This window comes from Rubripirellula reticaptiva, assembly GCF_007860175.1.
In the GTDB taxonomy this organism is placed as follows: Bacteria; Planctomycetota; Planctomycetia; order Pirellulales; family Pirellulaceae; genus Rubripirellula; species Rubripirellula reticaptiva.
Genome location: NZ_SJPX01000002.1, coordinates 1613227 through 1670897, shown reverse-complemented (window position 1 = coordinate 1670897; position 57671 = coordinate 1613227). Strand labels below are relative to the sequence as shown.

Here is a 57671-nt window from a genome sequence, read left to right as displayed (position 1 = left end):
GGCGTAGTTACCGTCGTCCGTTTCGATGGGTTGGTGACCGCAATCGAGTCCGATGATCGACAGTCGCGTATGACCCAGCGCAACGCCTTGTTCGCAAAAGAACCGGCTGCCGCGTTCATCGGGTCCGCGGTGATCCAACACGTCCAGCATCGGATTTAGGGCAAACCGAAGGTCGCGCTGGTTAGTACGTCGAGGATTCCAAAAACCGGTGATGCCACACATGAATACAAAATCGGGAACTGAGAAGTGGAAGGAAGTATGAGACTCAAAGTGCGTCGGGCGACTAGCCGATTAGCAGTTTGCAGTAGGCAAGCTCGACCAATGCAACGTATGCCGTCAGCTGACTGTTGAACGAATATTGCAAGAGCAGAAAATAAGCAACCGGACGGATCTACTCTGGATCAATTTCGAGGGATGCCACTGATTCGATCCAGTCGATCGAGTACGCAAGTCAGCAAGGCTTGTCGCACAAAAACGGCTCCGGCGGCTTGCGCGAAGTAAAGGTTGTGATCGGTATGATCCAACGTTTCGCCCAGTTCGTCGTTTCGCGCTAGCGGATGCAAAATGACCGCATCTGGTTTCAGATTGCTGCCTTTTTCCAATTTGTACCGTGAATCTAAGTTGCGATAACTGTCACCCAAGAAAGCGATCGAGTTGACGTACACCACATCCAATTCGGGTAAGACTTCACGGACATCGTTGATGATTTCGATTGGTATAGGCGATTCTTCGATCGGTTCGGTCAGATCCAAACCGACTGGGTCAGCCAGTTCTGAAATCAGAGTGATTTTCTTGACCGCGCCGGGAAACATCAGAGCCAAACGCACGAAGCTCTTCACCGCCCGCATTGACCCCGGCGTTCCTATGACGCCCAGATGAACTTGACGATCTTCCGGGCAATTGGGGCGACACAGTTCAGGTCTCCACTTCAATAACGCATACCAATCGATCAATGCTTGGGTGGGATGATGGCCAGAACCATTGCCAGCGTTGATCAACGGCCGCTGCAGGTTCCTTTGGATTTGATCAATGCAGTCGGTGTCCGGATGGCGCATGATGACAACGTCACCGTACGTGTTGAACATCTCACCGATGTCGGCTAGCGATTCACCTTTAGCGATTCCCGTCACTTGGCCATCGGGCACGGAAAGGACTTTTCCGTCGAGTCGCAGCACCGCGCTTTCGAACGACAATCGCGTCCGCGTACTGGCTTCGAAGAAGGCGGTGATGGCGATCTTTCCGTCCAACGGTTTGTCCATCTCGACGTTCTGAGATTCCAGCAGTGCCGAAAGCTGTGCGATTGCGACAACCGACCGGCGGTCAAACTGGCGTGGGTTCAGAATTGATTTGCCGGCGAGAGCTTGCAGTGCTTCGCGATCAATTTGATGTTCGCAAGCATCCAGCAGCGGATGGGGGCGAAGGCGTTGCCCTTTTGAGTTGGTGCCGACCGGAGTTACACCACCGAATGTTTTTTGTTTATCAGGCATCTCGTTTGGCTCGCTCACCAAAGTTGTCGATCGCGAGAATCGAAGACAAGGAACGCGATCAGAGCCGCCACGCCGATGCCAACAAGCATCAGCGCACCAATCACTAAAAATTGAAGAAACCACAGTGGAAACATCGCTCACATTGCCTCGTCAGCGAGATTTTTGAAATCAAAATTGTCTGGTAAGACAAGTGTGGCCAAGCCGAACACCACGCCGGATATGCTGGCACCGACCAGCGATGCGACAAACCAGCCGATCGCGAAGTAGGCCCACAAACCGGTGGTAGTCCCGAACAGCATCGACAGGCAAGCGGCAGTCGGGCCGGGGCGGCGAAAGTACAGGCCGCCAATGATTGGCCAAATGCAACTGCCGACCATCGGCCCAGCAAAGAACAAGACCGTTGCCAGAGAACCGACGTTGGGATAGGCCACCGCCCAGGACGCGGCGCCTAAGAAAATAATGGTCAGCGTCGAAGCACGCCGCTTGGCCGCATCGGTCATCCTCATGGGTGTTGTTTCCGGATTCTCGCAACTCGCCTCATCTGCCTGACTGATTCGCAATTTATTCATCGGTGCGATGATGTCATTGACGATCAAGTCCGCCGTAGCGGCAAGGAGGCTGTCGATGCTGGACGCCAACGAGCAAAACACGACCACGAACACTAGCAGCGCACCGCCCGTCCCTAATAACGTCGCCGCCACTAGCGGACCAACAGTATCGGGCTGGCTAATTCCGATTCCCAATGCCGGTGCCGCCAGCCCCAAAAATCCGGCGACAATCGGAATCGGCAACCAAAGGGCGCCACCAATCGCGTAAGCCTTTGGGCCGACGCCTTCTCGCATCGCAAACGCCCGGCTCCACCACACGTTGCTGTGGAAAATCTCGCCAAACCCAAACAGCATGTTGTTGAACAACGCCATCAGTGCGGCAGGAAAGAAAACCGACAGCAGCATCGGACGGTTGTTTTCCAGCTTGGAGTGCACATCGGCAATGTCGATTTGCACCAGTACAGCGACGGCTACAACGACCAAACCGATCATGATGATCAAGCTCTGGATAAAGTCGGTCCCGATGACGGCGTACATGCCGCCGAAAAGTGTGTAGACAACACAGACAGTGACGACCACCGACATGCCCACGGGATAGGGGATGCCCGACAACACTTCCAACAGTTTGCCACCCGCCATCGACATGGAAATCAACCAGGTGAACGCATAGAAGATCGAGATCAGCAGAAACGGTATCGAACCAAGCAAGCCATAACGGCGACGAACGAATTCAACGGCCGTGTAACCATGCGGCATCAGTCTCCTGATTCGACCACTCATTGGCGCGAAAGCAAACAAACCAAAGCTGGCGGTGGAATACGCGACCGCGCCCCAAATGCCCAACTGCAACGCGAACTGAGGTGCCAGCATGGTCGTGTTGGAAGTAATCCATGTCGCGACTGCAGTTGCGGTCCCTAGTGCTAAACCAACATTCCGTCCCGCCACGGCAAAGCCATCATAAGACTTTGCTTGGCGCCCCCACCATATGCCCAGGCCGATCCAAAGAACGCTAAAGCATGCCAGCATCACGTAGCCCGCGGTGGGCGACAGAATAGCGGTCGACGCCAGGCTGAAATGGATGCAACTGCAGATCATGAATCGTCTGCCCGCTTCGCGTAAGTCTCTGCCCGCTTCGCGTAAGTCTCTGCCCGCTTCGCGTAAGTCTCTGCCCGCTTCGCGTAAGTCAAGGAACAGGAAGATGTCTGCCGATCGTGCATCCAGCCCCAGCCGATGGCACCGATAATGGCCAGAACAACGACCAACCCGACACCAAAGCAAACCCACGCTTGCGTCATCGACCAATGGTCGACCGTGATCACCGCCGCTGTTTGGCTGGCGCCGACCAGTCCGCCATCGTCCGAATACGCTTTGACCGAAAAGGAGTGCTGCCCATCCGGCAAGCCGGAAATGAAGGCTTCAGGTAGAATGCCGTCGTAAAACGACACGCCCTTGGAATCGCGGACTTGGTACCGAGTTGCTCCGATCACTTCGTTCCACGTCAACGCCTGATAACCCTCTCGGACGTTGTTAAAACGAAATTGCCCAAATGTAATTTTCGTGATTTTGGAGCTCGACGTCCTGGTTGCAACAGATACATCTTGAGCCCATCCAGATGAGACGTGACTGAAAACAGCCACCAGCTGGAAACAAAAAACTGCCGCTAACCAAGCATAGCGAAAACGCATTCGAACGTGGTCGATCATTCACTCGCCAAAAACAGATCGCCTTTTCGGGCGACGACGATGATCGTAGTTTCCAGAACAAAAAGAGTAATGAAATGGGCGTGGTAGACATCATGCGTATCGAACAGAATACCAGTTGATCGCTCTGGTCGAAACCACATTAAAATCTTGCATAGTCGATTCGATGAAAGAACAACTGGTCCAATACAAAAAATCTTTCTCCTTTGTCGGATTAATGCTGGCGGCACTGTTCTTTGCTGCTTCGGTGACGCCGTCTTTGTTGCCGCGAACGTACTTGGTGCAGGGGATTCTATCTGGTTTTGCGTTGGCGATCGGATACACGGTTGGTGTGTTGGCGGTGTGGGTCTATCAGTTTTTCGAATTCCGTGAACCTGCCGGTCGCACTCAGTTGATCGCCAAGCGGATCACCGTTGGCGTCGTGGCGTTGTTATTCGTTGGTTTCCTTTGGCGCATGACGTTTTGGCAAAATTCGATTCGTGGCCTAATGGGAATGGAGGACTTGGAGACTGCCTATCCGTATCGCACCGCCGCGATTGCGGTTGTTCTGGGGGCTATCTTGGTATCTCTTGCGCGAGCGTTTGTCGCTGCGAGCGGATTCGTCGCGGGCAAGCTCAATCACATCTTGCCGCGTAAGGTGGCGACCGCCACTGCGTTCGTCAGCGTTGGGTTGGTGGTGTTGTTCCTTTCGAATGACTTGGTCGCAAAGAACTTGTTGTCAGTCGCCGATTCGTTCTTCGCCAAATTAGATGAACGAAGCGATGACGAAGTCAAACCGCCAACCAACGAAACCATGACCGGAAGCGAAGCCTCGCTCGTGAATTGGGATTCGATCGGTCGCCAAGGCAAGAACTTCCTGGCTCTCGGTCCGACACAGGCCGAGATCTCGGACTTCATTGGCGAAGAAGCCGAACGTCCGGTTCGTGTATACGCCGGAGTGCGATCGCGCCCCACGATGCGTGGGCGCGCCAAACTAGCGTTGGAAGAACTCAAACGCGTTGGTGGCTTTGATCGCTCGGTCCTGATCGTAGCCACGCCGACGGGGACAGGTTGGCTTGATCCATCGGCGGTCGACACGGTCGAGTACCTACACGGTGGCGACACGGCGATCGTCAGCATTCAATATTCCTACTTGCCAAGTTGGATCACGATTTTGGTCGACCCGCAGCGTTCGATCGATTCGGCCCAGGCTTTGTTTGATGAGGTCTACGGTTACTGGAAAACGCTTCCCAAGGACGGCCGGCCACGACTTTATCTACATGGTTTGAGCCTTGGGTCACTGGGTTCGGAAGAGTCCGCCGATCTGCTGACGGTCTTTGAAGACCCGATCGACGGTGCCCTATGGAGCGGGCCGCCGTTTCCGAGCAAGCAATGGAAGTCCGTCGTGCGCAATCGCAATCCCGAAAGTCCCGCTTGGTTGCCAACATTCCGCGACGGAAGACTGCTCCGATTCACCGCGCAAGAAAACTCGCTGGAACCAGGCAAAGAGTGGGGGCCGATGAGAGACGCGTACATTCAGTACTCAAGCGATCCAATGGTTTGGTTTTCGCCCAGCCTGGCGTGGAGTCGTCCCGCTTGGTTGACTGATCCTCCGGGGCCGGATGTGTCGCCGTACTTGCGTTGGTATCCGATCATCACATTCTTGCAAATTGGATTTGACCTTCCCATGGCGACAACGGTTCCGATCGGCCACGGTCACAACTACGCACCATCGAGTTACATCGACGGCTGGGTGGCGGTGACGCAATCCGAATACGCGTCACCCTCGCAAATCAAATCTTTGAAAGATGTGTTCCGCAACAAAGGCGTTCCAAAGCCATGACTCGTGAACGAGCGGTTGACCCACGTAATTGACCACGCAAAAGGTTTCTGCGACTGAGGGTTTTTGGAACGGTCAACGGCATTCATTTTGCGTGCAGTGTAGGCAACGGTCGCGTCATCAAGGTTAGTCGATCGAGATGTCTTTCCTGGCATTCGACTCGGTCGGATTCGTAGATGAGCGGACAATTTTGCGGAAGAGTCGATGGAGAGCACTCACAGTTGAACGAAGTTGCTCTGCCCGAATCGGCCAAAAGCAAATAGCTCGCCATCGGTGGTTGTCGGCTCTCTTGCATCCAGAGGGCACTGCTGCGTTGTCGCCGAGCGAGATGGCCTTCGGTGGTCCAATCATGGAGATTCTCAAGTCGACGGAGTCCAGCTTGGGAATTTAGTCGTTTTTTGGTCGAGGCGGCTCGACTTGCCCGAGAACGCAGCGGAATACTGTACGCAGTAGCCGTTTTCTCGGCGGGCTCGGTTGTTTCGTGAATCAAAAAAATCTGTGTTATGAGTCCAGTTTTTCGGGATTGAGCAAACTAGAATTTGCTCAAATGATAAGATCAATCCCGGTAAGCGACTGATCGAATTTGAATCGAAATCGGTTGGCGAAATTTGCGATATGAAAGTCTCGCTTCGAATCGATCGTGAGGCGCAAATGTGTGGTGCGATGGCAATAGGCTGTTTCCGTAACGCGACCCTCGGCATCGCACAGCATCAAGTTTTTCCTTTCAGGTTGGACTACTTCGACAAATCCCCGTTCGCACCAGATCGGATGATGGAAAAATCCTTGATTGAGTATTTGATAAAGAATTAGTTGGACAGCGACGCTTGGTGGCTCTCGCCGCTCGGTCGACCACTCTCTTCGAGAAAATTTATGAAAAAACTATTCGCCATCTACATCGCATCGCTGATTGTTTTCGTTCCCGCTGCGGCGGCCGAACCCGCAAGCGGCGACATGAAAGCCATTTCCAATGCCGTCGAAGGCTACGTAAAGGACTTCAACGACGGTAACGTTGCCGGCATCGCTTCCCGTTGGATGGAAAACGGGCAAGTGACCGATTCTGAAGGGAATGTTACGAAGGGCCGCGACAAATTGTCGGAGCAATTGAGTGCGTACTTTGCAGAAGTAAAGGATCCAAAGCTCTCTGTTGATGTGAAGTCGATTGAGATGATCTCGCCGAACGTTGCTCGCGAGACGGGTGTATCAACGATTTTTGCGTCAGAGCAAGTACTCGAACGTACGGACTATGTTGCCGTGCATGTCAAAATAGAGAGTGGATGGAAAATTGATTCGATCATTGAGAGCACGCACGTCGATGCGGCGCCGTCGAATTACGAACATCTGAAAAACCTAGAATGGATGATTGGAACGTGGAGTGCCGGCGACGAGCAGTCATCGATCACGACGACATGCCGCTGGTCAAAGAATCAGAACTTCATCATCCGCTCTTTTGAAGTGCAAGATGGAGCAGAAGACAGTTTCGAAGGGACGCAGGTCGTCGGATGGGATCCTGTTAATGAGGCGATCCGCTCATGGACGTTTGACTCCGATGGAGGATACGCTGCAGGTCGATGGAAGATCGAAGACGGTCGCTATCTCGAGAGTTCCAAAAGCATTCTCGCGGATGGCCGGGTGGGGTCTTCCACTCATATTTACCAACTGGGGAGCGATGGTTCGGTTAGCTACCAAGCTATCGCCAGGCAGGTGGATGACGAACTGTTGCCAAGCGTAGGCCCAGTTACGCTGAATCGCGGTGAGTGACCAGGACCACTTTGCGAATCGCAACAAAACCGTCTTTATTTCGAAACACAAGATTGATCCAGCTACCCATTCTCAATTGGCAAGCATCATGAAAACCAAAATTTGGATTCTCTGCATCTCAGTTTTTCTGTGCTCCTTTCCCGTAGCCGACGCATTGGCCGGGCGAGGAGGTGGGCGTGTCGGCAGCGGAGGCGCAGCCAGAATGGGTGGAGGCGCTCGGATGGGCGGCAGCAGTTTTGGTGGCGGTGCCCGTCCGAACTTTTCATCGCATGCGCCGTCAATGAGTCGAGCGACACCATCGATTAACCGTTCAAATTTTACCCGCCCCAGTCCTAGCCGGCCAAGTCTTCCGGGTGCAACTCGCCCTACCCCAAGTCGACCCCAAGTTTCTCGCCCAAACATCTCGCAGCCGGCGACAAGTCGTCCCGACATCAGTCGTCCCAACATCAGTCGTCCCAACATCAGTCGTCCAGGTGCCGATCGACCTAGTATCAGTCGGCCCAGCCTTGGCGGCGGAGACCGTCCCGGTTTGGGAAGTGGTGATCGCCCCAGCATTGGCGGGGCGAACGGACCGACGTTTGGCGGCAAACGTCCCAACATTGGACAACTGGATGACTTCCTTGGCATGCCGGGCGGTTCCAACCGCCCGACAACGCTACCTGGCAAGGTAACTGGGAAGCGTCCAGGCGATATAGGTTCAAAGCTGCCTGGCGAATTGCCAAGTGCGTTGCCAGGTGGAATCGGCAAAGACAGGCCGAACCGTCCCGATGGAGGCAGCATCAAAGACAATGTGAAAATTGGCGACACCAACGTTCGCGACAGAGTCGGAAACATTGGCGACCGAGATATCAATATCAACGCGGGCAACCGCGTCAACATTGGCAATCGCATCGGCAGTAACAATGTCAGTTCGATTCGCAACAAGTATTCAAACAACGTCAATCGTCCCTTCGGCAACAGTAACTTTTGGGATCCGGGATATAGCCGTCACCCCAATCATTGGCGCTGGCAGCATGGTTGGAATCGTTATCCGCCGTATTGGGGTTGGCGAGTCGGCAGTTGGGCTACGGTGGGAACCTTTTTCGCTTGGAACTGGGTGACACCAACACCGGTCGTATATGACTACGGTTCGACCGTCGTGTATCGCGACAACTATGTCTATGTGGATGACCAGCAAGTTGCGGCGGCCGATGTGTACTACGACCAGGCGTCCACGATCGCCGAAAATGTTCCAGAAACAGTCAATCCAGATAAGGTCGAGTGGATGCCATTGGGCGTGTTTTCTATTTCGGCGGAAGAGGCCACGGATACCGGATTGCTAATTCAATTAGCCGTCAGTAAAGAAGGTATCATCGCCGGGACGTTCTACAACGAGACCACTGATTCCAGCCGCCCGATCGAAGGAACGGTTGATCGAAAAACGCAAAGAGCCGCTTGGAAATTTGCCGACGAAAAGAACAAGGAAGTCGTGATGGAAACGGTCGTTCACAATTTGACCGAAGACGAATCCACAGCACTAGTTCACTTCGGCGCCGACAAGCAAGAGTACTGGAACATGGTTCGGATGGAGGAACCTGCGGAATGAATACGAAACTTTCGAAGATGCCACTGGTCCGCCTAGTCGTCACAGGTCTTTTGTTTGTCTGGCCGTTTCTCTCTCAGGCGGCTGATCCGCTCTCGTCCTGGAACGACGGCCCAGCAAAAGAGTCGATCATCAACTTCGTCAGTTCGGTGACGGACGCGCAATCAAAGGACTACGTCGATCCGACGGACCGTGTCGCAGTGTTTGATAATGATGGAACCCTGTGGTCTGAAACACCGATTCCGTTTCAAGCGGCTTACGCGTTCGATGAAATAAAGCGGCGTTCGCCTGATGAGCCGCAACTTGCGGCGGATCCGATGGTCCAGGCGGTCCTTGATGGCGATGTCGGAAAGTTGCTTGAAGGAAAGCATCACGACGGCTTGATGCAGGTTTTGGCGCTGACGCATGCGGGCATGACAACGGAAGAGTTTGACACGAGCGTCACTGCATGGTTGAAAACGGCCAAGCATCCTCGTTTCCAAAGAGCCTATGACACATGCACGTACGTACCGATGCAGCAGCTGCTTGGGTACTTGCGAGCCAACGACTTCAAATGTTTCATCGTCTCCGGTGGTGGCGCGGATTTCATGCGAGTCTGGTCCGAGCGCGTGTACGGAATTCCGCCCGAGAATGTGGTTGGCTCGACAGGGCAAACCAAGTACGTAGTACGCGACGGAGAGCCGCTGCTGATCAAGACGTTGGATCATCTGTTCGTCGATGACAGAGAGGGCAAACCGGTTGGGATTCATCATTTCATTGGCCGTCGCCCGATCGCTTGTTTTGGCAATAGCGACGGTGACCAAGCAATGATGGAGTACACGACGATCGGCAATCCGCTAAAAAGCTTTGGAATGATTATTCATCACACGGATGCGGACCGTGAATATGCCTACGACGCGGATCCACCGAGCTCGGGAAAGCTGACGACGGCGATGGACGTGGCATCCGAAAGAGGTTGGACGGTCGTAGACATGAAAACTGATTGGCGTCAGATTTTTGGTGACGAGAGCATGGATAGTGACGAGTCGTCCGGTCAGAAGTTGTTTGGCAATTGGCTGGCTGAAGATATCGAAGGCCGTGGAGTCGTGGACCGGGCGCAAAGCACGCTCACGATCGCTGCGGACGGTTCCGTCAGCGGTTCGACCAGCGTTAATCGCTATCACGGAATGGCGACAATTAATCAGAAAAGCATCAAGTTCGGTCCGCTTGCTACGACGCGCCGGGCTGGGCCGCCAGCATTGATGGACCAAGAAAAACGATTCGCAGCTGCGTTAGAGAAAACCGTACGTTTCCGAATTGCTGAAACGGGCTTGTTGTATTTCTCGGACGTCGAAGGCAACGACGTTTTACGTTTATCCAAAATGAACGACTAACGTGCAGAGGTAACTTTGATGGAATTTCAATTCGAGTCGCTCGGCCCTGCGATCCGCTGGGTTGTGCTGATTTTCATGATCGTCTTTGCAATACTATTATTAGCTTTCGTCGTCGTACTGGCTGCGTTGCCGGGCCAGATCGCTAAGGCACGCAAACATCCACAATCGCAGGCTGTCAACATTTGCGGTTGGGTGGGGTTGCCGACGGGGATTTTGTGGGCGATCGCAATGGTGTGGGCATATTGGGTTGAAAAACAACCGGGCACCGCGTCGGAGGCTTGGAGCGTGGATCTCACGCGTCAGCTCGATCACTTAGAAAACTCCATTGCTGCTCTCGAAGCAAAACAATAAGGCAAGTTGCTCATGATCCCAGCCATTCTAAGCTGCGTTTACGTCATCTATCTCTATCATACGCTCCACCACATGGAATCATCTGGCGTCGATAGTGCAGCTGAGGTCTCCGTGACGCCGGAAGCCATCTCGGATCGTATCCAAAAGATTCAGCATCGACTAGACAAGCTTGCTGAGGGGACTTGATCATGAGTTGGTTGTTGGCGGGAATGTACTGCGGCGTCCTGTGGTTGGTCTTTGCAAAGTTAAAGTTAATACGACTGTCGTTGCCCATCGCAATCGTTGCGGCATCGGTTGGTCCTGCATTGATCGTTGCGCTTTTGTTTTGCGCACAGTACTATCATCCGTTTACCAGTAACGTTATTGCCTTTGAACAAGTTGTGCCCATTGCGGCGGGCGTCAATCAGAGAGGGCGAGTGATCGAGGTGGCCGTGACGCCAAATGTTCCTGTCAAATCAGGGGACGTGCTGTTTCGCGTCGATCCGGTCCCGTATAAGAACACAATTCGTCAACTGACAGCCTCACTCGAGCAAGCCAACCAGAGTAAAGAAATCGCCGAAGCTTCGGTGGTATTGGCCGAAACGAGCGTGACTCGAGCGACGTCGAGTCTTGAGTTGGCGACGAAGACGCGCGACCGCGAACAAAAACTGATGGACCAACAAGCCGGCAGTCAACAGAGTCTGGATAACGCGATCAATGCCTACAACCAAGCCGATGCAGCGTTGGTTCAGGCAAACACGAACTTGTCTCAAGCAAACTTGGCGGTCAGTTCCGCCGCTGCTCAGATCGTCCAAATGCAAACTCAATTGGACACGGCGAACTACCAACTTGATCAGACCACGGTTGTCGCACCAAGCGATGGCTACGTCGTCAACCTGCAGCTTCGCGAAGGCATGATGGTGGGTGCCGTTAGTGGACCGGTGCTCAGTTTCGTCTTGGAGAATTCGCAAGACAATCGGGGCGTGGTCGTCGCATCGTTTAACCAGAAAAACTATCTGCGAATCAAACCGGGGCAGTACACCGAGGTCGCACTGAACAACTACCCAGGTGAGATTTTGACTGGTCGTGTGATCAACACGATCGATGTCTCTGGCGCTGGTCAACTGACCGCTTCAGGCCTTGTTCCGACGATGCTCAATTCAGGAAAGCCATCGGCATTCGCCGTGCGAATCAAACTGGACGACGCCGACGCGATTCGGCTGCCAGGCGGGACTCAAGCGATTGCGGCAGTCTATACCGAAGATTTGCAAATCGCGGGATTACCCGTGATGTTTTTGATCCGCGCCCAAAGCTGGTTGCGATACTTGTTGTAAAGACATTCTGAACCCAATGAAGCGAAAGTGGCAGGCTTCATTGTCGCGGTTCACTTTTCCCGAAAACTGCCCTACTCAACAGGATTTGCAAAATGAACTTGGCAGTCTTCAAAGGCTCCTTCACGATGGCAGCGGCTCTACTAGCCGTCTTCGTGACTAGCAGCTTCGCTTACGCCAAAGGTCCGAATATCGTTATCATTTGGGGTGATGATGTCGGACGTTCGAACATCAGTGCCTATACCCACGGGGTGATGGGCTATCAAACGCCCAACATTGATCGTGTTGCTCGCGAAGGCATGATGTTTACGGACTATTACGCGGAACAGAGTTGTACCGCGGGTCGTGCTTCGTTCATCACTGGCCAACACGGCTTGCGAACCGGTCTGACCAAGGTTGGTATGCCGGGTGCGACGGCCGGCATGCAGATCGAAGATCCCACGATCGCCGGACTGCTTAAGAATCACGGGTACGCCACCGGTCAGTTCGGTAAGAACCACTTGGGTGACCGCGACGAAATGTTGCCGACCAATCACGGGTTCGATGAGTTCTATGGCAATCTGTATCACCTCAACGCTGAGGAAGAGCCGGAGCACCGGGACTACCCAAAAGACCCCGAGTTCCGCAAAAAATACGGCCCTCGCGGCGTGCTTCATTCCTTTGCCGATGGCAAGATCGAAGACACCGGACCGCTTACCCGCAAGCGAATGGAAACGATTGACGACGATGTTGCCGATCGAGCTGCCGATTTCATGGAGCGACAAACGAAGGCTGAAAAGCCATTCTTTGTTTGGGTGAACTTCACTCACATGCACTTTCGCACTCACGTCAAGCCAGAAAGCGTCGGTCAGTCGGGACGTTGGATGAGCGAGTACGCGGACGCAATGATCGATCATGACAAAAACGTCGGTACCGTTTTGGACAAGATTGATGAACTGGGGATTGGTGACGACACGTTCGTGATGTATAGCACCGACAATGGCCCACACATGAACACGTGGCCAGATGCGGCCATGACACCCTTCCGAAACGAAAAGAATAGCAACTGGGAAGGTGCTTACCGCGTTCCTGCCATGGTTCGCTATCCCGGCAAAATCAAGCCCGGAAGCATTTCCAACGAGATCGTTTCGCACCTGGATTGGTTGCCCACCGTCCTGGCATTGGCCGGCGAGCCGGATGTGAAAGAGAAGTTGCTCAAGGGACACAAGGCGATTGGACGTGACTACAACGTTCACTTGGACGGATACAATTTGCTTCCGTACCTGACCGGCGAAGAGGAAAAGGGGCCTCGTGAATCGTTCATCTATTGCAACGATGACCAGCAGCTGACCGCTCTACGGTTTGATAACTGGAAGATGGTGTTTCTAGAGCAGCGTGTCGCGGGAACCTTGCAGATCTGGGCCGAACCGTTCACGACGCTTCGAGTTCCAAAGATTTTCAATCTGCGAACCGACCCGTACGAGCGAGCTGACATCACGTCGAACACCTATTACGACTGGTTGATCGACCGTGTTTACCTGTTAGGCCCCGCTCAAGATTACGTCGGTGAATTCCTCAAGACGTTCCAGGAATATCCGTCACGACAGAAGGCGGCTAGCTTCAATCTGGATGAGGTCATGCAGAAGCTTTCCGAAGGCGGCGGAGCAAGGTAGCCCTTGCTTTTTTGAACGGGAACAACACGAGGAAACGGAGTGAAGCCATGGCTTGATCTCCGTTTCCGTTGTTCCCCGCTGTTGATAGAGATTCCGAATTCGTTTCATTGAAATATTGTTTGTCATGCGTGCAACTCATCTAGTTTTCAGCTTATTGATTTTGTTGGTGATGTCGCCTAGCAGCTACGCCAGGAAGTGGTCTAGTTCGTCGGGTGCCTTTACGCTGGAAGCCGAAGCGATCGCGTTCAATGAAACGACCGTGATTTTGAAGAAGGAGAAGGGCGACTTGGTGGCGGTTGAGGTTGCTGAGTTGACGGATGTTGATCGCGATTACTTGAAATCCAAGGAGCTTGTCGACAAATTGGCAAAGTCCGTCGAAGGGATGCAGACTTGGACATCGGTCGATGGGTTGATGGTCCGCGGTCGAGTTTTGGCCTTCGGCCGAAAGAATCTTGAGATTTCTCGTCAAAGAGGCAAGGTTCACGTCGGTGATTTGGCGTTTTCGGATCTCGATCCTCTGCATCAAAAGCTTATCTTGAAGATCATGTCCAAGCTGGAAAGCAAGACGTTTGAATCCGAACGGGAACTCGCGTCATGGAGCGTCGGACTGCAGGGCCAGCCAAAGGTTTATCCGCTCGAAGGCGTGCTGATGGAACTGGAATCGGGCGATAAGATTGCAGTACCTTTCTTTCTGTTCAGCGAACAGGACTTGAAGGTGCTTCAACCAGGCTGGCAGGCGTGGCTTGAGTCCGACAAAGACAAGACGACGCAAGATCGCGAAAGTCTCATGATGCAAGCTGAGGCGATGGAATATCAACGAAATGAGATGCAACATCGCAAAATTGAATTATTGAAACTGAACATGATGGCGGTCGCCACAGGCGTCACATCGGTCTGGGAGATCGGTTTGCAGCCCGGTCAGGGCGTTTATGGACGGCCGACCACCGTCGTCGTCAGCGCACGTGACAGTCGGGTGGCGTCGCAAATGGCAACGTCCAGATATCCCGGGTACACCGTTACTTTTGTCCGCCGAGCGAGTCGGTGAACGGGCCGCGAGGAACTAAGAAGTTGAACAGGAGACAACGGAGCGGTTCAGGAAGTGGGGCCGTGTCACTCGCTGACGTCACGACTCTTTCCTTCGTTGCCTCGTGTTCAATCGCATCGACTCACTGACCTTTACGACTCGGACCAGTTCATGACGTCACGCGAACAGATTCTTGAACTACACGCCCGCATGTCTGAGTCTATCATTGGGCAAGAACATGTGGTCGAGCAATTGTTGTTGACACTTTTGTGTGGCGGCAACGCTTTGTTGGAAGGGTTACCGGGATTGGCGAAGACGCGGGCGATCAAAACGCTTTCGCAGAATCTAGAGTCTGAGTTTAGCCGGATCCAGTTCACGCCCGACTTGCTGCCTTCGGATATCACCGGAGCGGAAATCTATCTGGGCGAAGATGCCGCCGAACGGTTCGTGTTTCAGAAAGGGCCAATCTTCGCCAACTTGGTTTTGGCCGATGAGATCAATCGAGCACCCGCCAAGGTTCAGGCGGCGCTGCTCGAAGCGATGGAGGAACGGCAAGTCACCGTGTCGGGCAAGACTCACCTATTGCCCGAGTTGTTCATGGTGCTGGCAACGCAGAATCCGGTTGAGCAAGAAGGGACCTATCCACTGCCCGAGGCTCAGATGGATCGCTTTTTGATGCACATCACCATGGCGCATCCAGACGACGCATCAGAGTTGGCGATCATGCGGCTGGTTCGAGGTGAATCTGCTGGCCATGCTGATTCCAGCGAGCCTCCCGCGATCATCCCTCAGCAGACCGTTTTCGAAGCGCGAGCCGAGATTGATCAGGTTCAGATTGCTGAGCCGATGGAGAAGTACATCGTTGCTCTCATTGCCGGCACGCGACGTCCCCAATCGTACGGAGAAGAACTCGGACGTTGGATCCAAGTCGGCGTCAGTCCTCGCGGTACGCTTGCGATCGATAAGGTATCGCGGGCGCACGCTTGGTACCACGGACGCGATCACGTGACGCCCGAAGACGTGCGAGCCATCACGCACGATTGTTTGCGACACCGGTTGATGTTGACGTACGAAGCCAGTGCCGATGGAGTGACGGCGGATCAAGTCATTGACGAGTTGTTGAAGCAGGTGGCTGTCGCATGAAAAACACGCTGCAATCCAATCGTGATGCGGCAAGAGCGGCAGAATTGTCAAACCGCGGCGATCTGGTTGACCCTCGCGTGCAAACTAACTTGCACGAGTTGGTTCGCTTACGTGCAAAAGCGAAAGGTTTTTCGTTCCTTCCCAAGCAACCGGTCAATAGCTTGTTGGCGGGAAGACATGCTTCGCGAGTCCGTGGGCGAGGTCTCAACTTCGAAGAGATCCGAGCCTATCACGCCGGCGATGACATCCGCACGATCGATTGGAAAGTCACGGCAAGGCTGCGGAGTCCGCACACCCGAGTGTTCACCGAAGAACGCGATCGTCCGACGTTATTAGTTGTCGATCAGCGGATCGGAATGTTCTTTGGCACTCAGCACAATATGAAGTCCGTATCCGCAGCCGAAACCGCAGCGCTGGCTGCTTGGCGGGTGATCGACGTGGGCGATCGCGTCGGCATGATCGCCTTTGACGATGCCGCTTGCGAGACCGTGCGAATAGGTCGCAGTCGCGATGGCGTCATGCGAATGCTGCGATGTTTGGTCGACTTCGGAAATCGTCTGCATGCCGATTCGCCAGCCAAGCCCAACGCCAGCATGTTGTGCAGGGCACTTGATGCGGCCGAGCGAATCGCGACGCACGATCATCTTGTTGTTGTCATCAGCGATTTCTTCGGGTTGGACGACATGGTCCGTCGGCGACTTCGCAAGATCCGCTCGCACAACGATGTCATTGCAACACTTGTCCATGATCCCATCGCATCACAATTACCGACCAGCGGCCAATTCGTGATCAGTGATGGAGAGTTGCAGGTCGAAGTCCCAGACAAAGGCCGTGCGATGAAAAGGTTGAAAGAAGCAACCGCGGGCCGGATCGCAGAAGTGCTGTCGCTGCAACAAGAGTTGCGGATTCCGGTCCTGCCCATCAGCGCCGGCGAGGACACGAGCCATCAAGTCCAGCGATTGATGGGGCGGCACTAGCGATGGAAACGGATCCGTACAGCCTGAGTGCTCTCGAAGGCATAGTTATCCCAGATTCCGTGGGTGTGTTTCCGTTGGCTCCTGGATGGTGGTTCGTGATCGCGATCGCTTCGATTTGGCTCGCCTACGGATTGATCGCTTGTTGGATTCGGTATCGTCAGAATGCTTACCGTCGCGAAGGGGTAAGGCTGATCCGCAAACTGGAAACGGCATCGTCGTTTGAAGTCGGATTGCGAGGCGTCGACGAGGTACTCAAGCGAGTCGCGATGGTTTCTTATTCTCGCGAAAAGGTTGCCTCGCTATGGGGAACCGATTGGGCGGATTTTCTGCGTGCGTCGGTTCGAGAATTTCGGTTCAGTGATTCTGTTGTGGCAAATTTGGCGAGCTCGAACTACCAAAAGATTCCTGACGACTTTGGCCACGAGGAATACGTAGCCACCTTACAAGCGGCTTCGGCTTGGATACGTGAGCATGATCGGGATGACGACGCATGTTGACGTTTGCCTATCCCTGGCTGCTGGGCTTGATCGTCTTTCCGTTCTTCCTGCATTGGCTGTTGCCAAGTTTCGAACAATCGCGATCCGCAATTCGGGTGCCGATGTTTGATGTCGCCGTCGAAGCTCTCGGCGCGTCGCCAGGTAAGAACGCCGTCGTGCGACGGCGCAGTTGGATGCAGACGCTGACGTTTGCATTCTGCTGGGCGTGTTTAGTGGCGGCACTTGCCCGACCGCAATGGTTGGGCGATCCGATCGTTCGTGAAGTTGCCACGCGCGATTTGTTGTTGGCGGTGGACTTGTCCGGGTCGATGGAAACGGAGGACTTCACTGACCAGGATGGGAAGCGAGTCGACCGGCTAACGGCGACCAAGCAGGTTTTGGGCGACTTTCTGAGCCAGCGAAAGGGCGACCGCGTCGGGATGGTCGTGTTCGGTTCAGGCGCGTTTGTCCAGATTCCTTTCACTCAAGATTTGGACGTCTGCCAAGAATTGCTGGACGAACTTTATCCAAGGATGGCTGGCCCCAAAACATCTTTGGGCGACGCAATCGGATTGGGGATCACGCTCTTTGATCGCAGTGAAATGGACAGCAAAGTGCTAGTCGCGATGACCGACGGCAACGACACGGGCAGTCGTGTTCCGCCGGCAGAGGCGGCGAAAATTGCGGCCGACAAAGGAATCGTGATTCACACGATCGGCGTTGGCGATCCGGAGGCCGCGGGCGAAGAGTTGCTGGATGAAGATGCTCTGCGACAAGTCGCAAAAGAAACCGGCGGCGACTATTTTCGCGCCGAGGACCGCGACGGCTTGAAGCAGGTGTACGGAAAACTGGACTCGATGGATACACGCGAAGTCGAAACGGTTTCGCATCGGCCTCGCAGTGACCTGTTCGCTTGGTTGATTGCTGCGGGGATGGTCGTTTCGATCCTGTACCACGCCGCCGTTGGCGTGGGTTCAGCGGTCGGACGTCTGCGGATTGTGTCGCGTGCCAATCGAAACATTGCGACATCTGACGAGTCACCAATCAAGCAGAGCACTGCCGCATGAATGGCTTGCAGACATGGTTGTTCAATTTTCATTGGCTACGTCCGATGGGGTTCTTGCTGCTGATTCCGATTGGAATTGTTTGGTGGTTTTGCGTGCGAAACAGCGGTTCGCAGCAACCGCTTTCTCAGCAGGTTTCGCCCCATTTGTTGAAACACTTGGTCGTGAATCCAGCCAAGCAATCACGTGTGCAGCCGTCTGCGGTTTTGCTCGGACTTTGGCTGCTGGGAACCGTCGCGTTGGCCGGGCCAAGTTGGCGACGGGAACCCTCACCGTTTGCCAGTGACACGTCCAATCTGTGGGTTGTCTTGAAGTTGACTCCCTCGATGGAAAGCAACGACGTGCTGCCATCACGACTCGAGCGAGTGCGGAACAAGTTGCATGACCTAATGCAGAATCGCAAGGGCTCGGCAACCGGGCTGGTGGTTTATTCTCGATCCGCACACCTTGTGATGCCGCCAACAAGCGACAGTGGTGTGATTGATGAAATGCTGCAATCGCTAGACCCCGGCGTCATGCCGGGCGAAGGTGACGCATTGGTAAATGCATTGACTTTGGTAGTCGAAGACATCGAACGAGATTCGGTTGCCGCGTCGATTCTGGTGATCGCGGATACCTGCGAGCATGCGCAGCATCCGTTACTTCAAAATTGGCGAACCAGTCATCGAGCCACGGTGCAATGGTTGGCTCCGGTTGCTCTCGATTCGAGTTTAGCCGGGTTGGGTGTGGACAAGGCATCGGACATCCTGAATGCTCGACTAGTTCGACTGACTGCGGACGACGCGGACATTGACCAAGTGGCCAATCACGCCAAGAGTTCGCTGGTGGCGTCGACAACCGACCCGTCGGCTCGGTGGCGAGATGACGGTTACTGGTTGCTGTGGCCGATTGCGATCGGAGTGGCACTTTGGAGCCGCCGCGGCTGGAGCATTGCGTCAGGAAGTTTGACATGAGTCACTCGCGTCGTCTCTTCAAACGCATTGCCACGGTGCTGACATGCATTCTGATTTTGTTTGCGTTGATCGCAGGTTTTCGAAACCGCGGTGCGTTTCTGGTGACCGCTGATCAGCATGGACAACGATTGTTAGACCGTGGCGAATTTGATGCGGCAGCGGAAGTGTTTGAGGATCCTTTTCGTCGAGCGGTTGCGCTGTCAAGAACGGGCGATTTCAAGCGAGCCGCTTCGATGTTTTCAACCATCCCTGGCCCGGAGGCGGCATTCAATCACGCCAACATGCTGGTCATGCTGGGCGAGTACGAACCGGCCGTCAAGCGATACGATCGAGCGCTCGAGTTGCGGCCGGACTGGCAGCCCGCCGTCAAGAATCGAGCCATCGCTGCGGGACGCGCCGCAAGGTTGAAAACAGAAGGCGGCGAAATGACGGGCGGTAAGCTAGGCGCCGATGAGATCGTGTTTGATCAAACCAGTTCTTCTTCGAATTCATCCGATGACAATGAGGAAACGGTCAAAGGCGAATCGCTCTCGGATTCCGAATTGCAAGCGATCTGGCTACGGCAAGTACAGACGACTCCGCGAGATTTCCTAAAGAGCAAATTCTCTTTTCAAGAAGCAATGCGTGACCAGGAGCCAGCCGACGATGAATAGATATCTGCTACTGCTGATCGTCGCATCAGCAGTGCTGTTGCCTCAATACAACGTGGACGCGGCGAAGCCGGTCGTTCGCATCAAGACGGACCCTGCGTCCGACGAACCCGTTGTTGTCGGTCAGCGTGTCCGATTGATCCTGGACGTGCTTGGTCAAGACGGCTGGGCAAATGTCCCGAAACTTCCAACGTTCGATGTCCCCGGTGCGATCGTCTACGTGCCGGAGGGGCAAGCGACGCGATTGAATGAAACGATCCAAGGTGACGCATACACGGGGCAGCGCAACGAATGGTGGATTTACCCCCAGCGCAGCGGGCCGATCATGATTCCACGGATCGACGTTGAAGTGAAAGTAAAATTTTTTGGCGCGAAAACTCAAACGGGCAGCGAGACGATCGGGACGAAGCCGATCAAAATGAAGGCGGCATTTCCAGAGGGTGTAAGCAGCTCGACCGGTTTGGTTGTCACCGATCAGTTTCAGGTCAAACAAACTTGGGAGCCTAGCCGAACCGAAGTATCCGTGGGTGACGGTGTGGTCCGATCGATCGAGCGAAAGATCGGCGGTGCGCCGGCTCTCGTTTTACCCGATATTTTGTTCGCCGATGTCGACGGTGTGACGGTTTATCGCAAGGCCCCCGAATTTCAAGAGTCCAATAACCGAAGCGAATTGACGTCTGCTCGACAGGATCGAGTGACCTACGTGTTCACTGAACCAGGAACCGTCGACTTGCCATCGATACAATTGACATGGTGGAATTTGCAGAAAGGCGAGCTGGAAACAGAAATGCTGTCGGGGCAAATGTTTTTGGTGACAGAATCAGCGGCAACCGAGGCGTCACCGCTCAATGCTCCGTTTCGACCAATCAATTCGTCACAATTCTCAAATCTCCAGTGGTGGGCTTTCGCGGTGCTCCTTGCGGCCACCATCTTGATCGCGGGGCACAGGGGGAGAAAGTACCTCAGAACAGCGTGTGGCCTCGAAAAAACGCCTGAAACTGGCAGCCTACCGCCACTTAATCCGTAGTAAAACTGTGTATCCTATTAGTCTCCCACAAACGTCTCCGCTGAGTCTAACAACATGATTTCCAAATTTTCCTGCGTCCTCGCTCTCGCAGCTTCCTGTTTTGTTTCAACTGTCGGCCTTTCTCAGGACGAAAAGTTACCGCTTTTGCTCAAACGCTCCCCTTCGCCCGCCAATGCGATGGGCTATGTAAACGTTGAGTCACTCAATCAGCTGATGAGCGACGCAGGATTTGTCGATCGCGTCGACGAGAACGTTCAGGAATTCTGGTTCATCTCGGATCTTAACCTGATGAGCCTCCGACCACGCTGGGAGGCTGGCTATGCAACATTGAAGGAAAGCGTTGATGTTGACGAGCTGGCCAAGCAGGTGGGAGGATATGTCGACAGTGTCGATGGGAAAGATGTTGTGTGGTCGCCGCAGCAGACCTATCTGTATCCAGCGAAGGACAATCGGCTTGGTGTGTTGCGGCCGGCAGACCGGTCACTGTTGTCGGGTTGGTTGTCGCCAAGCACAAACGTCAACTACACGCCTTTCCTAGAAGCTCGCGCTAATCAACCTGAGTCTTACTTGTCAATGATGTTGGCGATCGAAGTTTCAGATGTGTTTTCGCCAGTGCCATTGGCGAAACGGCTATCAACGTTCAAGTCGATCAAGTCAAAGTCTCCCGAGTCGGTCGCTAAAACGTTGGCGTCGGCGACTGGTGTCAGCATCATCGTCGGTCGAAGGAGCCTCAGTGAGTGCATCGTTACGATTGAGTTTTCAACTGCACCCGGCTCATTGAAAATCATCGCCGCTGATTTGTTTGCAGAAATGCTTGAGCGAAGTGGTTCGGCTGCTCCTGAGGTGCTGACTTGGGAGGTGAAGGTTGATGGAAATAATCTGTCGCTTCAAGGCCCTATCACCGAGTCAACCCTTAGCGGCTTGTTGGGGATTTTCAGCCTGGAAAGCCAAGCGTCGCGAACGGTTCGATTGGCAAACGATGGAGGCAGCCAAGGGAAAACCGAGAAAGAACAGATGGCGTACCGTTCCAAAAACTACTTCGACGAGGTCGATGCGATCGTCGAGCAGACTCGCAAGCATAAGTCGCAGACCACCGGTGCTTTGGCGAAGTGGAATGACCAGCGTGCCAGAGCGATTGACGAATTGGGCACTCTAAATGTGGATCCCGAAATGATTCAATTTGGAACAAGCGTCGCAGAGACGCTGCGCGGCAATGCCCTCACGGTGACTCAGGGCAATATCGATGCAGGCAAAATCAAGGCAAGTCAGAGTCTAAACAGTGGCTACTACGGTGATGGTTACTACAACGCCAACTCAACCGCTGATTATCAAAGAGTCACCAACAGTTACGCTCGCGGGAACGCCTATGCGAACTTTAAAGACGCACTCAGCCAAATCGACAAGTTGACAGCGGAAGTTCGCCGAGCGATGACCGCAAAGTACCAGATTCAGTTTTAAAAGTTCTTCGGTGACTTTCTCAGCCTTGAGATTATGACCTCAGCCGGATTCGATGCTTGGTTTCCGGCTGAGGTCTCAATAGATCTCTTCAGACTTACCCGCCAACTCTGTAACCGTTTAGGTGAGCTTGGTTGCCCGTAATCTCAGAGCGTTTGCGATCACGGATACACTACTAAAGCTCATCGCTGCCGCCGCAATCATGGGGCTAAGCAATACGCCGAAGAACGGGTAGAGCAAACCTGCTGCGACCGGGATTCCGAGTGCGTTGTAGATGAAAGCGAAGAACAGGTTTTGACGAATGTTGCTCATCGTTTTGCGGCTCAAGTTTGCCGCCGCCGCCACACCGCGAAGATCACCACCGACCAGCGTGATGCCTGCGGACTCAATCGCAACGCCTGTACCCGTGCCCATGGCGATGCCAACGTTTGCTTCGGCAAGGGCCGGAGCGTCGTTGATGCCATCGCCACACATCGCCACCGTTTTACCTGCTTTTTTCAAGTTGCGAACGAAGTCATGCTTCTCCTCGGGCGAGACGCCGGCATGAAACTCGTCGATGCCTAGCTTGGTTGCGACGGCTTTCGCTGTCGGCTCGGCGTCGCCGGTAAGCATCACGACTTTTAGCCCGAGTTCATGCAACGTCCTTAACGCAGTGGGAGTGCTTGGCTTGATTGGATCGGTGATCGCAAAAATTGCCGCCAGTGCGTTATCGATCGCCACGAATGCAACCGTCGCACCCTCGGCTTGATGCGTTCTCGCTTTTTCCCTTCCCGCATCGACGCCTTCGATGCCCTGATCGTCCAACAGGTCAGCCTTGCCGATCAGGACATCATGGTTATCGACGCGAGCGCGGACTCCGCCACCGGTAATGCTGTTGAATTCACTTGGTTCCAAGACCCGCAATCCATCGGCTTTCGCTCGGCGAACGATGGCTTGTGCTAGCGGATGTTCGCTCGGTGTTTCGACCGCCGCAGACAACGTCAATGCATCGTGTTCATTCCATTGCTCAAACGTTTCGATGCCAGTGACTTCCGGGCGTCCCTGGGTCAGCGTTCCGGTCTTGTCGACGACGATTGTGTCAACCTTCTCCATGACTTCGAGGACTTCGGCGTTCTTGATCAACACGCCTTCCTTGGCACCGCGGCCAACACCCACCATCACTGACATCGGCGTCGCCAGTCCTAACGCACAAGGGCAGGCAATGATCAACACGGCGACTGCCGCTACGAATGCATGAGCCAATTGCGGCTCTGGACCAAATACAGCCCAACCGATGAACGCGAAGATCGAACAAGCGATTACCGCCGGCACAAAGTATCGAGCGACCACATCGACCAGTTTTTGAATCGGGGCGCGACTGCGCTGGGCGTCTGCAACCATTTGTACAATGCGGTTGAGAACCGTATCGCCGCCAACACCGACGGCCTCCATCACCAGTGCACCGGTTTGGTTGAAGGTCCCGCCCGTGACTTCGTCGCCTTCCAACTTCTTCACCGGCATCGGTTCTCCCGTCAACATCGACTCATCAACGCTGCTCGACCCACTAAGTACTTTTCCGTCGACAGGGATTTTCTCACCCGGGCGAACTCGCAACCGATCGCCCTTGTGGATTGAATCGAGCGAGATGTCTTCCCCGCCATCGTCTGTGATTCGGTGTGCCGTGTCGGGTGCAAGTTGCATGAGTTCGCGAATGGCTCCGCCCGTCTGCTGGCGCGCACGCAGTTCCAGCACTTGCCCGAGCAACACTAGTGTGATGATCACTGCGGCAGCTTCAAAATAGAGAGGTGGAACACCGTTCTCGAAAAATGCCGTTGGAATCACACCTGGGATCAACACGACGACCAAACTGAACAGATACGCTGCCAAAGTCCCCACCGCGATCAACGAGAACATGTTCAGGTTCATCGTGCGAAACGACTTGGCACCGCGGACCAAAAGTGGCCATCCGCACCAAAACACAACCGGCGTCGCCAGAGCTAATTGTAGCCAACCAAACTTTGTCTGGCTCATCCAATCTATGGCCCGCAAACCCACCATCGGACCCATCGCGATTGCGAGCAGCGGCACCGACAACGCAGCGCCGACCCAGAATCGACGTCTCATGTCGGCGTATTGTTTGTCGTCAGCCTCATCAGCCAACATGACGAACTTCGGTTCCAAGTCCATCCCGCAAATCGGGCAATCACCAGGCCCAGTTTGTTCGATTTCAAGGTGCATGGGACAGGTGTAGATGGCATCGGGATCTGCCGGAGAATCGTTCGCTTTGGTCGACGAGTTACCACTGCAACAAGACGAACTGCTTGATGAGTCCTTTTGTGATCGTTTCGTCAGCACCCCAACCGGGTCATCGCGAAACTTCTGCAAGCATCCATCGCAGCAAAAGACATAGCGTTTACCGTCGAAATCTGACGAACGAGAGCTGTCTGTAGGAACCTTCATGCCGCAAACCGGATCAATTTGCATTGACGGATCGGCGATCGGCAATGATGTCTCGTTTTTATTGGCGTGGTCCATCGTTTTCCCAAGCTGTCAGAAAGTCATTTTTCAAGATAACCCTTGGTGTTACGCAACTTGCGTACCGCAAACTAAGCGGTAGCGACGCCGTTACGATCATCGAACATGTCAAAAGACCGTTGAGTACCGCAGCAGATGTGCCATTCAATTCGAGGCCTTCGGCCACGACAGTCTGTGCTTTAAGGGGGCCGAGTCAGGGCTTCTGGATCGAACCGGGGATCGTCGACGTTGATGCTGGCGACCTCGGTTTGGACTTGCCCTTTTGGGTGCCGGCTTTCTGATTTTGCGGCGCGTAGCTTGCGAGCAGTTCTCGCATCTCCTTTACGACCTCGGGATACTCGTTGTGCAGGTTTCGCGTTTGGCTCACATCCGATTGAAGATCGTATAACTGAGCGTGCGGGGCGTCGGCTTTGTACTTGCCGTTTTCGAAATCGCTGTTCACGCTTCCAACAAACGACGCGCATACAGGTCCGCCGGCGGCGTGCACGCCGGGCACGCCCTTAAAACCACCGGCACCCCGAGCGCCGATATAGATCCACTGGCCTTTGCGTACTGCAAGGTGAGTTGGCTGGTGCGGACAAAGAATAAGGGTGTCTCGCAACGGTGACTCAGGCTCGCCGATCAGTGCAGGCAATAGGTTGACGCTGTCTGCACGTTGGTATTCGTCCAATGGTTTTTGGGTAAGTGCGGCAAAGGTCGCCAGCATGTCCACGCCACTAATCAACTGTGTCGAAATGGTCCCCGGCTTGATGTGGCCGGGCCATCGAGCGATGAACGGTACGCGGTGCCCGCCCTCCCAAACACCAAACTTGAACCCCAGCAAATCACCGTTTTGTTGATGCCCCATTTGGAACGCCCGCTGGCCACCGTGATTGAACATGCCACCGTTGTCACTGGTGAAAATCACTAGCGTATTGTCAGCGACACCTTTCCGTTTGAGCGTTGACATGACCTCGCCAACGATCCAGTCCAGTTCGTGAACGAAGTCACCGTACAGGCCGCATTGACTGGTTCCCTGGAACCGTTTCGCAGGCGTAAACGGATGGTGGATGTTCGTCGTTGAGAAGTACAGAAAAAAGGGTTTTTCAGACTGTTGATCGATCCACTGAGTTGCGCGTTCGGCTAGAGTCGTCCCTAACGTGAAGTCGTTGTAGAGTTTGTGCGCGGCTGCTGCGCCGCCAAAAAAGTTGGGGACGCGGTTGCCGTGCTCTTTGGTCAGCCGTGTGATCGGAGTGGTCTTGTCGGTCTGCTTGCGACCCAAATAGATAAGCGGGTCGTCCGCAGCACGCCCATAGACGCGGTCGTTTTCCACAAAGACATATGGCGGTGCGCTGTTGACTAGCGGTACGCCAAAAAAGTAATCGAAACCGAGATCAAGTGGCCCTGGCCGCAACGGTTGCTTCCACTGGTTTGTTCCTGTACCGAATCCTAAATGCCATTTTCCGAACGCAGCCGTGTTGTAGCCGCTGTTTTTAAAGACGTCGGCGATGGTCAGTTTTTCGGTGTCAATCAGAAGCGGCGAATCGATCGGTGCGGGCCCCCAGATGTTTCCTCTTGCGGGATATTCGCCCGTCAGCAGTCCATAGCGAGATGGGGTGCAGACCGCAGACGCCGAATGCGCGTCGGTAAATCGTCGTCCTTCGGCAGCAAGTTGGTCGATGTTGGGCGTTTGCACCTTTGTCGCGCCGTAGCAACCAACGTCGCCGTAGCCCAAGTCGTCGACAAAGATCAGAACGACGTTGGGCGGCAGTTCTGCTGCGAACGACTTTTGGCGACCACTTACCACGGAAACCGTTGCGATGAGCAGAAGGAGCGTCCATTGGCGTTGATGAATCATTTGGTTGACTTTGTTAGGTACTCATAGCGAACGGTGCCTTCGGGGGCATGGTGGCGGAATGTGATGACCGGATTGCCCGTTGCTCGCGATACGTTCACCGAAAGAAAGCCGCCGAGAACTTTTAGGTATTTGTGATATTCATTGCGATACTCTTCACTGTATCCACTGGCATGTTTGTCTGAACTTGGACCGCATGAAAACTCCATTGTTCCGGTCTTCGGATCTTCAGAGTGATACTGCCAATGACGATCACCGCAAATGACAAAAGCGTTTTCCTGGCTGCCCAGGAATTCTCGGATTTGGTCGCCTTCGAGCTCAAATTCCCTATTTGCATGATTGTCGTTTTTTCCTTTGCGATCTGGCCCGACAACAGGAGTCGAGCTGATCAGCACGCGGAAGGTTGCGTCTGATTCGGCGAAGCTTTCAAAGAACCACTCCTTCTGTTTGGAGCCCCAGATTGACGGCATTTGATTTGGCGATTTAGGATCGACGTCCCGGAAATCGCGTCCTTCTAATATCCATATCTGCAAATCTTTTCCCCATCGCACCGTCTTGTAGGGTTCAGTGCGGGGAAACTGTTCTTCAAAAATCGCAATCCCTTCGTCCCAGGTCAGGGTTCCATAAACATCGCCGGGGTCGCAGTCATTCATCAGAGTGTCATGGTCATCCTTCATGAAGTAGCTGCTCACATGATTGTGAAAGCTTCGGATGTATGGCATTGAGAACAGACGGTTCATTTTGTAACGCGCAAGTTCCTTGCTGAGGGCATACGGATCTGCACGGTCGTAGTATTCAATGTCGCCCGTGTGGACAAAGAAGTGCGGGGCGATCTTCTTGAGCATCGTGTTGTAAATGACATGGCCATTTTCCTCATCGTCACGGCGCGGGTAATCACCGCACGTCACAGCAACGAAATTGATCTCTTGGGCATCGTCCGGCATGGGCGCGGTTCGAAAGTTGCCATCAAGCTCGACTGAACTTTGATCACCCTTTCCTTCCGCTTTCAGGACGTACTGTGTATTGGGAACTAGGTCCCGCAACAAGAACTGGCCAGTAAAGTCTTTCTGTGGATCGACGCGCATCCATTCCGTTTCGATCTCGTTTTCACGTTGTCCCTTTGGCCAATAACGCAGTCGTACCTCTCCGTCGGTACCTGGCACACTTCCCTCCATGTCAGCGAGTCTCTTGCCGGCGGGATACTGATGACTTCCGTCTGCTTGAAGAGGTTTTGCTTTCGTTGGATTGGTTGTCTTGAGAAACTCGGTGCCCGAGCGTGTTCTCTCGGGCTGGGCGGTCAAGCGTGTCCAGATTTTTGCAGTGTCGCTAGTCACATCTCCAATTTTCATGCCATTAGCCATAAAGACATCTGCATGAAGAGGGCATGCAGTCGCGATGAAAGTACAAAAGGCCAAGATGTATTTAGAATTCATGGAACGATGGCCGATTGCCGAAGGCATGAAATGGTGGTGAGATTGGCGACTCTTACATTTGCATTGAGTCGGTCGGCGGATATTTCTGCGGATGACGCTAATGATTGATTTTCGAAAAGAACTGCACCGTGCGCTGGACAATCTCTTCTCGTGATGGATCGATTTCTGCATCGACCTTACGCCAATTGTGACCTGCGTTTTTGATGATCATGACCTCAACGGGTGCCTCCGCTTCGCTTGCCTTTTGCTGCATGTAATGAGCATGCTTGACCGGAATCGTCGTATCTTTGTCGCCCTGAATCATCAGCAGTGGCGGGCTGTCTTTACTCAAGTAGTTGATCGGACTGACTTCTTGGTAACGCGCCAATTTAGCCGTCGGATCCGAATCTGAGCCGAGAATGCGGGCGGCAAACCGATCCTTGAAGTTGGCTCGGTCATCGTGATTGAACAGTTCGGTTTTTTCGAAATCACACGGGCCATACCAAGACACGCCGGCAACCATTCGATAGGGGACTCCGGCAAGCGATGGATCTCCTGGTAACTGTTCAGGCGATGCCAGCAGCAGCATCTGTGCGATATGGCCGCCAGCGGAATCTCCCATCACGCAAATGCGCATCGGATCAATCCCGATCGTTTCACTGTTCTTCGCGAGGTAGCGAATGGCGTCTTTGCAATCGATGACGCAATCACGCATCGTGATGTCGCTGTCTTTCTTTGCCAGTCGGTAGGTGACGGGCGCAACCGCGAAACCTTCCTTGATCAACTGCTGGAAAACGATCGCAAAAGATCCGCTGGCAGCCTTGTACCGATTGCCTGCGGCCCATCCTCCGCCGTGAGTAAAGACAATCACGGGACATTTCTCGGAGGGCTTGGCCATCGGGTAATACAGATCCAAGGTTAGGTCTTTTCCCGAAACGTTCTTGTAAACAACTTCCAGCTTGCGCTCTCCGCCAGTCTCCAGATACTTGGCTCCCTTGGGCGTTGTCGAAGCTTTGCGCTGAGGTCGTGCTTCTTGAGCCGACATTACACTGGTTGCAAAAACTGCAATCATGATGGCGGTGATCGTTTGGATTCTCATTCTCTCGTATCCATTGGGGCTTGTTGTACGGCGCAGTTCACAACTGTATTTTATTCTTTAATTTCATCTTTAGGAAAAGCGAGCTTTCCATCCACGGGTTTCCAAGCGATGGTCGAGGCTTTTGTTTCGAGGTTGACGTCGACGCTGCAGTGTTCGAAATCCCGATGGTAGGCGTAGCCGTTCTTGGTGGCCTTGCTCAACGGTTTGCCAATTTCTTGGTCAAAGTCTTCGGACCAGTAGATGAGTGAGTCGTCGGCAGCATAGGAGTTCTCGTCGCCGCCCCAACTGTAGAACGAGTAGTCGTTGGCGATGATCAAGTAACAGGCGAGTGTAAAGTCGTGGGTGGAACCAAAGGCACCGTCTCCCGCTCCGCGGCAAAGAATGTATTTGTCGGGCGGAATCGCCAATAACTCGTCCATTAGCTTGACGGCTTCGTCTGCGGTCTCAACCGAGGAACGAAAGAACGCTTCGCAAAAGACGCCGTCTGCATGAGCGAGTGTGCTGGCGCCGGCTGCGCACTTGTTGGAGGATTGGACGCGATAGCCATTGTAGATGATGAAGCTTGATAGTCGCTGAAGGCAGCGTTCCACGCTTTCCAATTGGCCGCGAGCGTTGGCTCCCGGGGCACCATCGCAGAAAACTCCGTTCAAGGCACTTTCTTTGACCAACTGGTCGGCTGTGTCGGCCCACCAATTACGAGCTGAGTCATTGGGATAGGTCCATCGCACGGTTCCTTTCCGAACTTCTTCTACCCAGTCCGGGTGATGGGCAACGGTATCCCGAACGGTGGTGTAGAACTGTTTGTAAGCCGTATTCGTGCTCCAGTAAAACAGCACGCGCATGTCCGGGTTGTTCGTCAGCAGTTTCTTTGCGGTTTCCGCAGCAGCTTTTTCGGTGCTCGTTGCGCCGTAAATATTCTTTGCATGCCGCTTTTCGATCGTGAAGATCGCGAAATGGTCCCGGATGAAATTGTATTGTTCGGGCGTGTAGTCGTCGTTCCGGAAAGCGTGTCCGAAAAGACGCACTTTGGACCAGTCGCCTGGCCCAGCAGGTGCCGCATGGAGGGTGCTGGGGGAACTGATTTCCTGCGCGGTTGTGGAACCGTTTTGGCGGCTGATGGCTTCACAAAGGAAAACGGTTGTCAGGAGCCCCAAAAGGATCGCCCGAACGCAACGCTTGATAACTGGAAAGTTCATGGATTGATTTTCGTGGGATATTGGAGCCGCGAACAAGGAACGTCAGACGCAAACAGTTCGCTACTCCTTGTCTGTGCGCAATCCGACTTTGGACAAATCAATCGGAACAAACCCTAGTTTCAATGCCAGTGAATCTGGCTTGAAGCGAAAGTCACCATTCTCGGGATCGACGAACATCGGATCCACCGCCAAGCTGTGCGCGTCGACCCCTTCACGCTGCATCCTGTCCAGCGATGCCCGACTCGCTTCCGGATTCCCAGCACAGTAGTAGATGTTGTAATCCTTGTCGCCATCCTTAGCCTGTGCTTCTCGACTCTGGGCAAAGAACGAAGCGTTCGCTCCGGGATGATAGAAGATGTTGCGTTTGATCGTGCCGCCGGTCGAGGGCCCCTCTGTTAATCTCAAGTAGGAAACCGGACTTCCCTTGGCCTGACGTGAACCATCGAGAACGTAGGCGATGATGTTGTTTTCCGCCCGGTTGTTCAGCTTCAGAATCAGGCCTTGGGACGTGCACTTGTAGATCACGTTCTCGGCAACAAGGGTGTCCATCTGTCCGCCATCGGTTCGGATTCCAGACTGTGCGCCGATCGGATTGACGAGGTGATGAATATAGTTTCGGCGAATCACGTTCCCAGGGCCTGATCCACGAATGTAGATACCGTTTCCATCGCCCAGTTTTTCCATGGCATGATGGATTTCGTTGTATTCGATCAGGTTGTCATGGGAATGCAGGTAGGGGCGGACGTCATCAATGGTTGGATCGCGTGGCACCTCACCCACTTCATGCCTGCGAATGGATCGACTGACCTCACGGCCTGTATGCGTGATGAACTTGGTCACCATTCCACAAATGATCATGCCACAGTAGTTCGTGTTATGAATCAGGTTGTTCGCTATACGGTTTTCGCCGCTTTGCCACAGTAGGATGCCGGGGGAATGCCAATAGATTTCCCCGACGTGATGAATGTGATTGTTGTAGACGAGGTTCTTGATGCTGACGTCTTTGGTGCCTGGCCCGTATCCGCCTAGCAGGATGCCCGTCCCGCCAATATGCTCGATATGATTGTCGCGGATTTTGTTTTCCTGTCCGTGTAGGTCCACTCGCACCGCACCGCTGCCGCTATGCAGAAAATAACACTTTTCAACGACGCAGTTCTCTGCTCCGCGCAGACGAACCAAGGCATTGTCCTTGTCGACCATGTCCCAGTCGTGCTGCACCCCTGCATCGTCTTCGTCGACTGAATAGCGATCGCCATGCATAAACGTGAGACCGCGGAAGCAAAGGTTTCGCACCGGAACATCCGTCGGCCCCATTTCATCGATCTCGCCTTCGACGCGGATCAATTCCAGCAACTGCGGCGCAACGACAGGCGACTCACCTCGCGGCCACAGATAGACTTTGCCTTCTTTGGTATTGAGCACCCATTCACCTGGCTGATCAAGTTCCTCCAGCACGTTTTCGACCCAACAAGAATCCCCCAGGCTTTTCATGGCATAGGTTCCATCAATGGACGTGCGAGCGACTTGAGCTTCCTCGTCGACCGATACCAAAGGCAAGATGTTCACCATCCACTGATGGCTCGGACGAATGATGATTTCCACGTCTTCCAGATTCAACCAGTTCTTCAACTTACCCTCGGGAAAACGAAACTCTTTGAGGTCTCGGCCAGCTGTGGTTTTGAATCCGGCTGAACGTGCACGAGGCAGCAAACCCTCGGCGTCATAGAGCGCGTGAAAACGACCCGAAACGTTCGCGGCAAGGACCTTGCCTTGAGCCGCTTTGGGCAATCCGGGGATCGTTTCGGTTACCTGCTCCAAGCTTTCAATCTCCCGACCGGAACTAAACACCGGCTTTTCGTCCGGATAGGCCGCATAAGTAATCGTCGCATCGCCTGCCCCAGAATCTTTCAGGCCGAATACGACTGTCTCCTCAAGGAGATAGTTTCCCCCTCGCACCCGAACCACGATGTCCGTCGACTTGCTCTTTTTTAAATCGCGGACTGCATCTCGCGCACGTGCCAGCGTCGCGAAAGGCCCATCGGCTGCTCGATCATCGGGTTCAGCCACCGTTCCAGACCACGCATCGGAGCCATCCGGTGACACATAGAAATCAGCCGTTTCCAATTCAGCAGCACCCGAATTTCCGGCCAGTAGACCTCCAACCAACAACCCCAATAGAACCACGCTGTTGCGAATCATATTTTTCTCTTTGCCTTGTTAAGTTTCGACTCTGTTCACTGACCAGGCGTGGCAATCGGTTCATCGTCTACTTCCCACGAATCGCCTTGCGGACTTCGTCCATGACCGCCATGCATTCAGGGTTAAAGATCGGATGGTCATCGGTGACATCGGCGGTCATGATCAAGTTGATGGTCACGGGTACCTTGGCCTGGGCCATGCGTTTGAAGAAGTCAACATACTCCTGCGTCGAATGAACCGGGCCTGGGCCGTAGCGGCCATTCATCGGTTGATTTTGAAACCAACCGCCCTGGTCCATCAGGCACCACCAGGCCGGAGTGACATCACCTAATTGCTTTCCGGGGCCGATGAGCTGGGGATCGATCTGCCACAATTCACTGCCGCCATCGGTGACAGCCAGTTCGCTGAACGGGCCGACCGTCGGGCCTCGGTTTGAACTAAGCCCCACGACGGCGTTGGGATTGCCCGCCTTGATCGCGCGGGCCCATCCTTCCCAGGATGGCCTGAGTGGATAGTCCCATGCTAGTGCACCATCCATGTAGCCGAATCCCATCAGCTTTTTGCCATAACGCAGGCTGCATTCGCGAAGAATCGCCTCGATGTTGTCGCTGAAGCGTTTGGTGTCGGCATCATTGGCGCCCAACGCTTCCCGCCACTCCTTGGGGTCGTAACCGTTGTAGCCGGTATGCAGATAGAACAGCGTTCGAATGCCTCGCTGGTCCAGTTCATCAATGATTTCGCCCAGCAAGTCGCGCTCGGCGGTACGTCCCGGCGCAACCTTGTCGATCGCTGCGTTGGGGCCGGGCCAATAGAATCCCTGGTGCGTCGCGGTAAAGGTAATCCACGCGGCACCGGTGCGCTCAATGGCATCCGCAAAAACCTTAACGTCGAACATCTCCACTGAATTCTGGAACCACTCGGCTCTCTTTTTATCGATGTTGAATCCGCGGCTTTGTGATGACCAGTGGACGAAGATGCCGTACTTGCCATCGATCATCCACGAGGCATCACCGCGAATCGCCTTGGCACGATCGATTTGCCCCTGACGCGCAGCGACTGTTCCCAATTCGATGGAGAACAGGTTGAAATCCTCGGTGACCCCTTGGCCGAAACGCGTGGACTCGTTGGAGTTATTTCCTTCGGACGCCGTCGCGGGCTTTGCGTCAGGCAGACGCAGGGTGATCTGATTCACGCCGGCCTTCAAATGCAAGGTGCCCGTTAGTTCCTGACGCCAGAAAAAGGGGCGATACTCCCAGGTCCTGATCATGGACAGAGCGGTCAGTACAGAGTCCCCCGAACTCACTTCCAGTTGCGTCGGCTCTCGCTTGCTTAGTAGCACGTCCACTACGTAATCATCTTCTTTGGGAACATCGACCGTCCAGGTAATCGTGTCCTGAGGAGACTCAAAACCGTGCACCACATTACCACTTCTGAAGTGACGCTTCGCGTTGCCGGACAAGGTTCCACTTGAGGCAATGATCGCGGTCACGCCATCAGGATCCAGTTGGACGGCTTTTTCCGACCGTGCGGTGGCTTCCTCCTCCTGAGCACAGGCACACGTCGCCACACTCATCATCAACGCCGCTGACAGGACGACATCACGGAGAATCTCTCTACCTCTCATCTTCAATGCCTTGGTTTGCTATTTCATCTTTGTTGGCTGAATCAATTTTCTATCGCCAGGTGATCTTGGCTTGTCTGGTTTCAGTGTTCACCCAAACGTTGGCGTGTTCGAATTCACGGGTGAATTCCCAACCATCGGGCGTGGTGCGCCGGTAAGGCCCTTTGGGGGCGCCGAGTGGTTTTTCCAGATCGGAATACTCAACCAACGCTCCGGTTTCTAGCTTCCACCCCCAGCTGTACATGAAATAGGAATACGGCTGTGCGCCGATCAGATAGCACGCCTGCGCGAACTCTAGTTTTTCCTGGGACAGTCCCGGCATGTTGGGCTTCAGATTGCCTCGGCCGGTTCCTTCAACGCCAAGGCGGAAAACGGAGATTTTTCCATCCTTGGCGTTCCTCAACATGTGTCCCCACTCCGACAACAGACTTTCCTTGCTGGACTTCACCTTCGAATAGTTTTCAAACATGATCGCGTCACTGACGGGATACACGTGCTTGGCGTCGTCGCTGTAGGCATTGTTGGCGAGTAAGATCTTGTCGGCTGGCATCTTCTGTTTGAGCGACGCTATCATCTGGCCCATCGCCTTTTCAACCTCGGGGCGTGTTTCTGGATCGCGATACATGATGTTGCCGTGCATTTGGTCAATGAAGACGCCGTCGGTGCCGGATTCTTCAACGCCCTTGGCAACCGTTTCAACCCACCACTGGCGGAAATCGGGGTTCAGCACGTCATAACAGAATGCAACACCAAATCGCTTGATGAGTTCACCCGTTTTGGGGTTGGTGATTAGGAACTTTTTAAGTTCAGGATGTGCATCGATACGTTGACTGGTGAAGTTTTCATTGTACGAGGTATAAGGCCAAGCAAAGGCTGCATTGAAGTAGAACAACACTTTCAGGTTGGGCTTGACCTTCTTGAAGGCCGCCGCTTCATGCTTGGCACCTAGTTCGGCGGTCCCAAGTTCTTCCACCCCATGTGACTTTTCAATGCAAAGAAAATCGGTTTGCTTGGCAATCAAACGAACTTGCTCTGGGCGAAGCACACGGCTCTTGTCTCCGAACATGAAATAGCGAGGCGTGGTTTTCCAGCTAAATTTGGGATAAAAGTCCTTGGGCACAAAGCGACTTCCATCGCTGTTGATCAAGGTGCGATCATCCCGATGGTTTCCGTCTACGTTCTCTTGTCCGCTGGATATCGTCGCCAGCGAGAGGCACGCAAAGACAACGACTGCTAATTTACATTGAGTCACAAGTGTTTTTCTCTTCATCGGTTGTGTCTGAGGTACGCTCGCTCACACGCTCGCGTCTTGGCTAGGTTTTCGTCCACCCAGTTCGGATCACGTGCTACCCATTGATTTGCGCGACTAAGGAATCGGAAACGTTATCGTTCTACGAAACCCTCAACATCATCTAGCACCACCATCTGCCGCTGGTCCGCGTCGCGAATCGTCATCTGGACATTCGTGAATTCAATGTTTTTTGCGTGGCGGATGTAGGCGCCCCAAGCTGGAAGCACGCCAAAGAAGAACTGTTCCGGATAGCGATCAATGTCTTCTGCCACATCTCGCTTGGCATCTTTTCCAGTACCATTGCCCGGAAAGGAGAACTTGATGTTTTCCAGGATAACGTTTTCGATAAAGTGACCGGGGATGCCCGTGATCATAATCGGTCCGGCTTTCGACTTCTCGTTGTCTGTCACGCCCGGTGTAGTATCCACTTTAAGATTCTTGTACACCGCTTCAGCAGCTTTCGCCCGATCCTCGACGGTGACCTCAGCAACCACATCGCTGATTCGTATGTTTTTCAGCGTGCCGACGGGAGGACTTTCACGTCTTTCACCAAAGGTACTGCCTCGATTGCCCAAACGCATGAAGAGGGGACAACCTACATCTTTCATGACCACCCGTGATATCGTCACATTTTCGAGACGTCCGCCGTCCACCGATTGCAGCTTGATAGCGCCCATGGGGCAGTTATGGAAGTAACAGTTCGTCACCGAAACATCGATGAACCCGCCTCGGGATGAGCTGCCGAACTTCAGCGCCGCCGTGTTACTGTCCATTCGACATCCACGCACGACAATGTTTCGGCAAGGGTTTAGCGAACTCTTCAAGCAGATCGCGTCGTCGCCAGTGCTGATGTCGCAGTTCTCGATGAGCACATTTTCGCAGCCGTCGAGATCGAAACCATCGTTGTTGAAGTTGTTGTTGCGGAATCGCACGGTAACGGCGTTGAAGTGAATGTTCTTGCAGTCGATCAGGTGCAATCCCCAGAACGCAGGGCGCTTGTACGTGACGCCAGAGAATGTGATGTTCTCACAACGTTCCATGCGCATCAGACGTGGGCGGACACCAGAGTTCTTGCCACCCTTTCTGTTCCGGGGAAAGTTTTCGTGAGTTCCCCTACCATCGATCACGCCGAGCCCTTCGATGGTGATGTTTTTTGCGTTTTCAGCGTAGATCAAGCAATGAGCATCGCCCTCTCGAGGTCGGCTAAGGTTGTCCGTTGGGTAGTCAGCCGCATTGGTGCTGCCGAGCAGGCTGGCCCCGTAATCGAGCGAGAGCGTGACGTCGCTCTTTAGAATGATCGTTCCAATTTGAAAATCACCAGCAGGCACCCGCACAACGCCCCCGCCAGAATCGTGGCAGGCATCAATGGTCTCTTGCACTGCATTGGTATCCATGGCCACACCATCACCGACCGCGCCAAAGCTGCGGATACTGAAAACTTTGGCTTCACTCGCCTTGCTCGCTGCGGCGACTAAGGCTTGGTTGTCGATTCCAAACAGCGGCTTTGTGGACCATGTTCCGATGATGAATAACGCGATGCCCCATGGCATGAACCGCCATACCGAAAAATTAGCGAACGTGATCATGATTGTTGAGTAATCCAGGGATTGTGGAACAAATAGCCAACGCGTTGGCCACTGCAGACACTCAAGGCCAAGGCGGTGGCGGAAAAAATCGCTATCACGTCAAGCGACAGCGGGATACAAGGTGAAGACGAGAACAAACGACAAGATGCGAATCGGCAAACTGGAAGGAAAGCCAAATAGAATCATTGAACGCCGTTCATTCTAGACGCTCAGACGGCTCGACGCATCTAAGTCATCCTTGGGCAGCTTTCTCAGAGATGCCACAGGTGCATTCGCTCGGCGCGTCTCGAAATCAATAGGAAACAAGAATGACCGGATTGATCTACCTACTCAGTGGTGACGCGACGTTGATCGCGATGGAGGAGGCTCCGTACGACACTATGGACCACCTCCCGACGTTGGGTTGGTCTGGGTCAATCGCTGGGCATTCGTCCCGGAACAAACGGAAAAACGTAACTTCAGAATACGTTGGCGAAGTTCTTGGCGGCATGTGATTGGACCCTTTCGAAAATCAGTAAACCTGTAACCAAGCTAGATTTTTGAAGCCTCGTCTTCTGGCACTTTACGCTTCTGTTTTCGGTGTGTGCCGCGGTTGCATCCCGTTTCGGGGCCGGTGACAATCCGTGCCGAACCACACGTTGTCTGATTCGCCGCAATTCGCACCGAGCACTACGAATGAAGTACCAATCTGCTTTTGGCTGGACGCGTTTTGGCATCGCGACGCTTTTGTTTTTGACCCTTTGCGCGGCAGGGTCTTTGGTAGGCTTCCGCTATGGAATGTCCAAAGGAGTCGACGCCCAAGTCGATCAACGCATCGCTGCACTTCGGTTGCAAGTTTATCCAGTGATCTACCGTGTTACTGATTTGACTGGCGGTGCCGCCCAGCCAATCGTCGGAGACGCGTTGTCGGCCAAAGCTTTGGCTCGGGAGATCCAAGATGCTGTAGGGCAAATCCACTGGGGTGAAAACGGTGGTCCATGTACGCTTCGCGCGTTGGATCCCGAGTCGATTGTGGTCAGCGCGTCCACAATGGAACACGAGCTGGTTGTGGCCTACCTCGAGGGGCGGCGGAAAACGAAATCTGGAGCACCTGCCGCTGGGCCGGACCGTTTCGAGGTCTCTCTTAGCGGTAATTGATTGTCGGTTCGGAAACCGTCAAACGATAACGGCTGTTGTAACGTCGTCGTTTGGGAGTGCGCACGATTGGGTCAAGATCTGAATCCGCTTTGTCAGAATGCGAGTCGTGCTTCGAACACGAGACGCGAGTCGAACCAGTTTTTGTCTGCGGCGGTGAAGCCGGCGGCGCAGCCCAGTTCCCAAAGGCCCAGGTCGCTTTCCGGCCCCAGCACAAATCGAGCGCCCGGATAAAACTCGATAGCGGTTTCTCCATCGATTGATTCGAAGTTGGTCGCGCTCGTTGCGTTTTGTCCGCCGAATAGAAACGACAGTGTTCTGATTTCGAACGTGGGCAAGAAGGCGAAGACATCGCTTTCGGCTGCGATTGTGCTGATCCCCCACCCGGTCGACAACACATCGCCAGCAATTCCGTCGGTGCCCTTGATTGGCATCCAGTATTTGATTTCGGCAAACAGATAGGTCTCGGGACGCAGGCACTGTCTCGCCAGCAAGCCGTATTCCAGCGAGGTGTGTCCGGTACCTAGCCCGCGTTTGACGGGGCCGGTTGCTAGGTAGGTTCGAAAGATGGTTGCGATCTTGGTGCGTTTGCCATCGACCAGCAGCGCTTGGGCACCGAGAACCATGTCGCCAAATCCAGTCGTGTTTGCGTTGATTTCGGGATCGAGTGAACGCATGTTGTACTGAGTCAAAGCCATCGCTTTTTCGTTTCCGACAGCCAGTCGTACGGAGACGTCCTGGACGTTGAGCCCGGTTTCGGCTTTGTCTCGCTGTCCCCAATAGTACTCGGCACGGTCGGGTGTACGCAGGCCGTAGTCGAGTTGGTATCGAAAGCCGACATGCGGTGTTTGAATGGCGGTGTCGAGAACGTTCGGCGCGAACATCACTCGTTCGTACCCGATGCCTCGGTCGCGAGTTCGTTGGCTGCGAAAATTCGCTCCGATCATGAACCGCTCAAAGTCGATTGGAATCGGCGGGAAGTCGAGGTTCTGCCAGGGTGTCCATTGGCACGAGACGGTGGACGAGCATCCGTTGCAACCACAGCCGCCGGCTTGATTGCAGTTGCAGTCGCTTTGGTCGCAGGTGCCGTTGTCACAGGACAAGCTTGACTCGTCGATCGAATCGGACCAAATGGGCAGATCGCTGGGGATCGAATCGATTGTGCGCGAATCGAGCGGGATTGGTTCCATCGGTAGGGGATCGAAGAGCGGAGCTTCGATCATCCCTTGAGTTGGCATCCCCTGCATCGGCAGCGAGTCGTCGGCCGAAGATGTTTCGCGCAGCGGCGAGTCTGGCAGCTCATCCCACTGAACCGGCGTTTGTGCCGACAGCAGCGAGATCAACACCGTGTTGGTCAGCAGCAGTGCGATGATGGCAGACTTGATCACACTTCGACCTAGAGCTCCACAAGGACGTCGATTGACTCGAAAGTTGGCAAGTCTGGTTGGCGCGGCGTGAAACTCAATCGCGTCAACTCTATGGGTATTATCGTCTGGAAGTGTTTGCACGAATTAGCTAATCTACGCGCAAATAGACACGGCGAGTCAAATTGATTTGATGACAATCGCCAATCCTTCGGAAAGGAATCCGATGCAGAATCTTGCAGTCCATTGGCATGAGGGCCTGTTTCTTCGCCCCCACCATCTTCAGGCGTGGGATCGGCATTGGCATGAAAGCAACGCCGCGTCGGATCGTTGGCAGAACCCCTATAGCTATGGCTTAGCAAGTATCTCGATTAATGCTGACGCGCTCGCGTTGGGTTTCTTTCAGTTGGACGGAGTTCGAGCCAGGATGCCTGAGGGCACATTGGTCGAGTTGGCAGTTGGTGAATCAACCGAACGAGTTGACTTGCGAGCTGGTTTTGCGGCGGCGCCCACCGGAGCGACTTCTGGCGAAAACGCCACGATCCCGATCAACAGCCGAGACATCGTCGACGTGTTTTTGGCTGTTCCACGACTACAACTGGGGTCATCGAACGTCGCCGAGGGGGACCAGGGCGAAGGAGCCCGATATCGCCAATTACAGATCCATGTACCAGATGAAACCGACGGAGCCAGCGTCGAACCGGTCATTTTTCGCCGAGTCAACGCGGTCTTGATGCTTTCGACGGATGATTTGACTGGCTATGACGTCTTACGAATCGCGCGAGTGAAACGAGGAACGGTTGGCGGCGCGATTGCGGAGCTGGATGATCGATTCGTTCCTTCGTTAATGGATTGTGCTGCTTGGCCTCAGATGCGCCAGCGATTGCTGCGGCCAATTCATGACTTGATGCTGTTGAAAATCGAACTGCTTTCAAAGCTGGTGAATGATCACAGCCTTGGGATGGATGCTGATCAACCGGGCGATCTGCAGCGGATCTTGATGTTGCAGACTCTGAACCAGGCGGCAGCTGTGATCGGCGTGTTGGCACAGTCCAGCGGTGTGCATCCGTGGGCTGCTTACGTGGAACTCAGCCGCGTCGCCGGGGCATTGGATCTGTTCAGCGAAAGCCGAGCGTTGCAGTCGATCGCGGCATACGATCACGATTCGATTGGGCCGTTGTTCTACGCACTAAGAGCCCGGATTGAATCGCGAATCGCGTCGGTTGGACGCAGTGCCTATCAACAGCGTTACTTTGTTGGGGCCGGGTTGGGCATGCAGGTCAGCCTTGATCCACTGTGGTTGACCAGTGATTGGCAGTGTGTGCTAGGTGTGCGTCGTGGCAAGCTTTCGGCGTCGGGGCTCGAGAAAATTCTCTCGCCTGGATTGCTTGATTGGAAGCTGGGCAGTGCTCGACAAGTCGAGGCGTTGTACAGCAAGCGTGCGATGGGGTTGGAACTGAAACCGCTTCGTGAAGTCCCGCGTTCGCTGCCGTCGCAATCCGATTGGAGTTTCTTTGAAATCGGCGGCAGTGGCCCGGCGTGGACAGATGTCCTAGACACCGGCACGATTGCGATGCGGTTGCGAGAACAGTTGATCGAAGATCCGCGGCAACTGTCAGGAAGCCAGACCTTGAAGGTTCGCATCGACAGTCATTCGGCCTCGCTTCAGTTCGCCGTGTTTGCCATCCAGCGAACGGGCAACGCCTGATGAAGGAATCACTCGAACAATTTGTTGACGACTATATCGAAAGCGTGCTTGCCGTCATTGATGCCCTCCACACCGGCGACGCGGTGGATCACATTAGCTTGCATGAATCATTGGCGGGTCGCATCGAAGCGGCACGCCAAAGTCATCACCACGATGGCGATTGGGAGGCTGCGATTTACGCGTTGGTCGCCTTGACGGACGAGTTGATGCTTGAAATGCCCTGGTCTGGCCGAATTTGGTGGAACGATCATGTATTGGAAGCCAGCGTGTTCGGATCACGCGTCTGTAGCGAACGGTTTTATCAGCTTGCGGCCGAGGCTTCCCGTGACTCGTCATCGCATGGTCGGGTTACGAGTGGCCAGGTTTCCGGTGGACCCAGTGGTGGTGTGCTGCGAGTTTTTTATGACTGTGTGCTGCTTGGCTTTCGCGGCGTCTATTCGGTGCCCGGGCTTTCGGCGTCGACGACCAATGCACTCGGGATTCCGCCGACGATCGAAGATTGGCTGGCACGAACTCAGCACTATTTGGCCGACGATTCCACCGCGGGTGAGCCCGCACGCCAGCATCGTCAGCTAAGCGGTGCTTCGCCCAATGCTTTAAGGCGAAACATCGTTTGGTGGACCGTCGCAGCAGGCGTGATGTTGATTGCCAACATCGCTGTCTTTTCACTCACGCGTCACTCATGATCCGCCGGGAGAATCACAGATGCCAGACGACGCCCAGCCAAGTCTCGTTGACCGCGTGAAATCGCGACTGAATTTTTCGCTTGCGGCGATTGTCGCTTCGCTGGTCGGAGTGTTCTTGTTGTGTCTCGCGCTGGTTGCGTGGCTGATCTACTCGGTCGATCCGACTCGAATCGCTTGGGGCGACTACATGACAATCGAACGCAGTGCCGGATTGCTGGTGCTGTGGGTGCTTTCGTGCGGCGTGACCTATTTGACGGTGCGGACTTGGATGAGCGACGTACCGCCTGGCGATGTGCGAGTTCGCGATGGCTGGAGTGCAGGTGTAAAACTACTGTCGCGGCATGGGCTTGCGTTGGACGGGATTCCCTGTTTCGTAGTGCTTGGATGTGAAACGCGGCATCAGCAAGACGCTTTGGTGGGGACGGATGGTTTTTCGACGACGCACTCTGCGTCAGGTGCCGCGCCGGCGATTGACTGGCACGTGACCGAGGAACGGATCTTGGTCTTCTGTCGAGACATCGGGGTCTACGGTGGGTTGCTGCGCAGCGGTGAATTGGATGCTGATGATGAACCAACGCCGATTCGCGTGAACTCGAAATCTTTCGATGCCAAGCAGGTTGCTGCGGACGCGTTTGATGACGCGACCGCGGAAACGAAAGAAGACGTCATGTCGCTTGGAGCGACGGACCATGAACTCAGTGCGGGTAGGCCGTTGCAAAGTGATGCAACGGAGTCGGACAGTAGTCGGGCGGCGGTTGCCGTCGTAGAGCCTCGAGTTGGTTCGAAAAGCATGACTTTGCAGCCCGACGCAGTGACCAGTGCGATGCAAACACTTGATCATGCTCGTTCGCTAGTTTTGGATGCCCAGTCGATCATCCCCGAATCGGCGCCGGTGCGTTCGATTCCGGATTCGTTGTCATCGACTAAAACTACAAAATGCCAAGATCAACTGTCGCAGTTTTGCACGCGTCTGCGAGCGGAACGTTTTCCTCATGCTGCCATCAACGGTACGCTTGTGATTGTCGACTCTGACACTCTGACTGATCGGAGTTCAGGCAATGGCGAAGCTGGACGTACGCTCGGACGAGCAATCCGAAGTGATCTGGACCAAATGCAGGCGGAACTTGGGATCGTCAGCCCAGTCACTATGATGGTCGTGGAGAACAATCATGCGGACGACTATCGAGAACTGCAGCGGCGGCTGCGAATGGTCGAAAAGGAAACAGCCTTACCGCTCGGTCGATCGTTTGTGTCCGAGGAAATTCCTACGGTTGATGCAATGAACGAATTGGCCAATGACACTGTTCGCATGATTGAATCACGGGTTCAACAAGTCTTTCAGATCCCACGCTCACTGACTCAGCCGCAAAACCATCGGCTCGTGCGAGTGCTGATCCAATGTCGGCGTTGGCGATCATCGCTACGTAGCCTGTTGGTTGAAAGTTGCGCGGTCAATTCCGTCCCGCAATCGCTTGCGTCTCATGCTGGAGGTTCGGGCGCTGACGCCGGAATCGTTAGTGGTCTGTTTGTCGCGTCGTCGGGTGCTGGCTCATCTGGTGGCACGACCAAGACGGGAAGCTTCTTCGATCCGGTCGTGAAACACATGATCGCCCAACAAAATCATCTTACGTGGACCGCCGCACAGCGGCGTCGTTGGCGCAACCAACGCCATGTTGCCAACGCAATTGTTTTTACGACGTTGGCGTTGCTGTTGCTTTTGCTAGCTCAGTTGTGGAAAGCGACTTGGTCATAAATCGGCAAAAATACGCAAAAGTCGTCAATGTGATTCAGGCTATCGGGCCGTACAGTCGATTCAATCGTTAATGCCTTCACTTAACATCGATGGCGGACTCGGACTCGCAATGACAAGCCAGGGCAATTTCCAATGACGACTGACGCATGCCAGTCTTTTGCCACACCGTTATCCTCGGATTCTCCTTCGGGTGCCAATCTCGAGTACGACGCTCGGTTTGTGGAAATGATGCGTCTGAGCGAAGGTACACGCGAGCAACAGTACGGAAAAACGATCATCGCCGCCCAGCCACCGGAATGGCGCGCGATCCATCAACTGGCTTTGGAACTGGCGACCGAAACACGAGACTTGCGCGTGGGTGTGATGTTGGTCGAAAGCATGACTCACATCGAGGGCTTGAACGGGCTTGCCGACGGCTTGGCATTGATCCGCGGTTGGGTTTGCGATTTCTGGGATGACGTTTATCCGCAGATGGATGCGTCCGATGGTTACGACCCATTTGTTCGGATCAATTCGCTCGGACGCCTCTGCGAGCCCGAGCGTCTACTCGCGATGATCGGCCGAATTCCCTTGGTCGAAGCTCCGCCGCACATCGTTGTTACGGTCAACGACGTTCGACGTTCCGCTGGTGAGGCGCCAACCACCGTTTACGCCGAACGCGCGACACCGATGGAAGTCGAGGCGGCATTTCTGGCGATGTCGGTTACCGAACTCAGACAACGTTATGAGCTTTGCCAACGCGCTGACAACTCGTTAAAACAAACAATCGAGTTCCTCGAGCAGACGGTTGGCATTGGGGTTTGGGATGCGAGTGTGCTTTCCGCCAAGATCGCTGTCTGTCGAGACATTTTGAAGACGCAGCTTCGACGACGTTTGTCGGTGTCGGACGCGATCATCAAAGACGTCAGTTCGAGTCGTGTGGCGAACGAACCAGCGGACACCGATTCCGATGCGTGGAGTCCCGGCGACGTTGATCAATCCATCCAAGACATCGCTCGCGTTCGCGTTGAATCGCGAGAGGATGCGGCTCATGTGCTTGAAGCAGCGACGAGGTACTTCGAGAAGCACGAGCCATCGAGTCCTGTGCCGTTGCTGTTGCGTCGAGCCCGTCGATTGATTAACCAGGACTTCGTGGGCATTCTGCGCGAGTTGGCTCCGGAAGCACTCGTTCAAGCAAAAAACTTGGCAGGCGATCTTGATGAATGATCGCTTGAAACTAAACCACTCAATTTAAGACTCTCCCTACGAAGCCAGACTTACAAAGGTAGCTCAGATGTCCGAAAGCAGTCAGAAGTTTATTTCTCGCAATCGGCCGCCTCGTGTTCAGATTGAATACGACGTGGAAACGTACGGTGCAGAAAAGAAAGTGCAACTTCCGTTTGTGATGGGAGTTTTGGCTGACCTATCGGGCAACCCCTCTGACCCGCTTGCCGACGTTGCCGATCGCAAGTTTTTAGAAACGGACATCGACAATTTTGACGAACGTCTGAAGTCGATGAAGCCACGAGCTTCGTTTCAGGTACCAAATACACTGACCGGCGAAGGCGATTTGAGCGTCGATTTGACCTTTGAATCGATGGACGACTTTTCACCAGGCCAAGTTGCCCAGCGTGTCGAGCCGTTGGCGAAGTTGCTCAATGCGCGCACTGAGTTGTCGCACTTGGTGACATACATGGACGGTAAGACCGGGGCCGAAGAACTTGTTTCGCGACTGATCAATGATCCCGAGTTACTGAAGGAATTGTCCGAAAAGCCGCTCACCATCGACTCAGCTAAACCAGAAGCCGACGCGGCCTAAACCGAACGCCACCAACGGCAAACCACACGTTGCCGGCTGAAAACCAACATAAGAAAGTCTGAGGAATCAAGGATGAGTGAAACCAAATCGGAAACGACTGAGGCTGTTGCAGATACCGCCGCAGAAATCACGCTCGACACGCTGTCCGAGTTGCTGGAAGCCGAGTTCAAGCCGCGCAGCGACGAAGCCAGTCTGGCCGTCACCACCGCCGTGAACACGTTGGCATCGCAACTAGTGACCACCGAAATGGTGGCCGCAAGCGACGCGATCAAGACCATCGAGGCCCTGGTAGCCGAACTGGATCGCAAGATCGCCGAACAGATGAACGAGATTCTGCATCACGATGACTTTCAACAGTTGGAAGGCGCGTGGCGTGGGCTTGCTCACTTGGTCAACAACACTGAAACCGACGAAATGTTAAAGATTCGCGTCTTGAACATCTCGAAAAAAGATCTTCATAAGACGTTGAAGAAGTTCAAGGGCACCGCTTGGGATCAAAGCCCGATCTTCAAGAAGTTGTACGAGGAAGAGTATGGTCAATTCGGCGGCGAACCTTACGGCGCGCTGATCGGTGATTACTACTTTGATCACACCCCCGTCGACGTTGAACTGCTTGGCGAGATCGCCAAGGTCTGCGCTGCCTCGCATGCTCCGTTCATCACTTCGGCGAGCCCGTCGCTGATGCACATGGGCTCATGGCAAGAACTTTGCAACCCACGCGACTTGACGAAGATTTTCCAGACTGTCGAGTACGCATCGTGGCGTTCGCTTCGTGACGACGAAGATTCGCGTTACGTCGGTTTGACGATGCCACGATTCTTGGCTCGCCAGCCCTACGGTGCCGCGACAAATCCTGTTGAAGAGTTTGCATTCGAAGAAGACACCGCAGGCCCAGACCATAGTCGCTACGTTTGGTCCAACAGCGCCTATGCGTTCGCTGTCAACATCAACCGTTCGTTCAAGATGCACGGCTGGTGCTCGCGAATTCGCGGAATCGAATCCGGCGGATCGGTCGAAAAGCTACCTGTTCACGTTTTCCCAACGGACGACGGCGGTATCGACATGAAGTGTCCGACCGAGATCGCCATCAGTGATCGTCGTGAAGCTGAGCTAGCCAAGAACGGTTTGATGCCGTTGGTGTTTCGCAAGAACAGTGACTTGGCGGCCTTCATCGGTGCTCAGTCGCTGAACAATCCGTCGATTTTCGAAGACGACGACGCGACCGCTAACGCTCGCTTGTCCGGCCGTTTGCCGTATTTGTTCGCTGTTTGCCGATTCGCGCACTACTTGAAGTGCATCGTTCGCGACAAAGTTGGGTCGTTTAAAGAACGCAGCGACATGCAGATCTGGTTGAACAATTGGATCAGCCAGTATGTCGACACCAACCCGGCAACAGCGTCGGAATTGGACAAGGCACGCCGCCCATTGGCAGGTGCCGAAGTCGTCGTTGAGGAGATCGCAGGCAACCCTGGATATTACAGCGCCAAGTTCTTCTTGCGACCTCACTACCAGCTCGAAGGCTTGACCGTTTCGCTGCGTTTGGTCAGCAAGTTGCCATCTGCCAAGGCCGCCTAAACGCGATTGGCACTCGCTCAAATTCCAATTCAATCAATCACAGTGAGATAGTCGATGATTCTGCTAAAGTTTAAGAAAGAGATCAAAGGTGACGCCAGCGCATCAGGGTACGAAGGCCAGATCAAGCTGATGTCGACACAGTTCAGTGCATCGAGAATGGTTTCGGTGCCCTCGGGCAGTGCCTCTCGTGAAACGGGATCGCCCACTTTCTCGGAAGTTCACTGCGCGAAAGACTTTGATATCGCGTCAACAGAACTGTTCATGCAAAGCGTTTCCGGTTCTTCGCTGGAAGAAGCCTCGCTGACGTATCTGCAAACGGACGGCGATGGCGGACCTCAGGTTTATCTGGTGGTTACTCTGACCGACCCCATCATCACAAGCTATTCGCATAGCGGAACGATGGGTGACCGACCAGGCGAAAGCTTCTCGCTGAACTTTACCAAGATTTCGCTGGCGTACACTCAGTACACCGGTGAGGCAGCCGTGAAGGCATCGCCGAAGGGTTGGAACTTGCTAGAGCAGAAGGCCGCGTAGTCTGATTGGCATGCCAGATAAACAACGGATCGATCATCCCACATCGTCGTTGCTCGATCGTTTGATCGGCAACAACGACGTTTCAAACGGTGCATTGCGATTGGCAAACGGTACGACGGCGGGCGAAGTTTCGTCCGCCGCGTCGTCCCCGGTTGCGGTAACTTCGCCGACTGCAGGGCTGACGCGACGACAACATGCAAAGCAACTTGCGATCCTGCGATCCCAGATCGAGCGTGACTTGCTCGCACTATTTGGGACGCGGCGTTTGTCCGAGGACACGGATCTGTCGGCTTGGCCGTTGGTCCAGAAGAGCGTGCTCAATTATGGAGTTCCCGACTTGACCGGCTCGACCGGCAGCGGTGTCGATGTGCGACGGTTGCAGAGAGAATTGACCGATGCGATTAAGTGTTTCGAGCCTCGGCTTCGCCCGGCAACCTTGACCGTTACGTGTCGCGTTAACGAGCACTCGACGGACGAATTGAGTGTCGATATTGAAGCGTTGTTCGGTCCGTCGGACGCGTTGGAGTCATTCGCGATGGGGATTTCCATCAACCTTGGCAGTGGTCAGTGTCGTGCGGTCGATCCCAAACGGCTCCGCCGGACGGGCTAGTTCAGGCTTGTCACATGATCACTTGTCGTTAGTCTCATCCAGCCAAATCGATTGACCTCATGGAAGCCCAATTCCTTGACCACTACAACCGCGAGCTTGGCTACCTACGCGAGTTGGGCGCTGAGTTCGCGCAAGAGTACCCGGCGGTTGCAGGCCGGTTGGGGATGGACGAGTTCGCGTGCGCCGATCCGTTCGTTGAACGGTTGCTGGAAGGCTTTGCGTTTTTAGCGGCTCGTGTTCATCGGCGTCTGGATTCGGAGTTCCCGCAACTGACGCGGGGGTTGATGCAATCCATCTATCCTCATTACACACGCCCGATTCCCGCGGCGGCTGTCGTTCAAATCCATCCCGATCCGGATGAGGGGACGTTGGTTGATGGCTATCGTTTGCCGCGTGGTTCGCGTTTGCAGGGGCCGTCCAGCAATGCCCATCCGACGCCTTGCCGTTTCGAAACAACCGCCGAGTTGGATCTGTGGCCAATCACGATTTCGGGCGTTGAACTGATCGAACGTGGCACGGCTCTCAATAAGCCGCTTCCGGCGATGTTGGGTGGACCGGAGGTGCGATCGGGACTGCGTATTACTTTGCAGACGACCGGCGGTGTTCCCATGTCTGCGGTCAAGCTGGATCGTTTGCCCATCCATTTGCGAGGTGGCGAAGTCGCTCATCAACTGCTCGAGTTGTTGCTTGCACACACGACCTCGATCGCCGTCGGACAGACCGAAACCGACCGATGGCAGCGTCTCGACTCGTCGTCGCTTTCGGCCGGTGGATTTGACGAGAGTGAGTCGTTGCTGCCGGATGAACCGCGATCGTTTTCGGGGTACCGTTTGTTGCAAGAGTACTTTTTGCTTCCCGAAAAGTTCTTGTTCGTCAATCTAACGGGATTGTCCACAGCAATCTCAGCCGCCGATGGAAAGCAGATCGAAATTGTCATCGGATTGGACGAGTCGCAACGGGAACTCGCCAGCCGACTGTCGCGTGAACACTTGGCGTTGCACTGTGTGCCAGCGATCAATCTATTCAAGAAGCGGGCCGACCGTGTGCAGATTTCCGAAGCCAAATTCGAGCACCAGCTGTTGGTCGATCGTAGTCGACCGTTGGACTTTGAAATTTGGTCTGTCGCGCAGTTGTTGGGACATGGACAAACAGCACAGCAAGAAATCGAGTTCTTGCCTCTCTATGCACCACCGACCAGCATGGCTGCCCGTCACCAGCATGCCGCTTACTACACGCTAGATCGACGACCGCGACAGCCTTCGACGAATCAACGCGAGTACGGTCATCGATCACCTTACCTTGGAACCGAGGTTTACGTTACGCTGACCGATTCGAACCAAAGTCCAACGCGACATCCGATCCGTCAACTTTCGTCGACTGTTTACTGCACCAACCGTGACTTGGCGATGCTGAAACCCGCATCGGGCTGGCGTGATGCATTCACTTTGGACGGGCCCGGTCCCGTTGCTTCGATTGCTTGTTTGACCGGACCGACGACACCGCGATTGCCATTGACGACTGAGGATGGCGAAGTGTGTTGGCGTCTGGTGAACCATTTGACGTCGAATTTCTTGTCGCTGTGTGATCGTGCGAAACAGCAAGATATCGTTGGCAATGTCGACGTCCAGCGTGGCCGATCCGCAGCGGCGCTGTTGCGTCAGATGCTGTATCTGTATTGCCCGGCGGACTTGCCCGCAACGCGGCGTCAGGTGGATGGAATCCTGGCGGTCACCAACGAGGCCGTCACACGGCAGCTGCCCTTCGATGGTCCGATCGTGCATGGTCGGGGCGTCCACTTGGAAGTTGAAATGGACGAAGCGGCGTTCGAAGGCGGCGGTGCGTTTTTGATGGGATCCGTGCTGGATCAGTTCATGGCTCGATTCGTATCGCTGAACAGTTTTACACAGACCACGATTCGAACACCGACGCGAGGCCAAGTGCATCGTTGGCCGGTGCGTACGGGCACGATTGCGATGATCTAACCCTCTCGCAGATTGCTTTCCCGTTTTCCTTTGATTGATTCGAACCGAACCGTATGTCAATGAGCGAATCTTTGTCCGATGCGTCAACGAGAACGCCAACAAACTGGGACCAACGGGTCGCCGGAAAGTTTGGGCATTCGATTCATCAGCTTGATTTTTTTCAAGCGATTCGCCGAATCGAGGGATTGGCAGGATCGTTGCCGCGCGTCGGTCATGCGCGACAAGCTCATCAGGAAGCCGTTCGGATTCGTCAAACCACGGCACTGGACTTTGCACCAGCGACGATCGATCGCATTGATTCACCGGCGGATGGCCGAGCTCATTTGAGCCAGCGGTTTTTCGGATTGCTTGGCCCCGGCGGTCCGTTGCCGTTGCAGATGACTGAAACGGTACGGCATGAAACTCGGCACGAGAGTGATCCAGCGCTCGAAGCGTTCCTGAATCTGTTCCATCATCGCATGGCGATGTTGTTTTATCGGGCGTGGAGCAGCAGTCGCGGAGCGGTCCAGCGTGACCGTCCGGACCAGGATCGATTCGCGAGTTACGTCGGTGCGATCTCGGGCGTGATGCCGATGTCTGGCCGAGGCACCGGTGAAGACAATCGACTCTATTTCAGCGGGCGATTAGCATCATCTCACCGTAACGCCGAAGGCTTGGCGGCAATCGTTTCGGCGACCGTCCAAGCAGACGCCAAAATCAAAACCTTCCGACTGCGGAACCTGCGGCTTGAACCTGAGGATCTGTCGGTGCTCAGTCGTTCGTCATCGAAGCAGGGACGTGGCGGACGATTAGGCCAAAGCATCGTGCTGGGTCGTTCGGTGCCTGATCGTCGATCGATGATTGATCTCGACATTGGCCCCATCGTGTTTGATCTGTTCCAGACCCTATTGCCAGGTGAATCGGGGCACGACGAATTGCGAGATTTGATTCGCAGCTACATCGATCCCGGATTGGATTGTCGTGTCCGGCTGATCCTAGATCGACGAACAATGCCACGAATGTCACTGAGCCGTACCGGATCGGCTGGGCATGTCGGCTCGCTTGGCCGCAGCGCATGGATCAACAGTTCGGCGCCTCAATCGGACGCTGGTGACTGCCAGTTCATTATCTAGAATTCGCCATGTCCAATCCGCAAGCCACTCGATCGATCGCCGTTAGTACCCCACTGGGTGAGGACGCGCTGATGCTGATCAATGTGTCGTGGTCCGAGCAGTTGGGACGACCGTTTCAGGGAAGCTTGGAAATGGTTAGTCTGCAAGGCGATATCGATCCGGCGGATCTGTTGAAGCAACCGGTTTCGATTCGCTTAGGCAACGCCGATGATGAACCGACTTATCTGCACGGGTACGTCACTGAGTTTGGGCTACGTGGGATCAGCAACGGGCACTATGATTATCACGCGACGTTGGTGCCCTGGTTTGGATTGCTTCGGCATGTGGGCGGGTCACAGATTTTTCAACAGCAATCGGTGGTCGACATTGCCAAGGCGGTAATTGAGACGCGAGGTTTTGCGGGCGAGCTTGAAGATCGGCTTACTCAAACGTATCGACAACGCGCCTACTGTGTTCAATACGGCGAATCTGACTTTCAATTTCTCAGCCGTCTATTCGAAGAAGAAGGCATCTACTACTACTTCGAATACGCCAACGACGGACACACGATGATCCTGTGTGATGATGTCAGTGCACACCACACTGCCGATTCGCTGGCCTCGTTGCCGTACCACGACTTCGAATCTGAGAATACCGAAATGTGTGTATCTCAGTGGACGAGCCAACGTCATTTCAGCACCGCATCGTACGTGTTGCGAGACTACGATTTCCAAAAACCGCGTGCCGAGATGACTGTCCGCCAGAACGCGCCCGATACGGTAAGCGAGTGGCAATGGTATGAGTTTCCAGGACGGTACTTCGAAACCGATGACGGACAACACTATGCCCGCGTGTTGACCGAAGCGGCCAGCGCACGACAAGGGCGAGCGACCGTCAAGGTCTCGACCAACTCAATCCTAGCCGGCAACTTGCTGACCATGGAATCGCATCCCCAGAGCGATCTCAATCAGGAATACTTAATCACGGCTCGCCAAATTCAAGCCAGTGCGCCCGACATCGCCGCCGGCGGATCGAGCAATGGCTTCGGGATTGACGGGCAACTGCAAATTCAACCCTCATCGATTCCGTTTCGTTCGTCGCACGAGACGCCGCGCCCCGTGGTTTCCGGGCCACAAATCGCCACGGTGGTGGGACCAGCGGGAGAAGAGATTTGGACCGATTCCTACGGCCGCATCAAAGTCCAATTTGCTTGGGACACGATGGGGGCCGGGGACGACAGTAGTTCGTGTTGGATGCGAGTGACTCAGCCCTGGACCGGTAAAGGTTGGGGCGCGGCATCGATCCCGCGGATTGGCGATGAAGTCATCGTGGCGTTTTTTGACGGTGACATCGATCGCCCGATCGTGACGGGACGAGTCTTCAACGCCGATCGGATGCCACCCGAAGACCTAACCGCGGGCCAAGCGAAGACGGTCTTTCGAACGCGCAGCACCAAGGGCGGGGATGTCGATTGTTTTCACGAACTGACGTTTGATGACACGAAAGACGCTGAACAGATTTATCTGCACAGCGAACGAGACTTTCTTCGTGTGGTTGAAAACAACGACGCTTTGAAAGTCGGTTTTGAAAAGCAAGACGCGGGCGATCAGTCGATCGAAATCTACAACAACCAGGACATCAAAGTCGGTGTCGGCAGCGGTACCGGAAACCAAACCACCGAGATCGGCCAGGATCGCTCGACCACGATCGATACTGGCAACGATACGCTGACGATCAAGCAGGGCGACCGAATAGTGACCGCTGAAAGTGGTGCGATCACGATCGAAGCGAACACCTCGATCACGCTGAAATGCGGTGAGTCAATCATTCAGTTGACTCCGTCTGGAATCATAATTCAGTCAACGCAGATCGACATCAAAGCGGATGCTCAGGCCAACATCGCCGCACCTGAAATCAACGCAGCCGCCGACGCAGCACTCGCGCTCAGTGGCGGCGCCACCACAGATCTGACATCCGATGGTCAGCTCACCGTGAAGGGTGCCATCGTGCAAATCAATTAGTGTTTCAGCAAAGCCTGTATTTTAAAGCTGATGCATGGCCCAACTCGCTTTGTGAAACGAATCAACCTCTTTAACACTCGAACTTCCAATGCCACTGCTACTGACCGCCCATCCAACGAACCAGGCCGATCTTCGTTTGTTGCTGCGCGTCGGTCAAGAAGCGCGGGTAGGCAGCAGCGAGTGGGTTGAACTGAGCATTCCTGATGACCAGTCAATTGCGCTGGAACACTTTGTGGTTCGCTGCGGATCTGATGCCGTGGTAGAAGTCTTGGGCGAGCAACAGACTCTATGGGTCAATGGTGATGGGGTCGAGCGATTCACGTTGTCGGATCGTTGTGATCAGAAGACGGAGTTCTTGGCCGGTCAGACCTCATTTTCGATTCGCTGGTCTCCCGATCTTGTTCCCAAGGTGAAAGAACCCGCGGCAAAGGATGAACCTTCGGATGCACCGGTGGTCGACGATAACTTTCGCATTGGTGAAGTTGCGACAAGGATGAAGCTGTCGCACACCGCGATTGATCTGTTGCAAACCCCGGATCGATGCAGCTTGTACTTGCAGCGATTGATTGACGCCGGACTGGCCGATGATGCTATCCGTTTCATCGCGGCCGCATTGCCTGCGGTCGTTGCCGTCGATTGGGCGATCGTGTCCAGCGGTTTGATCGAGTCCGCGAAGGATCCGCTGCTTGATGCGATGCTGGCTTGGACTAGCACGGGCGGCGAGGCTGACCGACGCGTCGTTGCTGAACAACTTAAAAAGGTGGTTGAACCATCCAACGTTGTTAAGTGGATCTCGCAGGCAATCGTTCTCAGCGGTGGCAGTCTCGCTCGAGACGATCAACCGATGATCGTGCCACCGAAGCATTTATGCGGCATCGCAATCCTGACCGCTCATCGATGGTCGCTGGCAGCCCAAGCGGATCGTACGGTCGCGATGTCGCAGTGGCTGGAGTCTGGGAAGTTGTTACTTGATCAAATGGAAGCTACAGGGACTCGAAACGAACACAAAGGAGCCGCCTGATGCCTGCCGCAGCCCGCGTAACAGACCCGCACAGTTGCACGTCGTTAACCGGAGTCGTACCGCATGTCGGTGGCCCCCTCGAAGGTCCCGGGGCGCCCACGGTTTTGATCGGCGGCTTGCCAGCAGCGATCGTCGGCGATTCGGCAGCCTGCAATGGTCCCCCAGACACACTGATTGAGGGTTCAGCCACGGTGATGATCGGCGGCGTTCCGGCGGTTCGAATGGGCGACCCAACCGAGCATGGTGGTACGGTCGACGCGGGTGCCCCGGACGTGATGATCGGCGGATAGCGATGGCAGCAAAGTGATTTGACGCGGCGGATTTGCGGATCGGCATTGCCGCCACCTGCGAGGAAAGGAATCGACAAGGATAGGATGCGTAACAGTAACGACCTGATCGAACGACCATCGCACGATGCGAAGCTGAAGGATTGGCGATCCGCTCAGACCGGATCACGGTCGTTGCTGCGCGAAAAAATCGTGCTGTCCGCGATCTTGTTCGTTGTGACGGGTGGGTTTTTGATCGCGGTTTGGCGACCCTTGGTGACGCCGCAGCTATGTGTGATTTCGATCGGACCAAAACCGTCAGTGGAGTCGAGTGATCCGTCCGAAATTTCTGCGCAACAAATGGCGATCGATTCGTTACAGCAATTTCAAACTTTCGCACGGTCGATGCCGACGTCTCGAGTCGTCGAAACCCATTCGCTCTCGGATTCTAAATCGTTTCTGGGGCAGGACGAAATCGCGACTCAGCCTCGAATCATCCACGTCGCGGGTGTCGCATCGGTCGTCAATGATCGCCCCACACTTTCGCCGGCCGAGTCCGAGTCGGGGATGCGGCCCGAGTCGTTGGATCTATTGGAAATGGTTCGTGTTTTGGCAGACGCTGATTCTCCGTCGATCGTCCTGGTGGATGCGATCGAGAACCAGAGCGATTCGGTTGGCCGGCTTCCCGAGATCACCGCGTGGCATTTTTCGCGTAGCATCGATCGTGAGATTTCGCAGATGCAAAATGCGAAGGTCTTGGTCATCACTCATCACACGCAGGTCCGACGAACGTTAACGCCAGCCGACAAAAACTTTGTATCGCCATTAACCCAACTGGCGATCGACGGGTTCGGTGGAGCCGCGGATGCAAACGCTAACGGAGTAATTTCGGTGGCCGAGTGGTTAGATGTGGTCAATCCGGTCGCTGACGATGGGCATCAAGCGAGTGTGACCCATGTGTTCTCAACCACGCTGCGATCGAAATGGAAGCACGTCGCGCTGGCACCCGTTCAGAAGTCAGACGCAAAGTCAGACGCAAAGCCGGGCCAGGATGGCGAAACCGCCGTCGTTGCGAAGGACGCGGAAACACGACCAGAGTCAACGAAACACGACACCACGCTGCCTGAGCCCGACACTCATTACGACGTCACCGCACCAACACTGGCGGTCGCGATTGAGATGATGGCTAGCGGGATCGGTACCAATCGCAGTGACAAGGCTGCGGAAGTGGATTCGCAGTTGCATTCGTTGCTTAGCGCGGACACGGCCCAGACCGTTGCCGAAAAGTGGATGGAGTCGCCAACAATTACCGCTGCACCCTGGGACGAAGTGACCTGGATGCGGACGGTCATGCCAGTGGATGTTCCGTGGTCATTGAAGCAAGATTTGATCCAATGCCGAGTCCTCGCCAACCGGTTGGCAATCGACCGAGTGCCACGCGAATGGTTCGCTGATGCCTGGCAGAATCTGCAATGGAACCGTTTGGATGCCGAGCGAAGTTTGCTGAGTCCTGTCCGCAGCGACAACACCACGTTTGTGTCTGAGCAAGTGAAAGCGAGTCTTCGAGGCTACGTGAAAATCCAGCAAGACGTGACTGCGATCAACGAAGCGATGCAGATTTGTGCTGATATTCACAAGAACGTCAACTCGTTGGTGGTGCTGCCGATCCATGCTCAGACGCCGAAAGACGACGGTGTGTGTCAACTGCTGCGTGACACACTCGATCTTCAAGCATGGTTAGACGGTCGCATGGGCAGCAACATGAATCGGTGCACCGCGTTGATCCAGTCGATTCAAAAGCGACGGCTGCGACTCGCCGGCGGTTGGGCGCGCAGCGACGGTTCGGCGGGCGAAGCGATCGAAGTGATGCCAGTGACGGGACTCGACAACAGCTTCATCGAAAAGACTCGCACACGCATCGCTCGTTCGTCGTTGGCCGCCCAAGTCTTATTGGCTGGCGACTCTCGGTCCCAGGACGTGCTTTTGCGACTCACACGCGATTCCGAAACTGCGATTGCTGCGTTGTCAAGCTCGTCGTACTCGGAAGAAGAAATCATCTCGGCAGTCGACAAATTCAAGCAGTCGATCGACGACTTGGACCTGGACTCGCAACTGTCGACGACTGTGGTGGGCGCTGCCGATGCGAGCGATGCTGACGTCCGTCTTGCAAGAAGCCTGCGCTGGTCGTGGATTCTGCACTCGCTTGCCAGCGACACCCGCGATCTTGCTGCCGATTCGACACAAACCGAACGAGAGCAATTGGTGAAAGCTAACAGCCGTTACCAACGTCTCGCGTTGGCGATGGGATTGAGCACTCTGCCCCGCCTGCAGTCCGAGTATCAGTTCGATGTGTCGGTGCGTGGGTCGATGGCAATGTCGGATTATGTGTCGGTTGGGGTCTCTGTCAGATCGCTATCGGATAGCACTCTGCAAGGAACGCTGGAAGTGGAGTTCGATGGCAAGTGGTTTCAGGTTGACGCTGTGTCTGATGAGTCAACTCATTTGATCCAAAGGATGGTGGGTGCTTCGGCGTATCAAACCGTCGCGGCACAGCGGTTGGAACACCCGGCACCGAAATTGTTGCCACTTTCGGTGCCTTCGGCGACGATGGAAATCCACCGGTCGGCGAACTCGAATCAGGCTTCGCAACATGGAAATAGTGCGGTCAACGTTCGCTGGATCACCCGCGATGATGTTTATCGCGCCGTTGTCCCCTTGAAGATGCCGCTGGCGGATATCGCGGAAGCGACTTTGGACAATGGCACCGATTCAGCGCTCGCATCGGTCCCCAACGGCTCGGCTCAGTGGATCATGCACGCGAATCGTGATCGTTTTCGACACCTATGGCTCAAAGCGTTAACTTCGCAAACTCAGATCGTCAAAGTGCGTTTGCTCGCATGGGCAGAATCGCCCGGCGAACTGCCGCCGACCATGAACAAGGATCAGATCCAACGATGGCTGTCGTCGCAATCCGTCCCGTTCGAATTGGCGGTCCATCCTGGCTTGCCGGTTAACGAGGTTGAGCCG

General features: G+C 54.5%; 46 protein-coding genes (2 of these 46 only partly in view). 32 read left to right on the top strand and 14 right to left on the bottom strand.

From position 1 onward, the window contains the following. The 4 genes from asnB to Poly59_RS12515 all read right to left on the bottom strand — a co-directional run. Positions 1–222, bottom strand: the 5' portion of a protein-coding gene (gene asnB / locus Poly59_RS12530; protein ID WP_146534334.1) for an asparagine synthase (glutamine-hydrolyzing). Its footprint begins 1698 nt before the window's first position; only the first 222 of its 1920 coding nucleotides appear in the window; it begins with the start codon at positions 220–222; the stop codon falls past the left edge of the window. A gap of 179 nt (positions 223–401) precedes the next feature. After that, positions 402–1487 carry an aspartate/ornithine carbamoyltransferase family protein gene (locus Poly59_RS12525; RefSeq protein ID WP_146534333.1) on the bottom strand — a complete coding sequence of 362 codons (1086 nt, stop codon included), beginning with the start codon at positions 1485–1487 and terminating at the stop codon, positions 402–404. A gap of 137 nt (positions 1488–1624) precedes the next feature. Then, the gene (locus tag Poly59_RS12520; RefSeq protein ID WP_146534332.1) at positions 1625–3130 is read right to left on the bottom strand and encodes a sodium:solute symporter family transporter; all 1506 of its coding nucleotides are present in this window, start codon (positions 3128–3130) and stop codon (positions 1625–1627) included. Next, positions 3127–3537 (bottom strand): hypothetical protein, encoded by a 411-nt coding sequence (locus Poly59_RS12515; RefSeq protein ID WP_146534331.1) that lies wholly within the window; start codon positions 3535–3537, stop codon positions 3127–3129. Before Poly59_RS12515 ends, Poly59_RS12520 begins: the two co-directional genes overlap by 4 nt. 364 nt (positions 3538–3901) lie before the next feature. Here Poly59_RS12515 and Poly59_RS12510 point away from each other — a divergent pair, with 364 nt between their 5' ends. From Poly59_RS12510 to Poly59_RS12435, 16 genes are all read left to right on the top strand, one after another. Continuing rightward, positions 3902–5557 carry an alpha/beta hydrolase gene (locus Poly59_RS12510; RefSeq protein ID WP_146534330.1) on the top strand — a complete coding sequence of 552 codons (1656 nt, stop codon included), beginning with the start codon at positions 3902–3904 and terminating at the stop codon, positions 5555–5557. An 867-nt stretch (positions 5558–6424) separates the two neighbouring features. Then, a complete protein-coding gene (locus Poly59_RS12505; protein ID WP_146534329.1) occupies positions 6425–7312 on the top strand; it encodes an SgcJ/EcaC family oxidoreductase in 888 nt (295 codons plus the stop codon). Positions 7313–7400: 88 nt separating this feature from the next. Further along, on the top strand, positions 7401–8897 hold the full coding sequence (locus Poly59_RS12500) for a hypothetical protein (RefSeq protein WP_146534328.1): 1497 nt from the start codon (positions 7401–7403) through the stop codon (positions 8895–8897). Further along, positions 8894–10267, top strand: coding sequence for an META domain-containing protein (locus tag Poly59_RS12495; protein WP_246151588.1), 1374 nt, complete (start codon positions 8894–8896; stop codon positions 10265–10267). Before Poly59_RS12500 ends, Poly59_RS12495 begins: the two co-directional genes overlap by 4 nt. An 18-nt stretch (positions 10268–10285) precedes the next feature. Continuing rightward, complete coding sequence (locus Poly59_RS12490; RefSeq protein ID WP_146534327.1) at positions 10286–10618, top strand: DUF3302 domain-containing protein; 333 nt, start codon at positions 10286–10288, stop codon at positions 10616–10618. 188 nt (positions 10619–10806) lie between these two features. Beyond that, positions 10807–11931 carry an HlyD family secretion protein gene (locus tag Poly59_RS12485; protein WP_146534326.1) on the top strand — a complete coding sequence of 375 codons (1125 nt, stop codon included), beginning with the start codon at positions 10807–10809 and terminating at the stop codon, positions 11929–11931. Between the two features lie 125 nt (positions 11932–12056). After that, entirely contained in the window at positions 12057–13580 is a 1524-nt protein-coding gene (locus tag Poly59_RS12480; RefSeq protein ID WP_146534510.1) for an arylsulfatase, read from the top strand. A gap of 124 nt (positions 13581–13704) precedes the next feature. Then, positions 13705–14625 carry an SHD1 domain-containing protein gene (locus tag Poly59_RS12475; RefSeq protein WP_246151587.1) on the top strand — a complete coding sequence of 307 codons (921 nt, stop codon included), beginning with the start codon at positions 13705–13707 and terminating at the stop codon, positions 14623–14625. 150 nt (positions 14626–14775) lie between these two features. Beyond that, complete coding sequence (locus Poly59_RS12470) at positions 14776–15747, top strand: AAA family ATPase (protein WP_146534325.1); 972 nt, start codon at positions 14776–14778, stop codon at positions 15745–15747. Continuing rightward, positions 15744–16724: a DUF58 domain-containing protein gene (locus Poly59_RS12465; RefSeq protein WP_146534324.1), complete on the top strand. Its 981-nt coding sequence runs from the start codon at positions 15744–15746 to the stop codon at positions 16722–16724. Before Poly59_RS12470 ends, Poly59_RS12465 begins: the two co-directional genes overlap by 4 nt. A gap of 2 nt (positions 16725–16726) precedes the next feature. After that, a complete protein-coding gene (locus Poly59_RS12460) occupies positions 16727–17221 on the top strand; it encodes a DUF4381 domain-containing protein (protein WP_146534323.1) in 495 nt (164 codons plus the stop codon). After that, positions 17215–18267, top strand: a complete 1053-nt coding sequence (locus Poly59_RS12455) for a vWA domain-containing protein (RefSeq protein WP_146534322.1) — start codon at positions 17215–17217, stop codon at positions 18265–18267. The genes Poly59_RS12460 and Poly59_RS12455 overlap by 7 nt, the downstream gene beginning before the upstream one ends. Continuing rightward, positions 18264–19217 (top strand): vWA domain-containing protein, encoded by a 954-nt coding sequence (locus Poly59_RS12450; protein WP_146534321.1) that lies wholly within the window; start codon positions 18264–18266, stop codon positions 19215–19217. The genes Poly59_RS12455 and Poly59_RS12450 overlap by 4 nt, the downstream gene beginning before the upstream one ends. Beyond that, a complete protein-coding gene (locus Poly59_RS12445) occupies positions 19214–19870 on the top strand; it encodes a tetratricopeptide repeat protein (protein ID WP_246151586.1) in 657 nt (218 codons plus the stop codon). Before Poly59_RS12450 ends, Poly59_RS12445 begins: the two co-directional genes overlap by 4 nt. Beyond that, complete coding sequence (locus tag Poly59_RS12440; protein ID WP_146534320.1) at positions 19863–20894, top strand: BatD family protein; 1032 nt, start codon at positions 19863–19865, stop codon at positions 20892–20894. Before Poly59_RS12445 ends, Poly59_RS12440 begins: the two co-directional genes overlap by 8 nt. Positions 20895–21038: 144 nt before the next feature. Then, the gene (locus Poly59_RS12435) at positions 21039–22352 is read left to right on the top strand and encodes a hypothetical protein (RefSeq protein ID WP_246151585.1); all 1314 of its coding nucleotides are present in this window, start codon (positions 21039–21041) and stop codon (positions 22350–22352) included. 117 nt (positions 22353–22469) lie between these two features. Here the strand turns inward: Poly59_RS12435 and Poly59_RS12430 are convergent, their stop codons facing one another. The 9 genes from Poly59_RS12430 to Poly59_RS12390 all read right to left on the bottom strand — a co-directional run bounded on the left by Poly59_RS12430 (position 22470) and on the right by Poly59_RS12390 (position 37101). After that, the gene (locus Poly59_RS12430; RefSeq protein WP_146534318.1) at positions 22470–24863 is read right to left on the bottom strand and encodes a heavy metal translocating P-type ATPase; all 2394 of its coding nucleotides are present in this window, start codon (positions 24861–24863) and stop codon (positions 22470–22472) included. Positions 24864–25056: 193 nt separating this feature from the next. Continuing rightward, positions 25057–26700, bottom strand: a complete 1644-nt coding sequence (locus tag Poly59_RS12425) for a sulfatase family protein (protein ID WP_146534317.1) — start codon at positions 26698–26700, stop codon at positions 25057–25059. Then, positions 26697–28157: an alkaline phosphatase D family protein gene (locus Poly59_RS12420; RefSeq protein ID WP_186776199.1), complete on the bottom strand. Its 1461-nt coding sequence runs from the start codon at positions 28155–28157 to the stop codon at positions 26697–26699. Before Poly59_RS12420 ends, Poly59_RS12425 begins: the two co-directional genes overlap by 4 nt. Before the next feature lie 70 nt (positions 28158–28227). Beyond that, a complete protein-coding gene (locus Poly59_RS12415; RefSeq protein WP_146534315.1) occupies positions 28228–29208 on the bottom strand; it encodes an alpha/beta hydrolase in 981 nt (326 codons plus the stop codon). Between the two features lie 50 nt (positions 29209–29258). Beyond that, positions 29259–30404, bottom strand: coding sequence for a putative glycoside hydrolase (locus Poly59_RS12410; RefSeq protein ID WP_146534314.1), 1146 nt, complete (start codon positions 30402–30404; stop codon positions 29259–29261). Positions 30405–30464: 60 nt separating this feature from the next. Beyond that, positions 30465–32603, bottom strand: coding sequence for a right-handed parallel beta-helix repeat-containing protein (locus tag Poly59_RS12405; protein ID WP_146534313.1), 2139 nt, complete (start codon positions 32601–32603; stop codon positions 30465–30467). A 67-nt stretch (positions 32604–32670) separates the two neighbouring features. After that, positions 32671–34227: an alpha-L-fucosidase gene (locus Poly59_RS12400; protein ID WP_146534312.1), complete on the bottom strand. Its 1557-nt coding sequence runs from the start codon at positions 34225–34227 to the stop codon at positions 32671–32673. A 49-nt stretch (positions 34228–34276) separates the two neighbouring features. Continuing rightward, positions 34277–35494 (bottom strand): putative glycoside hydrolase, encoded by a 1218-nt coding sequence (locus Poly59_RS12395; RefSeq protein WP_146534311.1) that lies wholly within the window; start codon positions 35492–35494, stop codon positions 34277–34279. A 113-nt stretch (positions 35495–35607) separates the two neighbouring features. Further along, complete coding sequence (locus Poly59_RS12390) at positions 35608–37101, bottom strand: glycoside hydrolase family 28 protein (protein ID WP_246151584.1); 1494 nt, start codon at positions 37099–37101, stop codon at positions 35608–35610. Between the two features lie 308 nt (positions 37102–37409). Between Poly59_RS12390 and Poly59_RS12385 the strand changes: the two genes are divergently transcribed. Further along, positions 37410–37595 carry a hypothetical protein gene (locus Poly59_RS12385; RefSeq protein WP_146534310.1) on the top strand — a complete coding sequence of 62 codons (186 nt, stop codon included), beginning with the start codon at positions 37410–37412 and terminating at the stop codon, positions 37593–37595. 181 nt (positions 37596–37776) lie between these two features. Next, the gene (locus tag Poly59_RS12380) at positions 37777–38238 is read left to right on the top strand and encodes a hypothetical protein (RefSeq protein ID WP_146534309.1); all 462 of its coding nucleotides are present in this window, start codon (positions 37777–37779) and stop codon (positions 38236–38238) included. A 92-nt stretch (positions 38239–38330) separates the two neighbouring features. Here Poly59_RS12380 and Poly59_RS12375 read toward each other — a convergent pair whose 3' ends face one another. Then, positions 38331–39623: a hypothetical protein gene (locus Poly59_RS12375; protein ID WP_146534308.1), complete on the bottom strand. Its 1293-nt coding sequence runs from the start codon at positions 39621–39623 to the stop codon at positions 38331–38333. Between the two features lie 202 nt (positions 39624–39825). Here Poly59_RS12375 and tssK point away from each other — a divergent pair, with 202 nt between their 5' ends. The 14 genes from tssK to Poly59_RS12305 form a co-directional block, all read left to right on the top strand. Further along, positions 39826–41307 carry a type VI secretion system baseplate subunit TssK gene (gene tssK / locus Poly59_RS12370; protein WP_246151583.1) on the top strand — a complete coding sequence of 494 codons (1482 nt, stop codon included), beginning with the start codon at positions 39826–39828 and terminating at the stop codon, positions 41305–41307. Next, complete coding sequence (locus Poly59_RS12365) at positions 41307–41993, top strand: DotU family type IV/VI secretion system protein (protein ID WP_146534306.1); 687 nt, start codon at positions 41307–41309, stop codon at positions 41991–41993. The genes tssK and Poly59_RS12365 overlap by 1 nt, the downstream gene beginning before the upstream one ends. Positions 41994–42012: 19 nt before the next feature. Further along, positions 42013–43746, top strand: a complete 1734-nt coding sequence (locus Poly59_RS12360; protein WP_146534305.1) for a type VI secretion system protein — start codon at positions 42013–42015, stop codon at positions 43744–43746. Between the two features lie 132 nt (positions 43747–43878). Continuing rightward, positions 43879–44952, top strand: a complete 1074-nt coding sequence (gene tssA, locus Poly59_RS12355; RefSeq protein ID WP_146534304.1) for a type VI secretion system protein TssA — start codon at positions 43879–43881, stop codon at positions 44950–44952. Between the two features lie 67 nt (positions 44953–45019). Then, positions 45020–45544 (top strand): type VI secretion system contractile sheath small subunit, encoded by a 525-nt coding sequence (gene tssB / locus Poly59_RS12350; RefSeq protein ID WP_146534303.1) that lies wholly within the window; start codon positions 45020–45022, stop codon positions 45542–45544. A gap of 72 nt (positions 45545–45616) precedes the next feature. After that, entirely contained in the window at positions 45617–47119 is a 1503-nt protein-coding gene (gene tssC, locus Poly59_RS12345; protein ID WP_146534302.1) for a type VI secretion system contractile sheath large subunit, read from the top strand. 54 nt (positions 47120–47173) lie between these two features. Beyond that, entirely contained in the window at positions 47174–47653 is a 480-nt protein-coding gene (locus Poly59_RS12340; RefSeq protein ID WP_146534301.1) for an Hcp family type VI secretion system effector, read from the top strand. A gap of 10 nt (positions 47654–47663) precedes the next feature. After that, positions 47664–48263, top strand: coding sequence for a type VI secretion system baseplate subunit TssE (tssE, locus tag Poly59_RS12335; protein WP_146534300.1), 600 nt, complete (start codon positions 47664–47666; stop codon positions 48261–48263). 59 nt (positions 48264–48322) lie between these two features. Beyond that, positions 48323–50245, top strand: a complete 1923-nt coding sequence (gene tssF, locus Poly59_RS12330; protein ID WP_146534299.1) for a type VI secretion system baseplate subunit TssF — start codon at positions 48323–48325, stop codon at positions 50243–50245. A gap of 59 nt (positions 50246–50304) precedes the next feature. Beyond that, positions 50305–51357 carry a type VI secretion system baseplate subunit TssG gene (gene tssG, locus Poly59_RS12325; protein ID WP_146534298.1) on the top strand — a complete coding sequence of 351 codons (1053 nt, stop codon included), beginning with the start codon at positions 50305–50307 and terminating at the stop codon, positions 51355–51357. A gap of 8 nt (positions 51358–51365) precedes the next feature. Beyond that, a complete protein-coding gene (locus tag Poly59_RS12320) occupies positions 51366–53357 on the top strand; it encodes a type VI secretion system Vgr family protein (protein ID WP_146534297.1) in 1992 nt (663 codons plus the stop codon). A gap of 88 nt (positions 53358–53445) precedes the next feature. After that, a complete protein-coding gene (locus Poly59_RS12315; RefSeq protein WP_146534296.1) occupies positions 53446–54378 on the top strand; it encodes a DUF6931 family protein in 933 nt (310 codons plus the stop codon). Beyond that, entirely contained in the window at positions 54378–54668 is a 291-nt protein-coding gene (locus tag Poly59_RS12310; RefSeq protein ID WP_146534295.1) for a PAAR domain-containing protein, read from the top strand. Before Poly59_RS12315 ends, Poly59_RS12310 begins: the two co-directional genes overlap by 1 nt. An 84-nt stretch (positions 54669–54752) precedes the next feature. Then, positions 54753–57671, top strand: partial view of an Ig-like domain-containing protein gene (locus Poly59_RS12305; RefSeq protein ID WP_146534294.1) — the 5' portion only. 1533 nt of this gene lie beyond the right edge of the window; 2919 of the gene's 4452 nt are visible here — the first part of the coding sequence; it begins with the start codon at positions 54753–54755; its stop codon lies beyond the right edge, outside the window.

Excerpts from the sequence above, each read along its gene's own strand:
- Poly59_RS12380 (WP_146534309.1), top strand. The coding sequence starts at position 37,777 with ATGAAGTACCAATCTGCTTTTGGCTGGACGCGTTTTGGCATCGCGACG.
- Poly59_RS12365 (WP_146534306.1), top strand. The coding sequence starts at position 41,307 with ATGAAGGAATCACTCGAACAATTTGTTGACGACTATATCGAAAGCGTG.
- Poly59_RS12360 (WP_146534305.1), top strand. The coding sequence starts at position 42,013 with ATGCCAGACGACGCCCAGCCAAGTCTCGTTGACCGCGTGAAATCGCGA.
- Poly59_RS12415 (WP_146534315.1), bottom strand. The coding sequence starts at position 29,208 with ATGAGAATCCAAACGATCACCGCCATCATGATTGCAGTTTTTGCAACC.
- tssG (WP_146534298.1), top strand. The coding sequence starts at position 50,305 with ATGAGCGAATCTTTGTCCGATGCGTCAACGAGAACGCCAACAAACTGG.
- Poly59_RS12315 (WP_146534296.1), top strand. The coding sequence starts at position 53,446 with ATGCCACTGCTACTGACCGCCCATCCAACGAACCAGGCCGATCTTCGT.
- Poly59_RS12385 (WP_146534310.1), top strand. The coding sequence starts at position 37,410 with ATGACCGGATTGATCTACCTACTCAGTGGTGACGCGACGTTGATCGCG.
- Poly59_RS12390 (WP_246151584.1), bottom strand. The coding sequence starts at position 37,101 with ATGATCACGTTCGCTAATTTTTCGGTATGGCGGTTCATGCCATGGGGC.
- Poly59_RS12420 (WP_186776199.1), bottom strand. The coding sequence starts at position 28,157 with ATGCCTTCGGCAATCGGCCATCGTTCCATGAATTCTAAATACATCTTG.
- Poly59_RS12465 (WP_146534324.1), top strand. The coding sequence starts at position 15,744 with ATGAAAAACACGCTGCAATCCAATCGTGATGCGGCAAGAGCGGCAGAA.
- Poly59_RS12405 (WP_146534313.1), bottom strand. The coding sequence starts at position 32,603 with ATGATTCGCAACAGCGTGGTTCTATTGGGGTTGTTGGTTGGAGGTCTA.
- tssB (WP_146534303.1), top strand. The coding sequence starts at position 45,020 with ATGTCCGAAAGCAGTCAGAAGTTTATTTCTCGCAATCGGCCGCCTCGT.
- tssF (WP_146534299.1), top strand. The coding sequence starts at position 48,323 with ATGGAAGCCCAATTCCTTGACCACTACAACCGCGAGCTTGGCTACCTA.
- Poly59_RS12470 (WP_146534325.1), top strand. The coding sequence starts at position 14,776 with ATGACGTCACGCGAACAGATTCTTGAACTACACGCCCGCATGTCTGAG.
- Poly59_RS12430 (WP_146534318.1), bottom strand. The coding sequence starts at position 24,863 with ATGGACCACGCCAATAAAAACGAGACATCATTGCCGATCGCCGATCCG.
- tssK (WP_246151583.1), top strand. The coding sequence starts at position 39,826 with ATGCAGAATCTTGCAGTCCATTGGCATGAGGGCCTGTTTCTTCGCCCC.
- Poly59_RS12445 (WP_246151586.1), top strand. The coding sequence starts at position 19,214 with ATGAGTCACTCGCGTCGTCTCTTCAAACGCATTGCCACGGTGCTGACA.
- Poly59_RS12450 (WP_146534321.1), top strand. The coding sequence starts at position 18,264 with ATGAATGGCTTGCAGACATGGTTGTTCAATTTTCATTGGCTACGTCCG.
- Poly59_RS12480 (WP_146534510.1), top strand. The coding sequence starts at position 12,057 with ATGGCAGCGGCTCTACTAGCCGTCTTCGTGACTAGCAGCTTCGCTTAC.
- Poly59_RS12495 (WP_246151588.1), top strand. The coding sequence starts at position 8,894 with ATGAATACGAAACTTTCGAAGATGCCACTGGTCCGCCTAGTCGTCACA.
- Poly59_RS12460 (WP_146534323.1), top strand. The coding sequence starts at position 16,727 with ATGGAAACGGATCCGTACAGCCTGAGTGCTCTCGAAGGCATAGTTATC.
- Poly59_RS12505 (WP_146534329.1), top strand. The coding sequence starts at position 6,425 with ATGAAAAAACTATTCGCCATCTACATCGCATCGCTGATTGTTTTCGTT.
- Poly59_RS12340 (WP_146534301.1), top strand. The coding sequence starts at position 47,174 with ATGATTCTGCTAAAGTTTAAGAAAGAGATCAAAGGTGACGCCAGCGCA.
- Poly59_RS12310 (WP_146534295.1), top strand. The coding sequence starts at position 54,378 with ATGCCTGCCGCAGCCCGCGTAACAGACCCGCACAGTTGCACGTCGTTA.
- Poly59_RS12440 (WP_146534320.1), top strand. The coding sequence starts at position 19,863 with ATGAATAGATATCTGCTACTGCTGATCGTCGCATCAGCAGTGCTGTTG.
- tssE (WP_146534300.1), top strand. The coding sequence starts at position 47,664 with ATGCCAGATAAACAACGGATCGATCATCCCACATCGTCGTTGCTCGAT.
- Poly59_RS12455 (WP_146534322.1), top strand. The coding sequence starts at position 17,215 with ATGTTGACGTTTGCCTATCCCTGGCTGCTGGGCTTGATCGTCTTTCCG.
- Poly59_RS12500 (WP_146534328.1), top strand. The coding sequence starts at position 7,401 with ATGAAAACCAAAATTTGGATTCTCTGCATCTCAGTTTTTCTGTGCTCC.
- Poly59_RS12510 (WP_146534330.1), top strand. The coding sequence starts at position 3,902 with ATGAAAGAACAACTGGTCCAATACAAAAAATCTTTCTCCTTTGTCGGA.
- Poly59_RS12490 (WP_146534327.1), top strand. The coding sequence starts at position 10,286 with ATGGAATTTCAATTCGAGTCGCTCGGCCCTGCGATCCGCTGGGTTGTG.
- tssA (WP_146534304.1), top strand. The coding sequence starts at position 43,879 with ATGACGACTGACGCATGCCAGTCTTTTGCCACACCGTTATCCTCGGAT.
- Poly59_RS12525 (WP_146534333.1), bottom strand. The coding sequence starts at position 1,487 with ATGCCTGATAAACAAAAAACATTCGGTGGTGTAACTCCGGTCGGCACC.
- Poly59_RS12520 (WP_146534332.1), bottom strand. The coding sequence starts at position 3,130 with ATGATCTGCAGTTGCATCCATTTCAGCCTGGCGTCGACCGCTATTCTG.
- tssC (WP_146534302.1), top strand. The coding sequence starts at position 45,617 with ATGAGTGAAACCAAATCGGAAACGACTGAGGCTGTTGCAGATACCGCC.
- Poly59_RS12425 (WP_146534317.1), bottom strand. The coding sequence starts at position 26,700 with ATGATTCATCAACGCCAATGGACGCTCCTTCTGCTCATCGCAACGGTT.
- Poly59_RS12475 (WP_246151587.1), top strand. The coding sequence starts at position 13,705 with ATGCGTGCAACTCATCTAGTTTTCAGCTTATTGATTTTGTTGGTGATG.
- Poly59_RS12320 (WP_146534297.1), top strand. The coding sequence starts at position 51,366 with ATGTCCAATCCGCAAGCCACTCGATCGATCGCCGTTAGTACCCCACTG.
- Poly59_RS12485 (WP_146534326.1), top strand. The coding sequence starts at position 10,807 with ATGAGTTGGTTGTTGGCGGGAATGTACTGCGGCGTCCTGTGGTTGGTC.
- Poly59_RS12400 (WP_146534312.1), bottom strand. The coding sequence starts at position 34,227 with ATGAGAGGTAGAGAGATTCTCCGTGATGTCGTCCTGTCAGCGGCGTTG.
- Poly59_RS12395 (WP_146534311.1), bottom strand. The coding sequence starts at position 35,494 with ATGAAGAGAAAAACACTTGTGACTCAATGTAAATTAGCAGTCGTTGTC.
- Poly59_RS12410 (WP_146534314.1), bottom strand. The coding sequence starts at position 30,404 with ATGAACTTTCCAGTTATCAAGCGTTGCGTTCGGGCGATCCTTTTGGGG.